This is a genomic window from Bradyrhizobium sp., from assembly GCF_028868675.1.
GTDB lineage: Bacteria > Pseudomonadota > Alphaproteobacteria > Rhizobiales > Xanthobacteraceae > Bradyrhizobium.
Window position 1 is genome coordinate 1 of sequence record NZ_JAGWUA010000002.1, and the last position, 55,026, is coordinate 55,026.

The 55,026-nt window shown below is 65.6% G+C and carries 58 protein-coding genes and 1 tRNA gene (1 of these 59 only partly in view); 39 read left to right on the forward strand and 20 right to left on the reverse strand.

Features of this window, described 5'->3' with window-relative positions:
- Positions 1-85: 85 nt before the first annotated feature.
- The 10 genes from dapE to rpmH all read right to left on the reverse strand — a co-directional run bounded on the left by dapE (position 86) and on the right by rpmH (position 8,840).
- A complete protein-coding gene (gene dapE, locus KGM94_RS00480) occupies positions 86-1,252 on the reverse strand; it encodes a succinyl-diaminopimelate desuccinylase (RefSeq protein ID WP_300253790.1) in 1,167 nt (388 codons plus the stop codon).
- Positions 1,253-1,369: 117 nt separating this feature from the next.
- A complete protein-coding gene (gene dapD, locus KGM94_RS00485) occupies positions 1,370-2,215 on the reverse strand; it encodes a 2,3,4,5-tetrahydropyridine-2,6-dicarboxylate N-succinyltransferase (protein ID WP_300253792.1) in 846 nt (281 codons plus the stop codon).
- Between the two features lie 97 nt (positions 2,216-2,312).
- On the reverse strand, positions 2,313-3,002 hold the full coding sequence (locus KGM94_RS00490) for a pyrimidine 5'-nucleotidase (RefSeq protein WP_300253794.1): 690 nt from the start codon (positions 3,000-3,002) through the stop codon (positions 2,313-2,315).
- 10 nt (positions 3,003-3,012) lie between these two features.
- The gene (locus KGM94_RS00495) at positions 3,013-4,011 is read right to left on the reverse strand and encodes a DUF1036 domain-containing protein (protein ID WP_300253796.1); all 999 of its coding nucleotides are present in this window, start codon (positions 4,009-4,011) and stop codon (positions 3,013-3,015) included.
- 173 nt (positions 4,012-4,184) lie between these two features.
- Positions 4,185-5,072 carry an acetylglutamate kinase gene (gene argB / locus KGM94_RS00500; protein ID WP_300253798.1) on the reverse strand — a complete coding sequence of 296 codons (888 nt, stop codon included), beginning with the start codon at positions 5,070-5,072 and terminating at the stop codon, positions 4,185-4,187.
- Between the two features lie 164 nt (positions 5,073-5,236).
- Positions 5,237-5,605, reverse strand: coding sequence for a DUF423 domain-containing protein (locus KGM94_RS00505; protein ID WP_300253800.1), 369 nt, complete (start codon positions 5,603-5,605; stop codon positions 5,237-5,239).
- 1 nt (position 5,606) lies between these two features.
- Positions 5,607-6,260, reverse strand: coding sequence for a ribosome biogenesis GTP-binding protein YihA/YsxC (gene yihA, locus KGM94_RS00510; protein WP_300253802.1), 654 nt, complete (start codon positions 6,258-6,260; stop codon positions 5,607-5,609).
- A gap of 123 nt (positions 6,261-6,383) precedes the next feature.
- Positions 6,384-8,246 (reverse strand): membrane protein insertase YidC, encoded by a 1,863-nt coding sequence (gene yidC, locus KGM94_RS00515; RefSeq protein WP_300253805.1) that lies wholly within the window; start codon positions 8,244-8,246, stop codon positions 6,384-6,386.
- A gap of 13 nt (positions 8,247-8,259) precedes the next feature.
- Positions 8,260-8,673, reverse strand: coding sequence for a ribonuclease P protein component (gene rnpA, locus KGM94_RS00520; protein ID WP_300253807.1), 414 nt, complete (start codon positions 8,671-8,673; stop codon positions 8,260-8,262).
- Between the two features lie 32 nt (positions 8,674-8,705).
- Complete coding sequence (gene rpmH / locus KGM94_RS00525; protein ID WP_008542748.1) at positions 8,706-8,840, reverse strand: 50S ribosomal protein L34; 135 nt, start codon at positions 8,838-8,840, stop codon at positions 8,706-8,708.
- A 353-nt stretch (positions 8,841-9,193) separates the two neighbouring features.
- Between rpmH and KGM94_RS00530 the strand changes: the two genes are divergently transcribed.
- The 3 genes from KGM94_RS00530 (at position 9,194) to KGM94_RS00540 (ending at position 11,559) form a co-directional block, all read left to right on the forward strand.
- Entirely contained in the window at positions 9,194-10,687 is a 1,494-nt protein-coding gene (locus tag KGM94_RS00530; RefSeq protein WP_300253809.1) for a HAMP domain-containing sensor histidine kinase, read from the forward strand.
- A gap of 279 nt (positions 10,688-10,966) precedes the next feature.
- Positions 10,967-11,043: transfer RNA gene (locus tag KGM94_RS00535), tRNA-Arg, on the forward strand.
- A gap of 30 nt (positions 11,044-11,073) precedes the next feature.
- Entirely contained in the window at positions 11,074-11,559 is a 486-nt protein-coding gene (locus tag KGM94_RS00540; protein WP_300253811.1) for a hypothetical protein, read from the forward strand.
- Between the two features lie 74 nt (positions 11,560-11,633).
- Here the strand turns inward: KGM94_RS00540 and KGM94_RS00545 are convergent, their stop codons facing one another.
- The gene (locus KGM94_RS00545; protein WP_300253813.1) at positions 11,634-12,500 is read right to left on the reverse strand and encodes a ferritin family protein; all 867 of its coding nucleotides are present in this window, start codon (positions 12,498-12,500) and stop codon (positions 11,634-11,636) included.
- Between the two features lie 266 nt (positions 12,501-12,766).
- Here KGM94_RS00545 and KGM94_RS00550 point away from each other — a divergent pair, with 266 nt between their 5' ends.
- The 8 genes from KGM94_RS00550 to KGM94_RS00585 all read left to right on the forward strand — a co-directional run bounded on the left by KGM94_RS00550 (position 12,767) and on the right by KGM94_RS00585 (position 22,059).
- The gene (locus tag KGM94_RS00550; protein WP_300253913.1) at positions 12,767-15,022 is read left to right on the forward strand and encodes a NosR/NirI family protein; all 2,256 of its coding nucleotides are present in this window, start codon (positions 12,767-12,769) and stop codon (positions 15,020-15,022) included.
- A gap of 11 nt (positions 15,023-15,033) precedes the next feature.
- Positions 15,034-16,968, forward strand: coding sequence for a TAT-dependent nitrous-oxide reductase (gene nosZ, locus KGM94_RS00555; protein ID WP_300253815.1), 1,935 nt, complete (start codon positions 15,034-15,036; stop codon positions 16,966-16,968).
- 2 nt (positions 16,969-16,970) lie between these two features.
- Positions 16,971-18,356: a nitrous oxide reductase family maturation protein NosD gene (locus tag KGM94_RS00560; protein ID WP_300253915.1), complete on the forward strand. Its 1,386-nt coding sequence runs from the start codon at positions 16,971-16,973 to the stop codon at positions 18,354-18,356.
- Positions 18,353-19,273 (forward strand): ABC transporter ATP-binding protein, encoded by a 921-nt coding sequence (locus KGM94_RS00565; protein ID WP_300253817.1) that lies wholly within the window; start codon positions 18,353-18,355, stop codon positions 19,271-19,273. The genes KGM94_RS00560 and KGM94_RS00565 overlap by 4 nt, the downstream gene beginning before the upstream one ends.
- The gene (locus KGM94_RS00570) at positions 19,270-20,097 is read left to right on the forward strand and encodes an ABC transporter permease (protein ID WP_300253819.1); all 828 of its coding nucleotides are present in this window, start codon (positions 19,270-19,272) and stop codon (positions 20,095-20,097) included. Before KGM94_RS00565 ends, KGM94_RS00570 begins: the two co-directional genes overlap by 4 nt.
- Positions 20,094-20,627 carry a nitrous oxide reductase accessory protein NosL gene (locus KGM94_RS00575; protein WP_300253821.1) on the forward strand — a complete coding sequence of 178 codons (534 nt, stop codon included), beginning with the start codon at positions 20,094-20,096 and terminating at the stop codon, positions 20,625-20,627. The genes KGM94_RS00570 and KGM94_RS00575 overlap by 4 nt, the downstream gene beginning before the upstream one ends.
- A gap of 9 nt (positions 20,628-20,636) precedes the next feature.
- On the forward strand, positions 20,637-21,632 hold the full coding sequence (locus tag KGM94_RS00580; RefSeq protein WP_300253823.1) for an FAD:protein FMN transferase: 996 nt from the start codon (positions 20,637-20,639) through the stop codon (positions 21,630-21,632).
- 64 nt (positions 21,633-21,696) lie between these two features.
- A complete protein-coding gene (locus tag KGM94_RS00585) occupies positions 21,697-22,059 on the forward strand; it encodes a cytochrome c family protein (RefSeq protein ID WP_300253917.1) in 363 nt (120 codons plus the stop codon).
- A 20-nt stretch (positions 22,060-22,079) separates the two neighbouring features.
- Here the strand turns inward: KGM94_RS00585 and KGM94_RS00590 are convergent, their stop codons facing one another.
- On the reverse strand, positions 22,080-23,060 hold the full coding sequence (locus KGM94_RS00590; protein WP_300253825.1) for a nitronate monooxygenase: 981 nt from the start codon (positions 23,058-23,060) through the stop codon (positions 22,080-22,082).
- A gap of 234 nt (positions 23,061-23,294) precedes the next feature.
- Between KGM94_RS00590 and KGM94_RS00595 the strand changes: the two genes are divergently transcribed.
- Complete coding sequence (locus tag KGM94_RS00595) at positions 23,295-23,642, forward strand: metalloregulator ArsR/SmtB family transcription factor (protein ID WP_300253827.1); 348 nt, start codon at positions 23,295-23,297, stop codon at positions 23,640-23,642.
- 55 nt (positions 23,643-23,697) lie between these two features.
- On the opposite strand, the gene KGM94_RS00600 is transcribed toward KGM94_RS00595, so the two are convergent.
- Genes KGM94_RS00600 through KGM94_RS00610 form a run of 3 tightly spaced genes read right to left on the reverse strand, consistent with a single transcriptional unit; the run spans position 23,698 to position 25,814 of the window.
- On the reverse strand, positions 23,698-23,925 hold the full coding sequence (locus tag KGM94_RS00600) for a sulfurtransferase TusA family protein (RefSeq protein ID WP_300253829.1): 228 nt from the start codon (positions 23,923-23,925) through the stop codon (positions 23,698-23,700).
- 57 nt (positions 23,926-23,982) lie between these two features.
- Positions 23,983-24,489 carry a DsrE/DsrF/DrsH-like family protein gene (locus KGM94_RS00605; protein ID WP_300253831.1) on the reverse strand — a complete coding sequence of 169 codons (507 nt, stop codon included), beginning with the start codon at positions 24,487-24,489 and terminating at the stop codon, positions 23,983-23,985.
- Positions 24,490-24,530: 41 nt separating this feature from the next.
- Positions 24,531-25,814 carry an FAD-dependent oxidoreductase gene (locus tag KGM94_RS00610; protein ID WP_300253833.1) on the reverse strand — a complete coding sequence of 428 codons (1,284 nt, stop codon included), beginning with the start codon at positions 25,812-25,814 and terminating at the stop codon, positions 24,531-24,533.
- 134 nt (positions 25,815-25,948) lie between these two features.
- On the opposite strand from KGM94_RS00610, the gene KGM94_RS00615 reads away from it, so the two are divergent.
- Positions 25,949-26,257 (forward strand): TusE/DsrC/DsvC family sulfur relay protein, encoded by a 309-nt coding sequence (locus KGM94_RS00615; RefSeq protein WP_300253835.1) that lies wholly within the window; start codon positions 25,949-25,951, stop codon positions 26,255-26,257.
- 25 nt (positions 26,258-26,282) lie between these two features.
- Here KGM94_RS00615 and KGM94_RS00620 read toward each other — a convergent pair whose 3' ends face one another.
- From KGM94_RS00620 to KGM94_RS00630, 3 genes are read right to left on the reverse strand one after another with little or no spacing between them, the layout of a single operon-like run.
- Positions 26,283-26,495 carry a hypothetical protein gene (locus KGM94_RS00620; RefSeq protein WP_300253837.1) on the reverse strand — a complete coding sequence of 71 codons (213 nt, stop codon included), beginning with the start codon at positions 26,493-26,495 and terminating at the stop codon, positions 26,283-26,285.
- Positions 26,492-26,692, reverse strand: a complete 201-nt coding sequence (locus KGM94_RS00625) for a sulfur relay protein DsrC (protein WP_300253839.1) — start codon at positions 26,690-26,692, stop codon at positions 26,492-26,494. Before KGM94_RS00625 ends, KGM94_RS00620 begins: the two co-directional genes overlap by 4 nt.
- A 7-nt stretch (positions 26,693-26,699) precedes the next feature.
- Positions 26,700-27,422, reverse strand: coding sequence for a TauD/TfdA family dioxygenase (locus KGM94_RS00630; protein WP_300253841.1), 723 nt, complete (start codon positions 27,420-27,422; stop codon positions 26,700-26,702).
- Between the two features lie 406 nt (positions 27,423-27,828).
- Between KGM94_RS00630 and dsrA the strand changes: the two genes are divergently transcribed.
- From dsrA to KGM94_RS00700, 14 genes are all read left to right on the forward strand, one after another.
- Positions 27,829-29,139, forward strand: coding sequence for a dissimilatory-type sulfite reductase subunit alpha (dsrA, locus tag KGM94_RS00635; RefSeq protein WP_300253843.1), 1,311 nt, complete (start codon positions 27,829-27,831; stop codon positions 29,137-29,139).
- Positions 29,140-29,227: 88 nt separating this feature from the next.
- A complete protein-coding gene (gene dsrB, locus KGM94_RS00640) occupies positions 29,228-30,307 on the forward strand; it encodes a dissimilatory-type sulfite reductase subunit beta (RefSeq protein WP_300253845.1) in 1,080 nt (359 codons plus the stop codon).
- A gap of 66 nt (positions 30,308-30,373) precedes the next feature.
- Positions 30,374-30,766 carry a sulfurtransferase complex subunit TusD gene (tusD, locus tag KGM94_RS00645; protein ID WP_300253847.1) on the forward strand — a complete coding sequence of 131 codons (393 nt, stop codon included), beginning with the start codon at positions 30,374-30,376 and terminating at the stop codon, positions 30,764-30,766.
- A gap of 10 nt (positions 30,767-30,776) precedes the next feature.
- The gene (gene tusC / locus KGM94_RS00650) at positions 30,777-31,193 is read left to right on the forward strand and encodes a sulfurtransferase complex subunit TusC (RefSeq protein WP_300253849.1); all 417 of its coding nucleotides are present in this window, start codon (positions 30,777-30,779) and stop codon (positions 31,191-31,193) included.
- A gap of 8 nt (positions 31,194-31,201) precedes the next feature.
- Positions 31,202-31,510: a sulfurtransferase complex subunit TusB gene (tusB, locus tag KGM94_RS00655; protein WP_300253851.1), complete on the forward strand. Its 309-nt coding sequence runs from the start codon at positions 31,202-31,204 to the stop codon at positions 31,508-31,510.
- A 29-nt stretch (positions 31,511-31,539) separates the two neighbouring features.
- Positions 31,540-31,875 (forward strand): TusE/DsrC/DsvC family sulfur relay protein, encoded by a 336-nt coding sequence (locus KGM94_RS00660; protein WP_300253853.1) that lies wholly within the window; start codon positions 31,540-31,542, stop codon positions 31,873-31,875.
- A 36-nt stretch (positions 31,876-31,911) separates the two neighbouring features.
- A complete protein-coding gene (locus tag KGM94_RS00665; RefSeq protein ID WP_300253855.1) occupies positions 31,912-32,637 on the forward strand; it encodes a respiratory nitrate reductase subunit gamma in 726 nt (241 codons plus the stop codon).
- Between the two features lie 19 nt (positions 32,638-32,656).
- Positions 32,657-34,213, forward strand: coding sequence for a sulfate reduction electron transfer complex DsrMKJOP subunit DsrK (dsrK, locus tag KGM94_RS00670; protein ID WP_300253857.1), 1,557 nt, complete (start codon positions 32,657-32,659; stop codon positions 34,211-34,213).
- A gap of 11 nt (positions 34,214-34,224) precedes the next feature.
- Positions 34,225-36,174 carry an NAD(P)-binding protein gene (locus KGM94_RS00675; protein ID WP_300253859.1) on the forward strand — a complete coding sequence of 650 codons (1,950 nt, stop codon included), beginning with the start codon at positions 34,225-34,227 and terminating at the stop codon, positions 36,172-36,174.
- A gap of 4 nt (positions 36,175-36,178) precedes the next feature.
- Positions 36,179-36,640, forward strand: coding sequence for a hypothetical protein (locus tag KGM94_RS00680; protein WP_300253861.1), 462 nt, complete (start codon positions 36,179-36,181; stop codon positions 36,638-36,640).
- A complete protein-coding gene (dsrO, locus tag KGM94_RS00685; protein WP_300253863.1) occupies positions 36,637-37,380 on the forward strand; it encodes a sulfate reduction electron transfer complex DsrMKJOP subunit DsrO in 744 nt (247 codons plus the stop codon). The genes KGM94_RS00680 and dsrO overlap by 4 nt, the downstream gene beginning before the upstream one ends.
- Before the next feature lie 17 nt (positions 37,381-37,397).
- Positions 37,398-38,615: an NrfD/PsrC family molybdoenzyme membrane anchor subunit gene (nrfD, locus tag KGM94_RS00690; protein ID WP_300253865.1), complete on the forward strand. Its 1,218-nt coding sequence runs from the start codon at positions 37,398-37,400 to the stop codon at positions 38,613-38,615.
- 2 nt (positions 38,616-38,617) lie between these two features.
- Positions 38,618-40,027 (forward strand): cobyrinate a,c-diamide synthase, encoded by a 1,410-nt coding sequence (locus tag KGM94_RS00695; protein ID WP_300253867.1) that lies wholly within the window; start codon positions 38,618-38,620, stop codon positions 40,025-40,027.
- A 68-nt stretch (positions 40,028-40,095) separates the two neighbouring features.
- A complete protein-coding gene (locus KGM94_RS00700; RefSeq protein WP_300253868.1) occupies positions 40,096-41,217 on the forward strand; it encodes an Mrp/NBP35 family ATP-binding protein in 1,122 nt (373 codons plus the stop codon).
- Here KGM94_RS00700 and KGM94_RS00705 read toward each other — a convergent pair.
- Together KGM94_RS00705 and KGM94_RS00710 are read right to left on the reverse strand one after the other, a co-directional pair.
- Positions 41,214-42,098, reverse strand: coding sequence for a LysR family transcriptional regulator (locus KGM94_RS00705; protein ID WP_300253870.1), 885 nt, complete (start codon positions 42,096-42,098; stop codon positions 41,214-41,216). The genes KGM94_RS00700 and KGM94_RS00705 overlap by 4 nt on opposite strands.
- 113 nt (positions 42,099-42,211) lie before the next feature.
- Positions 42,212-43,282, reverse strand: coding sequence for a putative sulfate exporter family transporter (locus KGM94_RS00710; protein WP_300253872.1), 1,071 nt, complete (start codon positions 43,280-43,282; stop codon positions 42,212-42,214).
- A 232-nt stretch (positions 43,283-43,514) separates the two neighbouring features.
- On the opposite strand from KGM94_RS00710, the gene KGM94_RS00715 reads away from it, so the two are divergent.
- The 12 genes from KGM94_RS00715 to menA all read left to right on the forward strand — a co-directional run.
- On the forward strand, positions 43,515-44,159 hold the full coding sequence (locus KGM94_RS00715; RefSeq protein ID WP_300253874.1) for a hypothetical protein: 645 nt from the start codon (positions 43,515-43,517) through the stop codon (positions 44,157-44,159).
- Between the two features lie 94 nt (positions 44,160-44,253).
- Entirely contained in the window at positions 44,254-46,452 is a 2,199-nt protein-coding gene (gene nosZ, locus KGM94_RS00720; protein WP_300253875.1) for a Sec-dependent nitrous-oxide reductase, read from the forward strand.
- Positions 46,453-46,576: 124 nt separating this feature from the next.
- Positions 46,577-47,233, forward strand: coding sequence for a c-type cytochrome (locus KGM94_RS00725; RefSeq protein WP_300253876.1), 657 nt, complete (start codon positions 46,577-46,579; stop codon positions 47,231-47,233).
- A gap of 34 nt (positions 47,234-47,267) precedes the next feature.
- On the forward strand, positions 47,268-48,014 hold the full coding sequence (locus tag KGM94_RS00730) for a c-type cytochrome (RefSeq protein ID WP_300253877.1): 747 nt from the start codon (positions 47,268-47,270) through the stop codon (positions 48,012-48,014).
- A 184-nt stretch (positions 48,015-48,198) separates the two neighbouring features.
- Positions 48,199-49,341 carry a hypothetical protein gene (locus KGM94_RS00735; protein WP_300253879.1) on the forward strand — a complete coding sequence of 381 codons (1,143 nt, stop codon included), beginning with the start codon at positions 48,199-48,201 and terminating at the stop codon, positions 49,339-49,341.
- Between the two features lie 4 nt (positions 49,342-49,345).
- On the forward strand, positions 49,346-50,767 hold the full coding sequence (nosD, locus tag KGM94_RS00740; RefSeq protein ID WP_300253880.1) for a nitrous oxide reductase family maturation protein NosD: 1,422 nt from the start codon (positions 49,346-49,348) through the stop codon (positions 50,765-50,767).
- Positions 50,764-51,552 carry a 4Fe-4S dicluster domain-containing protein gene (locus tag KGM94_RS00745; RefSeq protein WP_300253882.1) on the forward strand — a complete coding sequence of 263 codons (789 nt, stop codon included), beginning with the start codon at positions 50,764-50,766 and terminating at the stop codon, positions 51,550-51,552. Before nosD ends, KGM94_RS00745 begins: the two co-directional genes overlap by 4 nt.
- Complete coding sequence (locus tag KGM94_RS00750; protein WP_300253884.1) at positions 51,549-52,571, forward strand: NapH/MauN family ferredoxin-type protein; 1,023 nt, start codon at positions 51,549-51,551, stop codon at positions 52,569-52,571. The genes KGM94_RS00745 and KGM94_RS00750 overlap by 4 nt, the downstream gene beginning before the upstream one ends.
- Entirely contained in the window at positions 52,568-53,452 is an 885-nt protein-coding gene (locus KGM94_RS00755) for an ABC transporter ATP-binding protein (RefSeq protein WP_300253885.1), read from the forward strand. The genes KGM94_RS00750 and KGM94_RS00755 overlap by 4 nt, the downstream gene beginning before the upstream one ends.
- Positions 53,430-53,915 carry a hypothetical protein gene (locus KGM94_RS00760; RefSeq protein WP_300253887.1) on the forward strand — a complete coding sequence of 162 codons (486 nt, stop codon included), beginning with the start codon at positions 53,430-53,432 and terminating at the stop codon, positions 53,913-53,915. Before KGM94_RS00755 ends, KGM94_RS00760 begins: the two co-directional genes overlap by 23 nt.
- A 7-nt stretch (positions 53,916-53,922) precedes the next feature.
- The gene (locus KGM94_RS00765) at positions 53,923-54,801 is read left to right on the forward strand and encodes an ABC transporter permease subunit (RefSeq protein WP_300253889.1); all 879 of its coding nucleotides are present in this window, start codon (positions 53,923-53,925) and stop codon (positions 54,799-54,801) included.
- Positions 54,798-55,026 carry the beginning of a 1,4-dihydroxy-2-naphthoate octaprenyltransferase gene (gene menA / locus KGM94_RS00770; RefSeq protein ID WP_300253891.1) on the forward strand. Its footprint extends 677 nt past the window's final position, so the window shows 229 of its 906 coding nt (coding positions 1-229); it begins with the start codon at positions 54,798-54,800; the stop codon falls past the right edge of the window. The genes KGM94_RS00765 and menA overlap by 4 nt, the downstream gene beginning before the upstream one ends.

A 55,026-nucleotide genomic window follows, 5' to 3' on the forward strand; every position in this document is an offset into this window, starting at 1 on the left:
ATTAGAGCTGGAAGGAAGTTCTCGTTCCGGCATCATGGCCGCGCTTGTCCGGACAAGCCCAGCCATGACGGTTGAAGACGAGACTTTACGCAAAATACCGCGCCAAAATCCCGCGATACACCTTCGTCAGCTTCTCCAGGTCCGCCACCGGCGTGCGCTCGTCGATCTGGTGCATGGTCTGGCCGACCAGGCCGAACTCGATCACCGGGCAATAGGCGGAGATGAAACGCGCGTCGGAGGTGCCGCCGCTCGTCGACAGCTCCGGCCTGCGCCCGGTCACTTCCTCGATCGCGGACACTGCGAGATCGGTGAACGGGCCCGGCTTGGTGACGAACACGTTGGAGTTCGACGGCTCCCAGACGATGCGGGCGCGGATGCGGTTGCCGCAGGCCTTTGCCAGCCGCGCCTCGACCAACTCGCGCAGCGAAGTCTGCGTGTGATTGTCGTTGTAGCGAATGTTGAATCTTGCGCGCGCCTGGCCGGGAATCACGTTGGAGGCGGTGTTGCCGACGTCGACCGAGGTGAATTCCAGATTGGAAGCCTGGAACTGCGCGCTGCCGTGGTCGAGCGGCTCGTCGGAGATCGCCACGATCAGCCGCGAGATATCGGGCACCGGATTCGAAGCACGGTGCGGATAGGCGACGTGGCCCTGCACGCCGTCGACATAAAGCGTGCCGGACTGCGAGCCGCGGCGGCCGATCTTGATGGTGTCGCCGAGGGCCTCGACATTGGAAGGCTCGCCCAGCACGCAATGATCGAATTTTTCGCCGCGGGCGGCGGCCCATTGCAACAGCTTGATGGTGCCGTTGATGGAGACGTCCTCCTCGTCGCCGGTGATCAGGAAGGAGATCGAGCCCGTGCCGTCGCGGCGCGGCTTGCCGTCGTTCGCGGCGAGATGTTCCAGTACCGCGGCGACGCTGCAGGCGATGCCGCCCTTCATGTCGACCGCGCCGCGGCCATGGAGAAAACCGTCCCTCACCTCGCCCGAGAACGCACCGACGCTCCAGGCGGCTTCATCGCCCGGCGGCACCACGTCGGTGTGGCCGGCAAAGGTGATGTGCGGGGCCTGGTCGCCGATCCGCGCATAGAGGTTGTCGACGTCGGCGGTGCCCGGCTCGCTGAAGGTCACGCGGTGGCATGCGAAGCCGGCGGCGGTGAGAAGCTCTTCGAGCACCCCCAGCGCACCGGCGTCGGCCGGGGTCACCGAGGGGCAGCGGATCAGATCGCGGGCGATGGAGAGGGCATCGGTCATGCGCTCGCTTAACATGCATGCCGTCGGGTGGGCTAGCGCCATGCGGGACGAATTCCCGTGTGCTCTGCCGGTCCGAGCCTCAGCTCATTCGCCATCCGCCACTCCCACCGCCCCACGTCAGTCCCGCAGCAACTCGTTGATGCTGGTCTTGGCGCGGGTGCGCTCGTCGACGCGCTTGACGATGACGGCGCAGGCAGTGTTCGGGCCGGGCTGGCCGTTCTTCAGCGGCTTGCCGGGCAGCGTGCCCGGCACCACCACCGAATATTCCGGCACCTCGCCGATGAAGGTCTCGCCGGTCTCGCGGTCGACGATCTTGGTGGAGGCGCCCAGGAACACGCCCATTGCCAGCACCGCGCCCTTGCGCACGATCACGCCTTCGGCGACCTCGGAGCGCGCGCCGATGAAGCAGTCGTCCTCGACGATCACCGGCTCGGCCTGCAGCGGCTCGAGCACGCCGCCGATGCCGACGCCGCCGGAGATGTGCACGCGCTTGCCGATCTGGGCGCAGGAGCCGACCGTCGACCAGGTGTCGACCATGGTCGCTTCATCGACATAGGCGCCAAGATTGACGAAGGACGGCATCAGCACGACGTTCTTGGCGATGAAGGCCGAGCGGCGCACGATCGAGCCCGGCACGGCGCGGAAGCCGGCGTCGCGAAACCGGTTCTCGCCCCAGCCGTCGAACTTCGAGGGTACCTTGTCCCACCACGAGGCCTTGCCGGGACCGCCGGGAATGGCGCTCATGTCGTTGAGGCGGAACGAGAGCAGCACCGCCTTCTTCAGCCATTGATTGACCTTCCACTTGCCGTCTGCCGCGCGCTCGGCGACGCGAGCCTCGCCCTTGTCCAGAAGCTCCAGCGCGCCGTCGACCGCCTCGCGCACCTCGCCCCTGGTCGCGGTCGAGATGCCGTCGCGCGCGTCGAACGCGCGGTTGATGGTGGATTCGAGGGCTTGGCGGGACATCGGGACTTCCTCTGCGCGGCGGGAATTTTGGATGAATTGGAGGGCTTTTTCGGGATTTGACGGGGGAGAGTCAAGGCATACTCCGCCGGGGTACGGTCTACCGCTTCAGCCCCGCCAAAAATTCCGTTAGATCGTCGGTGACATGGTCGACATGGAGGGCGTCGCGGCCCTCCAGCTCCCAGTCCTCGCGCACCACGTCTTTCGTGCCGTCGGGCACCACCAGCACCGTGGTCATGCCGAGTTCGTGCGGGATCGCGAGGTTGCGGGCGAGGTCCTCGAACATCGCGGAGCGCGCCGGGTCGACCGCATGGTCGGCGAGGAATTTCCGGTAGGTCGCCCGCGCCGGCTTCGGCTCGAAGTTGGCGGCGATGATGTCGAACACGGCGTCGAAATGCGCGGTCAGGCCGAGCCGGGACAGCACCGCATCGACATGGTCGGTCGAGCCGTTGGTCAGGATCAGCTTGCGCCCGGGAAGCTCTGCGATCGCCTCGCCCAGTGCCGGGTTCGGCTCCAGCGGCGAATGGTCGATCTTGTGCACGTAGGCGAGGTAGTCGTCGGCGTGCACGCCGTGCAGGGTCATCATGCCGCGCATGGTGGTGCCGTAGCGCAGGTAGTAGTCCTTCTGGATCTTCCGCGCCTCCTCCGGCGTCACGTTCAGCCAGTTGCAGACGAACTCCCCGATCCGCGCATCGACCTGCTGCCACAGGTTGACGTGATGCGGGTAGAGCGTGTTGTCGAGATCGAACACCCAGGTGTCGATGCGATCGAAGGTGCGGGGAGACTTCATCGCGTCAGTCTCACGGTATCGCAAAGCGCAGCGTCTTGCCGCCGCCGCCCATGTCGACCGGGGCAAAGCCCGTCGTGGCGAAGCCGTGGTTGGCGCAGTCGCCTTGTTCGTTGGTCTCGAACTTGGTTTCCCGCGTGCAGAGTTGCTTGCCGCCGCCCCAGTTGAGCGGCTTGTCCTTCAGCTTGATGGTGCGGTTGTCGGCGTCGACCGCCTCGGCAAAGCTGTAGACCTGCTTCGGCTGGCCGGTGACGTCGGGGTGGAGGCACTTGCCGGGATCGACGCGGTACCAGCCGCGGCTGGTCACCGCCTTGCCGTCGTCGGTGGCGACCGCGGCCATGATCTTGTGCGGCGTGTCGTTGCACCAGGTCAGCCCCGACGCGGACGGCGTCTGCGCGGCGTCGACCATGATCTTGAAGAAATCCTGCGTCTGCACGACGTCGGACGACAGCCCGCGACTCCTGAGGAACGCGGCCAGGGCAGCTTGCGTCTTCGGTCCGTCGACGCCGTCGATCGGGGCCGCGTCGAAGCCCGCGATCACCAGTAGCCGCTGGATGCCGGCGAGCCGCGCCTGCTCGTCGTCATATTCGCTGTCCTCGGCGAGATAGGCGACGAGGTTGCCGTCGTCGCCCCGCGTCGGCGTGATCTGGGTGAAGGCGGCCTGCGTCTGCCCGCTGCGGCATTGCCGCGCGGCGGCGATGACGAAGTTGTCCTGCGCCACGCACAGCATGTCGCTGCCGTTCTGCGGGATCGGCGAGGCGCCGTAGACGCCGAGCGCGCGGGCATTGAGCAGGATGCGGTCGGCGCTGAGCGTGCCCTGCACCACCACGCGGCAGGTGGCGGGATCGATCCGGAACCAGCCGCGCGTCGCGGTCGCCGCCTTGTCGTCGATGCCGATCGCGGCCTCCACGACGTAGCTCATGCGGTTGCAGATCTTCAGGTCGGCAAGCGCAGGTCCGGAGGAGGCGAACAGCGACACGACGATGGCCGGCAAGGACAGCAGGATCTGCATCAGTAAGGATCGACGTCGTTGCCTCAATCTCCGCTCGTCATGCCCGGGCTTGACCCGGGCATCCACGCCTTTGCCGCCGAAGGAAACATCGTGGATGACCGGGACGTCTTGGCCAGGACGCGCTCCGCGCTCTTGCCCGGCCATGACGCTTTCCCTTCGTGGCGTTCCGCCCATCACTTGTGGATCAGCGTGCCGGTGCCCTGGTTGGTGAAGAGTTCGAGCAGCACCGCATGCGGCATCTTGCCGTCGATGATGACGACGCCCTGGACGCCCTGCTCGAGCGCGTAGATGCAGGTCTCGACTTTCGGAATCATGCCGCCCGAGATGGTGCCGTCGGCGATCAGTTTTCGCGCGTCCTTCACGGAGAGCTCGGGAATGAGCTTCTTGGACTTGTCGAGCACGCCCGGCACGTCGGTGAGAAGCAGCAGGCGCTTGGCCTTCAGCGCGCCGGCAACGGCACCTGCAAAGGTGTCGGCGTTGACGTTGAAGGTCTCTCCCGTCTTCGAGGTCGCAAGCGGCGCCAGCACCGGGATCAGTTCGTAGCCGATCAGCTGGTTGAGTAGGGTCAGATCCACCTTGTCCGGCTCGCCGACGAAGCCGAGATCGACGACCTTCTCGATGTTGGAGCCAGGGTCGACCATGCTGCGCGTCGCCTTGGTGGCGGTGACCATGTTGCCGTCCTTGCCGCAGAGGCCGACGGCCTTGCCGCCGGCCTCGTTGATGTAGCCGACGAGCTGCTTGTTGATCGAGCCGGCGAGCACCATTTCGACGATCTCGATGGTGGCGGCATCGGTGATGCGCAGGCCCGCCGCGAATTCCGACTGGATGCCGAGGCGCTTCAGCATGCTCGCGATCTGCGGCCCGCCGCCGTGCACCACCACCGGATTGATCGCGGTCTGCTCCAGCAGCACGATGTCGCGCGCAAAATTCTTCGCGGTCGCCTCGTCGCCCATGGCATGTCCGCCATATTTGATGACGATGGTTTCCTCGTCATATTGCTGCATGTGCGGCAGCGCTTCGGACAGGATGCGGGCCTGATCGAGCGGTGAGATTTCGGTCATGAAGCTGATCTCGCTGGCGGGACGGTTCGGGCCGCGTTCTATCCGATTGGCGGGCAGGGCGCAAAGTGTGACTGCCACGTAGCCCGGATGGAGCGCAGCGAAATCCGGGGCCGGAGCCGACGGCGTGATACCCGGATTGCGCTGCGCTCCATCCGGGCTACGGATCAGCCTCGCGGCCACACTGCGGCGACGGTCAGCGCCAGCCAGCTTGCGATCATCAGCGTACCGCCGGTCGGGGCGGCGTAGGGAAACAGCGCGTGGCCGGCATATTGGCGCATGGTCAGGTCGCCGGCGAACAGGGCGGCGCCGGTCACGAAGCCGAAGGCGGCGGCACGGCCAATTCCGCCGTGCAGAAGGCCGCGCGCGAGCAGCGCCGTGGTTGCCAGGACGGCAGTGGCATGAAACAGCAGCATCGAGCTCGCGGCGGCGAGCCGGCTCGCGTCCGTGCCGTGGGCGGAGGCTGCCGCCAGCACCACGCCGGCCGCGCCCATCAATCCGGCCAAGGCGATCAGGATGCGGAACGCGCGCGACATCTCAGGCCCTGCGCTCGTCCAGCAGCCGCACCATGGCGGCGCGCAGTTCGGCCATGCCGGCGCCGGTGCGCGACGAGGTCGCCAGCACGACCGGAAAGGCGGCCGGGTGTTTTGCCAGTGCAGTTTCCGTCTCGGCGACGCGGCCCGCGAGTTCGGCCGGCTTGGCCTGGTCGGCCTTGGTCAGCACCACCTGGTAGCTGACGGCGGCGCGGTCGAGCGTCTTCAGCACGTCGAGATCGACGTCCTTCAGCCCATGGCGGGCGTCGACCAGCACGTAGACGCGCGCGAGCGAACTGCGGCCCTGCAGGAATTTGTGGATCAGCGCGGTCCACGACGCCACCTTGGTCTTCGGGGCCGCGGCGTAGCCGTAGCCGGGCATGTCGACCAGGCGCAGGCCGGCGCTCTCGGGCCCCTCGAAGAAGATCAGCTCCTGGGTGCGACCCGGCGTATGCGAGGTGCGCGCGAGGTTGCTGCGGGAGGTCAGCGCGTTGATCAGGCTGGACTTGCCGACATTGGAGCGCCCCGCAAAGGCGACCTCGAGCCCCGCCATCGGCGGCAGCGTCTCGATCGAGGGCGAGGCCCACACGAAGCGCCAGTCGCCGGCGAACAGCTTTCGCCCCGCCTCGATCAGCCTCGCATCGGTGTCGTCGGTCATGCGAAGCTCACAATTGGCTATTCCGTCATTGCGAGCGAAGCGAAGCAATCCATAAATGCCTCGGCGAAGACAGTCTGGATTGCTTCGTCGCTTCGCTCATCGCAATGACGACGCTACCGCGGCCTACGTCGCCTTCTTCGCGAACGCGGCCTTGAGATTGTCGAACAGCTCCACCTTCACGCCGTTGCGGCGCATGATGAAGCTCTGCTGGATCACGGAGAGCAGGTTGTTCCAGGCCCAGTAGATCACGAGGCCCGCCGGGAAGCCCGCCAGCATGAAGGTGAAGATCAGGGGCATCCAGTCGAAGATGATCTTCTGCGTCGGATCGGGCGGCGTCGGGTTCAGCTTCATCTGGAACCACATCGTGATGCCCATGATGATCGGCCAGACGCCGAGCGCGAGATAGTGCCCGAACACCGGGAGCTGCGTCGGATCGAAGTGCAGCAGCCCGAACAGGTTGAACAGATTGGTTGGGTCCGGCGCCGAGAGGTCCTTGATCCAGCCGTAGAACGGCGCATGACGCATCTCGATGGTGACGAACAGCACCTTGTAGAGCGAGAAGAATACCGGAATCTGCAGCGCCACGGGAAGACAGCCGGCGACCGGATTGATCTTCTCCTTGCGGTAGATTTCCATCATCTCCTGCTGCTGCTTCACCTTGTCGTCGGGATAGCGCTCCTTCAGCGCCTGCAGCTGCGGTTGCACCGATTTCATCTTCGCCATCGAGGCGTAGGACTTGTTCGCCAGCGGGAAGAACAAAAGCTTCACGATCACGGTCACGAGCAGGATCGCGATGCCGAAATTTCCGACGAGGCGGTAGAAGAAATCCAGTCCCAGGAACATCGGCTTGGTGATGAAGTAGAACCAGCCCCAGTCGATCAGGAGATCGAAGTGGTTCAGGCCGAGGTCCTTGTTGTAGCCGCCAAGCCCTGCGAACGGGAAGTTGATGCCGACGACGCTGGCTTCCTTGGCGCCCGCGAACAGCCGCGCATTCGCCGTGCCGGTGCCGCCGATCGCGATCGTCTGCGGGTCGAGCAGGTAGTCGGTCTGGTAGGAGCGCACGTTGTTGACGAGGTTCGACGAATAGCGCGCCTGCAGCTGCGCCGTGGTGTCGGGCAGCAGCGCCGAGGCCCAGTACTTGTCGGTGATGCCGAGCCAGCCGTTGGTGACCTTGAAGCTCACCTGCTTGGCCTCGTCGATCTTCTTGTAGCCGTATTCCTGCAGGCCCTGGTCGCCGAGATAGCCGATCAGGCCTTCATGCAGGATGTAGTAGCCGGAGACGTGCGGCGTGCCGTGGCGCGAGATGAGTGCGAAGGGATAGAGCGTGACCGGCGCACTGCCGACATTGGTCACGTCGTCGCGGACGGTGAAGAGATAGCGCTCGTCCACCGAGATGCGGCGGCGGAAGGTGAGGCCCTCGCCGTTGTCGTATTTCAAGACCACCGGCGAGGTCGGCGTCAGCGCGCCCGAGCCTTCCTGCTGCCAGATCGTGTTCTGGTCGGGCAGCCGAACCGTCGAGCCGGTCGCCGGCACCCAGCCGAACTCGGCGTAATAGGGCTCCGCGGTGCCCGAGGGCGAATAGAGGATGATCGCGGGCGAACTCGGATCGACCGTGTCGCGGAACTGCACCAGCGCGAGGTCGTCGATCCGCGCGCCCTTCAGGGAGATGCTGCCGGTGAGGCGCGGGGTGTCGATCTTGACGCGCGGGGAGGCGGCGATCGCCGTCGCGCGGCTGACCACGGGCTGGGCCTGCTGGTTTGCACCGGGCGCGGCCTGCGGCGTGGAGCCCGCCTGCGGGCTTCCGGTGGGCGTCGCCGCCGGCGTCGCGGCGGCGTTCGGCTGATCCGTGTTCTTCTGCAACTCGGCCTGCGTCTGGCTCTGCGCGCGCTGCCGCTCCATCTGCGGCATGTTGTAGAAGTACTGCCAGGCGATCAGCACCAGGCCGGACAGAATGATGGCGAGGATGGTATTGCGATTGTCGGTCATCTCATGAATCTCGTCATCGATCCGGTTTGCGGCTTGCGCCGGGATGTGTCCCACGGCCCGTCGGCGCCTGCCGCCAAGACTTGGCTCGCGGCTTGGCTGGCGGCTTGGCTGCCGGCTTGGCAATCGCCGCGCGGAGGTCGTCGAGCATGGCCGCGAAGTCGCGCGTGAGCGCTGCCCGCCGGCCGACTAGCACATAATCATGATGGGGTCGCACCGATACCGGGTCGAGGCGCTTCACCAATTCGCGAAGCCTGCGCCGGATGCGATTGCGTTCGGTGGCCGTGCCGTTCTTCCTGGTAACGGTGAAGCCGATCCGGCTCGGGCCGTCATCGTCGCGGCGTCGGCTTTGCAGCACGAACGCGCTGGCGTTCGCCCGCGCGCCATTGGCAACGGCGAGGAAGTCCGCCCGCTGCCTCAGCCGATCCATGATGAAATCCCAAAAGAGCCGGGGCCTTGGCTTTAGGCGCTCAGACGCTTGCGGCCGCGGGCGCGGCGGGCGGCGAGGACCTTGCGGCCGCCCGCGGTGGCGAGACGGGCGCGGAAGCCGTGACGGCGCTTGCGCACCAGTTTGCTGGGTTGATAAGTCCGCTTCACGGGTTTTTCTCCGCTGACCGGGCAATCTGCCTGTAGAATTGAAGGTTTACGTCCGGAAGATGTGGCCCAAAACGGGCCGATTCCGGCCCCAAAAGAGCCGCTCCCGGCGAGAGCCGGGTCAACGCGGACAATTCGGGGCGGCTTATAAGGGAGCGTCCCGTTTTCGTCAACGTCGCCGGATGCCTCAGCAACGGCGAATATCGCTGTTTCCGCGGGGTTTTTGACCTTTGAGGATGGCGATCCGCCGCGGGCGGGCCTACATCCCAAGTCGGGAGATTAGCGATCCGTAATTTGACGGGCTGCGGTCGCGGCCCGCATCTTCGAGGCCAAGAGGCGAGCGGAAGGCGAATTTCGTGTCAGCGACCGACATCCAGCCAACCCAGGACGAGCCGACCCGGCGGGCCGCGCGGCCCCAGGGCCCGCGCCGGCTCGGGCTATCGGGCAAATTGCTGCTGCTGACCATCCCCCTGGTGATGATCGCCGGCATGCTGATCTATGTGCCAGCCATCGCCAATTTCTGGATGAACCGGCTCAACGACCGCTTGGCGGCTGCCAACACGGCCGCGCTGGTGCTGGACGCCGCCCCCTCCGGCATGGTGCCGGAATCCTTGTCCCGCCAGATCCTGAAGAGCATCGGCGCCCGCGGCGTGGCCATCAAGCTCGGCCAGCAGCGCCGGCTGCTTGCCAGCGCCGACCTGCCTGCGGCGATCGACCATGATCTCGACATCCGCTCCATGTCGGTCTGGGACGCCATCACCGGCTCGTTCCAGATGATGCTGGAGACCGGCAACCAGACCATCCGCATCGTCGGGCCGGCGCCGGGCGGGGCGCAGTTCATCGAGGTCGTCACCGACGAACTGCCGATTCGCCTGGCGATGTACCGCTTCTCGCGCAACGTGCTGATCGTCTCGCTTCTGATCGCGGGCCTGACCGCGGGGCTGGTCTACCTCGCCTTGCACTATCTCTTCGTGCGGCCGATGCGCAGGCTGACGGCGAGCCTGGTCGGATTCCACGAGAATCCCGAGAGCTCGGCCGGCATCATCGTGCCGAGCCAGCGCGGCGACGAGATCGGGGTGGCCGAGCGCGAATTGTCCGACATGCAGCGCGACCTGATGTCGATGCTGAACCAGAAGAGCCGGCTCGCCGCACTTGGGCTCGCAGTCTCCAAGATCAACCACGATCTGCGCAACCTGCTGGCCTCGGCGCAGCTCTTGTCGGATCAACTCGCCAGCGTGCCTGATCCGCGCGTGCAGCGTTTTGCGCCAAAGCTCGTGCGCTCGCTGGAGCGCGCCATCGCTTTCTGCCAGTCGACCCTGTCCTACGGCCGCGCCCAGGAGGCCGCGCCCGACCGCCGCATGATCCTGATCGAGACGGTCGTGACGGAGGTGCGGGAAACCGCGGGCCTGGCCGCCGACGCCTCGATCGCCTGGGTGTCGGCGATCGAGCGTGGACTGTCGGTGGACGCCGACCCGGACCAGTTGTTCCGGGTGCTGCTCAATCTCGTGCGCAATGCCGCCCAGGCGCTGGAGACCCAATCGTCCGGCGCGATCGGCCCGCGGCAGATCCGCATTACCGGACGCCGCGAGGGTGCGGTCGCCATCCTGGAGGTCTCCGACACCGGCCCGGGCGTACCCGAAACGACGCGGGGGCACCTGTTCGAGGCGTTCCAGAGTTCCGGTCGTCCCGGCGGCAGCGGGCTCGGGCTTGCAATCGCCGCTGAACTCGTCCGCGCCCATGGCGGCGACATCCATTTGGTCGAAGGCACCATTGGCGCCACCTTCCGGATCGTGATCCCCGACCGTCCCGTGGAACTCCAGATCATCCGCAACGAGCGTGCGCGGGCGTAGGGGCTCCTCTCCGCTCAGCCCGCACCCGTCATTCCCGGTTGGCGCAACGTGCCGACCTCGCAATCCGGAGGCGTTTGGCGCGAGATTTGCCGCTTCGGTGCTCCGCATCGCCCCGGAATGACGGCGGGGAGGGTCGGCGACGCCCCCGAAATACTGCCGTCCCGGACCTTGCCAATCGGGGCGAGAGCGGCTAGTCAGAGCGCTCTTTCGCAGCCCTTCCGGCCTCGTTCCGGAAGTTGCGTGTGCGGGCTGACGGCCCGCATCGCCTCTCGCGAAAACGCGCCCGTAGCTCAGCTGGATAGAGCATCAGACTACGAATCTGAGGGTCGGACGTTCGAATCGTTCCGGGCGCGCCAGTTGTTCCGTCCTCATCGGACGCGCAGCGTTTGATCCGCGTCAATGCCGCTTTCTCCCGGCTCCGCCAGCCTTCTCCATCATTGCGGCGGAGCGAGGCGATGCGCGCGGCTGGCTTGATGGCAGCACCGGTCCTGTGTGCGATGCTTTCTTCGGCGGAAGCCGAGAGCAGATGGCTGGAAAGCGGACGGCTGCACGTCTCGGAAGTCGGATCCCTCTGCGATCAGGTCCAGGACATTCGGCTGCTGGCGCGCATGCAGATGATCTCGTCCGGCAACGATCGCTGGCGCCGGCTGTCGCGACAGGAATTCGTCGTAGAGGGCGTTGCGATGGGCGTGCCTCCGCTCGATCCCGGCCGATGTTACGTCATTGCGCGCGCCGGTCCCGTCGATCAGAACGAGCGGCGCGCCTTTGAGGTTCGAGATTTCGCCGTCAGCCCGGACAGGACGTCGGTCTTCGTCGTTGGCAGCGCCCATGACGCCTCCCCCATCCTGGAGCAGCCCTCTAGTCGGCGTTGACCCCGGCCCGGCTGGCCCCATCGTCCCCGCATTCGGATCGAATCCGCGCCTGGATCGGGGACGCGAAACGCGATTCAGTTGGACAAGGACCGAAGCCACGCAAGTCGCGCGATCGCGCGCTCGGCAAGCGCCTGCAAGGCTTCCAGACGTGCGGGATCGTGGGATGCCTCCGCGCCCTCGAGATACGCGTCCGCCAGCGCCTCCGCGATGGTCTGGGCATCGCGCCGTTCGAGGTCAGCCGGAAGCCGGCCCACTCCTCTCGCTTCGAGCGACATCGACCGTGCCTGCTCTGCGAGTTCCTGGATCCTGGCGGCCCGCACAGGGTCGAGCCCAAGTTCCAATTGTTGAAGCTGGCCAGCCAATCGGTGCTCCAATTTGGCCGCGTCGATTGGCTCCGCTTTCCCGGTGGCCGGGCGTGAGGCATCGTGTTCCCGATGATAGGCGCGCCGGCGGGCCTTGCGCAAAGTCGCGACATGGCCGAGTTCCTCGCTGGCCATCGTCTCCGCGGCGGTCTTGATTTCGGTATCCTCGGCGAATGCCGCGAGGTACGACCAGAATGCAAAGGCGCGCTCCTCGTTGCGGACGGCCATCGCAAGCGCGCGATATGGCGTCATCAACTTCGAGCCCATGATTTCGGTCGTCGCATCGCTGTCGAAAGTCTTGGGCGCCTCCCAGCGGACCAACGTGGAATCCGGCGTCTTGCCGCGGCGCGACTGCGACCACTTCGTCACGCTATCGACATGTTCGCGCTCGGCGGCCGCAAGGTCGCTGAAGACCTCGACCAGATCGGCGCGATCCTGGTGTCGCATTGCTTCCGCCAGTTCCGCGTACTTGCCGGCTGCCTCCTGTTCCATGGCATTTGCGAGCGCGAACAGCTCATCCAGGGACCGCAGGGTTCCGGCGGGTTCTGTTCCCAGAAGAGCGGTTCGCAGCAGCGGCATAGCCGATCCGTCCTTCGCTGTTTGCTGCAACGCGGAGGTATATCGTGGAGCGATACTAACAAGGTCGCCTTGACGGAAGTCAATCCGCTTGCTCAATGGGCCAGCCAACCGGCGTCAGCGGCGATTCCGGACATTAGACATTCAAGATTGGGTGGAATACCTGTCCGTCTTGGGGCGGGCCGTTCCACTTGTGGTGCTCCATGGCCCGGAGTTTCTTCGTGACGTCCAAACGACGCCAAGGCAGCTTCCTGCTCGCCCTGGTCCTTGTGATCTGCTCAGCGCTGTGGTCCCAGGCCGCATGCGCGGCCGGCGACCTCGCCAACTACCTCGCCAAGGCCTCGCCTGCCGACTTTTTCCCCGGCGCCGATCGCTTCGGACCCCTGCAGGGCGATCCGCCCGTCGTTCCCGTCTATCGCGGCGATCAGCTCCAGGGCTTCGTCTACCTCAATTCCGATTTCGCCAACGCGGTCGGCTACTCCGGCAAGCCGATCCACATCCTCGTCGGCATCGACCCCAAGGGGATCGTTACCGCCGTGAAGCTGATCGACCACAAGGAGCCGATCGTCCTCGTCGGCATTCCCGAGGCGCGGATCGTCGCGGCCGTCAATGGCCTGATCGGCAAGGACATGAAGCCGGTGGCGCGCGGCACCGAGCCGCCGCCGCAGGTGGACATCGTCAGCGGCGCGACTGTCACCGTGCTGGTCATGAGCGACAGCATCGTGCGCTCCGCCTCGAAGCTGATCCGCAGCGGCCGCATCGGCGGCGGAGACGCTGTCGCCGCTGCCTCCGCGCTGCCGCCGGTGACGAAGACGGTCGATCTCGAGCACAGTGAAGTTCGCGACTGGACGAGCCTCGTCGGCGACGGCTCGGTGCGCCGCCTGCACTTGAGCATCGGCGACGTCGACGACGCCTTCGCAAAGTCCGGCAGCGCTGCTGCCGCCCGGAATTCCGAGCCGGGCGAGGCTTCCGACACCTTCATCGACCTCTACGTCGCTCTCGCCAGCGTGCCGACCATCGGCCGCAGCCTGCTCGGCGACGAAGCCTATGAAAGGCTGAAGGGACGGTTGCAGCCGGGGCAGCAGGCAATTGTGGTGGCGGGCAACGGCGCCTACTCCTTCAAAGGCTCGGCCTACGTGCGCGGCGGCATCTTCGACCGCATCGAAGTGCTGCAGGAAGGATCCAGCACCCGTTTCCGGGACCGCAACCACACCCGTCTCGGCGGGCTCGCCGCGGCCGGCGCGCCGGAGTTCAAGGAGATCGGCCTGTTCGTCACGCCGCCCGAATTCACGCTCGACCCTACCGAACCGTGGCAACTGAAGCTGCTGGTCCAGCGAGCCACCGTCGGACGCGACAAGGCGTTCCTCACATTCGACATCAACTACGACCTGCCCGAACGCTACGTCCGCCGTGAGCAGCGTGCCGTCACCGTGCCGGCCGGCGCTCCCTCGCCCGCGACGCAGACTGCGGCTACGGCCCAACCGGCGGAACACGCGGCCGACGACGAAGAGCCGCTGTGGGTCCGGATGTGGCGTTCGCAAGCCGTCTCGATCGCGATCACGGCGGTCGCGCTGGCGATGCTCACCGTCATCTTCTTCTTTCAGAACTTCCTGGTCCGGCGACCGGTCTTCTACACCTGGGTTCGCCGCCTCTACCTCGTCTTCGTGCTGGTCTGGCTCGGCTGGTACGCCAATGCGCAGCTCTCCGTGGTCAACGTGGTGACTTTCGCCAACGCGCTGGTGACCGGTTTCCACTGGGAGTTCTTCCTGGCCGCGCCCCTGATCTTCATTCTGTGGGCGGCGACCGCCGGCGGACTCCTGTTCTGGGGCCGCGGACCGTTCTGCGGCTGGCTGTGTCCCTTCGGCGCGTTGCAGGAACTCAGCAACACGGTCGCCAAGTGGCTCAAGGTGCCTCAGATCACGGTGCCCTGGGGGCTGCACGAGCGGCTGTGGCCCATCAAGTACATCATCTTCCTGGGTCTGTTCGGGTTGTCGCTCTATTCCGTCGACCTCGCGGAGCGTTTTGCCGAGGTCGAGCCGTTCAAGACCGCGATCATCCTGAAATTCGCGCGAAGCTGGCCGTTTGCGCTCTATGCCGTGGCGCTGCTCGTCATCGGTCTGTTCATCGAGCGGTTCTTCTGCCGCTACCTTTGTCCGCTCGGTGCGGCGCTCGCCATCCCCGGGCGAATGCGGACCTTCGAGTGGCTGCGCCGCTGGCAGGAATGTGGGTCGCCCTGTCAGCGCTGCGCCAAGGAATGCCCGGTGCAGTCGATCCATCCCGAGGGTCACATCAACGTGAACGAGTGCATCTACTGCATGCACTGCCAGGAGCTTTATTACGACGACCATCGCTGCCCGCATATGATCCAGGTGAGGCTCAAGCGCGAGAAGTTCGCGGCGATGTCGTCACCATCGATGCGCGGCGGCGGAGCAGGCCCGAAGACCATCATCACGCACGCGGGCCAGCCCTTGCCCCTGACTGCCGCGGCGTCCCCGGAACACTCACCAAGCCGCTCGGAAACCTGAAGGAGATGAACATGGATCGCGAGGAAGACAAGAACACGATCAGCCGCCGCCAGGTGGTTGGGACCGCCGCGGTCGGCGCGGCGGGCCTGGCGGGTGGGCTCGGTCTCGGCAAGGCCGTTGCGCCCGAGCAGGCGGCCGCGCAGGGAAGTCCCGCGGCCCGCGCCGGGACCCAGAAGATCGAGGTCGCGCCGGGCGAGCTGGACGAATACTACGTGTTCTTCTCGAGCGGCCAGACCGGCGAAATCCGCATCATCGGCATGCCGTCGATGCGCGAGCTGATGCGTATTCCCGTCTTCAACCGCGACAGCGCCACCGGCTGGGGACTGACCAACGAGTCGCTCAAGATCCTGACCGAAGGCCTCACCCAGGAGACGCGCGACCGGCTCAAGGGTCGGATGAACGGGGTCTGGCAGAACGGCGACTGCCATCATCCGCACATGTCGTTCACCGACGGCACCTATGACGGGCGCTACATCTTCATCAACGACAAGGCCAACACGCGTCTCGCCCGCATCCGCACCGACGTCATGAAGTGCGACAAGATCATCGAGTTGCCGAACCAGTACACCATTCACGGCATGCGCCCGCAGAAATATCCACGCACGGGCTACGTCTTCTGCAACGGCGAATACGAGGTGCCGCTTCCGAACGACGGCAAGGTGCTGGACGACAAGACCAAGTATTGGTCGATGTTCTCGGCCGTCGACGGCGACACCATGAAGATTGCCTGGCAGGTGATCGTCGACGGCAATCTCGACAACACCGACGCCGACTACCAGGGCAAGTATGCATTCTCGACCTGTTATAATTCCGAGAAGGGCGTCACTCTCGCGGAGATGACCGCGAGCGAAACCGACTGGATCGTGATCTTCAACCTCAAGCGCATCGAGGACGCCGTCAAGAAGGGCGATTTCAAGGAGATGAACGGCGTGCCGGTGATCGACGGGCGCAAGGGGTCTGCCTACACTCGCTACGTTCCGATCCCCAACAGTCCGCACGGGATCAACACCGCGCCGGATGGCATCCATGTCGTGGCCAACGGCAAGCTGTCGCCGACGGTCTCCGTCTTCGACGTCCGCAAGTTCGACGATCTGTTCGATGACAAGATCAAGCCGCGCGATACGGTCGTCGCAGAGCCGGAGCTGGGATTGGGTCCGCTGCACACCGCCTTCGACGGTAAAGGCAACGCCTACACCACGCTGTTTCTCGACAGTCAGGTCTGCAAGTGGAACATCGAACAAGCCAAGCGCGCATTCAAGGGTGAGAAGGTCAACCCGATCATCCAGAAGCTCGACGTCCACTACCAGCCGGGCCACAACCACTCCTCGATGGGCGAGACCAGGGAGGCCGACGGGAAATGGCTGATCTCGCTCAACAAGTTCTCCAAGGACCGCTTCATCAACGTCGGTCCGCTCAAGCCGGAGAACGACCAGCTGATCGACATCTCGGGCGATCAGATGAAGCTGGTACACGATGGCCCGAGCTTCGCCGAGCCGCATGACGCGGTCATCGTGCACCGCTCCAAGCTGGAGGGAAAGGTCATCAGCATCTGGAAGCGCGACGACCCATACTTCGCGGATGCGGTCAAGCAGGCCAAGGCCGACGGGGTCACGCTCGAGAGCGACGCCAAGGTGATCCGGGACGGCAACAAGGTGCGCGTCTACATGTACTCGGCCGCGCCCGCCTACGCGCTCGACAAGTTCGATGTCAAGCAGGGCGACGAGGTGACGGTCTACGTCACCAACATCGACGACGTCGAGGACCTGACCCACGGCTTCTGCATCGTCAACTACGGCATCAACATGGAGATCGGTCCGCAGCAGACCTCGTCGGTCACCTTCGTCGCCGACAAGCCCGGCGTCTACTGGTACTTCTGCACATGGTTCTGCCACGCCATGCACATGGAAATGCGCGGGCGCATGCTGGTGTCGCCGCGGAACGCGTGACGATGCGGTGCGCGCGTCACCTGGCGCTCTGGACGCTGGCGGCTCTCGCAGCCGCGGGTCTCGGTGCGCGCGCAGCCTCGGCGGAAAAGCATTTCGTCACGCCGGAGGCCGGCGACGTCCAACGAATTCTGGACGCCGCCGCCGACGGCGACGAAATTTGGCTGGCCGCGGGGACCTACCGAGGCCCGCTCCACATTGCGCATCGGCTTGTCCTCTCCGGAGCCGCCGGCGCGGTCGTCGCCGGTTCGGGGAAAGGCAGCGTCATCACGATTTCGGCGCCGGGTGCGGTCGTGCGCGGGCTGGAGGTGCGCGGCTCGGGGCGGTCGCTTGAAACCATGGACTCGGGAATTTTCGTCGAGCAGTCGGCGCGTGGCGCCGTCGTGGAGGACAACCGTCTCGAGGACAACCTCTTCGGGATGTACTTTCACGGAGCGCCTGACGCGGTGGCGCGCCACAACGTCGTCGTCGGACTGCGCCAGGCGCGCAACAGCGAGACCGGCAACGGAATCACGGTCTGGAACGCCCCGGGTGCCAAGGTGCTGGATAACGATTTCAGGTACGGGCGGGACGGCATCTTCGCGATCACCAGCCGCAACAACGTGGTGAAAGGCAATCGCTTCAGCGACCTGCGATTCGCGGTCCACTACATGTACACCAACGACAGCGAGATCGTCGGGAACGTCTCGAAGAGCAATCTCATCGGCTACGCGCTGATGTTCTCCAGGAAGCTCGTGGTACGGGACAATGTCTCCGACCACGACCGCGATCGTGGCATTCTCTTCAACGCGTCCAATTACGATGAAATTTCCGGCAACACCGTGATTGGCGGATTGCAGTCCGCCGAGCGTTGGGCGACGTCGGACAACCGCGCCGCGGACGAAGGCGTGCCCCAGGCGGAAACGACTTCGTCGGCGCCCATTCGAGACCAGCGGATCGGTCCCGAGAAGTGTGCCTTCATTTACAACACCAACAAGAATCGGATCGAACGCAACTGGTTCGAGGGCTGCGAGATCGGCGTACACTTCACCGCCGGCTCCGAGGGGAACGACATCACCGGCAACGCTTTCGTCAACAACGCCGCCCAGGTGAAATACGTCGGCACCCGCCATCTCGACTGGTCGAAGAACGGCCGCGGCAACTACTGGAGCGACAATCCGGCGTTCGACCTCAACGGCGATGGTGTCGCCGACACGGCCTACCGGCCGAACGGCCTCATCGACCGCGTGCTGTGGACGGCGCCTGCCGCGAAGCTCCTGATCAACAGCCCCGCCGTCCAGGTGATCCGCTGGGCCCAGGCCCAGTTTCCGGCGCTGCTTCCCGGCGGCGTGGTTGACAGCCATCCGCTGATGTCGCCGCCGAAGCGCCAGGCGGCCGAGGTAGTGCGATGACCGGCACGGTGCGTGTCACCGACGTCACCAAGGAGTACGGCCAGGTCAAGGCCGTCCGCGGCGCCTCGTTCGAGTTGGGGCAGGGCGAACTGGTGGCCTTGATCGGCCACAACGGCGCCGGCAAGACGACATTGATGAAGCTGATGCTCGGGCTCATCCGTCCGACCGGCGGATCGATCGAGGTGCTCGGCGACAATCCGGCCGCCGGAGAGTTTTCGGGGAGACGGCGGCTCGGCTATCTGCCGGAGAACGTCTCGTTCGACGCAGCCCTGACCGGCCGCGAAACACAGGCGTTCTACGCCAGGCTGAAGCGGGAGCCGATCGCGAAAGCGCTGGAACTGCTCGACACGGTCGGGCTCGGCGTCGCCGCCGGGCGCCGCGTCGGCACCTATTCGAAGGGCATGCGACAGCGGCTTGGCCTCGCCCAGGCGCTGATCGGGCATCCCAAGGTGCTGCTGCTGGACGAGCCGACCACGGGCCTCGACCCGGAGCTGCGGCAAACCTTCTACGAGATCATCGCGCGGCTCGCGGCCCAGGGCGCGACGGTGCTGCTCTCCTCGCATTCCCTCACCGAGCTCGAGGAGCGCGCGGGGCGCGTGATCATCATGAACCGCGGCGTCAAGGTCGCCGACGGCTCGATCGAACGGCTGCGCAACATCGCGCAGCTGCCGACCAGGATTCGGCTGAAGGTCGCCGGGCTCTCGCCCGCCGAATTGCCGCCGTGGCTGCCGAGCGGTGCGACCTGCAGACGGCTCAATGGCCACATCGTCGAGATCGATGCTGCGCCGGACCGGAAGATCGAGCTTCTGCACTGCGCAACGGCCGCGGGCAATTCCGTGGAAGACGTCGATGTGGTCCAGCCGACTCTCGATGAGCTCTACGTCCACTTCCTCGGGCAGGCCGAGGTGACGTCATGAACGTGCCGATCATTGCGGCCAAGGAAATCCATCAGGCGATCCGCAATCGCTGGGTGCTGGCCGCGACTCTCCTGCTCGCCGGGCTTGCCCTGTCGTTGACCTTTCTCGGCAGCGCGCCGACCGGCAGCGTCGGCGTCCGTGCCCTCGACGTCGTCATCGTCAGCCTTTCGAGCCTGACGATCTTTCTCGTTCCGCTGATTGCGCTTCTGATCTCGCATGACGCCATCGTCGGCGACATGGAGCGCGGCACGATGCTGTTGCTGCTCAGCTATCCCGTCGCGCGATGGCAGGTGCTGATTGGCAAGTTCCTGGGGCACCTCGCGGTATTGGGGTTCGCGACATGCTTCGGCTACGGGGTCGCCGTCGGCGCGTTGGCGGCGACCGGAAGCCGCATCGACCTCGACAGCCTTCTGGCCTTTGCAGCGATGATCGGTTCATCCGTTCTGCTCGGCGCCGTGTTCGTCGCAATCGGCTATCTGGTGAGTGCCCTGGTGCGCGACCGCGGGACGGCGGCCGGTGTCTCCATCGGACTTTGGCTGCTTCTCGTCCTGATCTACGACATGGCCTTGCTCGGCCTGCTCGCGCTCGACCAGGGCCGTCACATCTCCGCAGTGGCGTTGAATGCGATGCTTCTTCTCAACCCGACGGACGTCTACCGGCTATTCAACCTGACCGGATTTGCCAATGTCAGCACCTTCGCGGGCATGGCCGGACTTGCCCAAAGCTCGTCCTTGTCCGTCCAGGCGCTGTTGTCAGCGTTGACGTTGTGGACGTTGGTCCCGCTGGGCCTCGCCGCAATTGCCTTCGCCCGGAGAGAGCTATGAGGCGCCTCGCCATCGCCTTCGCGCTGCTGGCTTCGGTTACGCTGGCCGCCTGCCAGAAGGAGGCGGCGCAGCTTCCCGTCCCGCAGAAAATGACCGCCGAGGCCATCGGCCACTACTGCGGCATGAACGTGCTCGAGCATCCCGGGCCGAAGGGGCAGATCTTTGCCGCGAGCCTGATCGAGCCGGTGTGGTTCTCGTCCGTGCGGGACACCATCGCCTTCACCCTGCTGCCGGACGAGCCGAAAGACATCCAGGCGATCTATGTCTCCGACATGGCCAAGGCGCCGAGCTGGGACAAGCCGGGCGTCGACAACTGGATCGAGGCGCGCAGCGCGCTGTTCGTGATCGGCAGCCACGTCAAGGGTGGGATGGGCGGCGACGAACCCGTTCCGTTCTCGGACCGCGCGGCGGCGGAAAGATTTGCCGCCGAGAATGGCGGGCGCGTGGTGCCGTTCTCCGAAATCCCGCGCGACTACGTGCTGGCGTCGGGCGAGCCGCCGGACCCGTCCGCGTCTGGGCAGTCGAACTAGGAGAAGGCCATGCAGACACCGCTCTCACGTCGACGGTTCATCCGGATCTGCGCGGCAGCCGCGGGGCTGCCGGCCTTGTCGCTGGCAAGCAAATCGGAAGCCGCCACCGACCCCGTCACCTGGCGCGGAACCATGCTCGGCGCCATCGCGACGATGGAGATCCATCACCCGGATCGAAGCGAAGCCCGGCGGTTGATCGGGGCCTCGCTTGCCGAAGCGCGTCGTCTGGAGCGCCTCTTCAGCCTGTATCTGAAGGATTCCGTACTGGTCGAACTGAACCGGACCGGCATTCTGGTCGACCCGCCGGCCGAGATGGTCGATCTGCTGACGATCTCGAAGCGCTATGCCCAGTTAACCGGGGGCATGTTCGATCCGACCGTGCAGCCGCTCTGGTCGCTTTATGCGGCGCACTTTTCGAAGCCGAATGCCGACCCAAACGGACCGCCGCGCGCCGAACTGGATGTCGCCCTTGCTCATGTCGACTGCAAGAATCTCGAAATCAGCCGCGACCGCATCGCGATGCCGCGCGGCTTCGCCGTCACCCTGAATGGCATCGCCCAGGGCTACGTCACGGACAGGGTGGTCGACCTGCTGCGCGCCGAGGGCGTCGCTCACAGCCTCGTCGACATGGGCGAACCGCGCGCGATTGGGGCCCGTGCCGATGGAGCGCCCTGGGAAGTCGGCGTTGCGGACCCCGAGGTCGTCGGGCGGGCCGCAGCCGTCTTCCCCATCGTCGACCGCGCGGTGTCGACATCCGGCGCCTACGGGTTCCAATTCGACCCGCAAGGCCGCTTCAATCATCTGTTCGATCCGGCAACCGGCGGCTGCGCCAATCGTTATCGCAGCGTCACCACGGTCGCGTTCGACGCCACCGCGGCGGACGCGATGTCGACCGCGTTCAGCTTCATGCCGCCTGCCGAGATCCGGGCCTTGATGACCGACGCCAGTATCGAGCGGGTTCATCTGATCGACGCCCAGGGCGCCGCCCTGGATCTTGTTGCGTAGCGCTTCCCAGCATTCAACCGAGAAGGAGAACCACATGAAACGATTGGTCTTCGCCGCGATCTTCATGGCCGCGGGCTTCGGGCAAGCCTGCGCCCAGGATGCCGCCGCCGGCGAAAAGGCGTTCGCGGTCTGCAAGGCGTGCCATCAGGTGGGAGACAACGCGAAGAACGCCGTGGGACCCGTCCTCAATGGACTCTTCGGACGCAAGGCGGGCTCGGTCGAAGGCTACAACTATTCCGATGCCAACAAGAAGTCGGGCCTCACCTGGGACGAAGCGACCTTCTCGGAATACATCAAGGATCCGAAGGCAAAGGTCCCCGGCACCAAGATGGCCTTCGCCGGCATCAAGGACGAGCAGAAGATCAAGGACCTGATCGCCTACCTGCACACGTTCGACAAGGCGCCAGTCAAGCTGAGCCAGCAATAGGCCGCACCAGCGTTGCGAGCCTATGCGAGCGTGGCGCCTGCATGGGCGGCAAGGCGGCCGGCTGCCTCGGTCGCCATTTTCTCGATGATGTCGGAGGCCGGCTCGATCGCGCCGATGAGTCCCGCGGCCTCGCCGAACCAGACGGCGGCATTGTCCGGATCGCCCTCCGCGAAGGCTTGCCGGTAGCGGGGGCCCTCGACGGCCGCGCTCTGCTCCAGCAAGTCCTCGCGACCGTGCCAGCGCGCGGTGAAGGCGTTGCGGCGAACCCTGGCCGTGAAACCGCGCGGCCAGGGAATCTGGCGCGCAATGTCGACGATGGTCGTTCGGATGGTCTCGTCGCCGCTCGCTTCGACGATCGCCTCGTGATGCCGGCGATGCACCAGCGCCTCCGCGGACGCCCACAGGCGCGTCCCGACCAGCACGCCCTCGGCTCCGAGCATCAGCGCGGCGGCAAGCCCCCTGCCATCGGCGATGCCGCCTGCCGCGACCAGCAGGGCGTCGGGCGCATGGGCGGCGAGCAGATCGGCCGCTTCCGGCACGAATGAGAGTGCCCCTCGCAGGGCCCCGTGCCCGCCTGCCTCTGCATTCTGCGCGACGATGATGTCCGCGCCGACGTCGATCGCATCCCACACATGGTCGATGGTCTGGCACTGGCATATCACCAGCGCGCCGGCGTTTCTGATCTCGGCGACGAAGGGCCGGGGATCGCCAAAGGACAGCATCACCGCCACCGGCTTGCGCCTGAGGACGTCGGTGAGCAGCGACGGAGATTTTCGCAGGGACCACGTGATGAAGCCGACGCCGACGCGTTGGCCGGCGGCGACGTCGAACTGCTCGTCCAGCCACGTCGAATCGCCGTAACCGCCTCCGATGAGGCCGAGGCCGCCGGCCGCACTGACGGCGGCCGCCAGGGCGCCGCCGGCGGCGAAGGCCATGGGCGCGGAAATGATGGGATGGCGAATGTTCAGCGTGCGGGTCAGTCGGTTCGTGATGACAGCCATGGTCGGGGCCTCCAGACGCGGCGATCAGGCCACCGATCCTGCATCCGCACAAATGAATTGTCCTGATGGACCATTCTCAATGAGAGAACGTGCGACCTTCCCGTTCCTTGGCAATTTCAGTGTGAGAGGGGGCAATCCCCGGGCTGGGGCCGACGAGGCCCATTCTTGCCTTTACCTCTGGGCCGGAGCCCTTTATTAGAACAATCAAATATTTGAATTTGAAAGGCAAACCGGATGGCCCTGCCGAAGATCAAGATTGTCGACTCGTCCCTCGACGTCGACAAGATGGCCGGCAACGCCCACCTGGCGAGCGAGTTCCTCAAGGCGCTCGCTCACGAATCCCGCCTTCTCATCCTCTGCCTGCTGACCGAAGGGGAGAAGACGGTGGGCGAGCTCGAGGAGCTGGTCTCGCGGCGGCAATCCACCGTCTCGCAGCAACTGGCGCGGCTGCGGCTCGACGGCCTGGTCTCCGCGCGCCGCGAGGGAACGACGATCTATTACCGTCTCGCCGACGGGAAGGTTCAGGTCGTGCTGGAGGCGCTCTACAAGGTCTTTTGCGGCAGCCGGGCCGGCCGACGTTAGTCCGGCGCGCGAATTCGCGATCCGCCGCGGACCGGGAGCGGCATGACCCGCCGGATCAGCCGGTGTGCCGGATCAGGAAGCGATAGACGCCGCCGTCGGCCGCCGATTCTACGAGCTCGTTGCCTGTCGTCTTGCAGAAGGCGGCGAAATCCGCGACCGAGCCGGGGTCGGTCGACAGCACCTCGAGCGTGCCGCCCGCCGGAACGTCCTTCAACGTCTTCTTCGCGCGCAAGATCGGGAGCGGGCAGTTGAGACCCTTTGCGTCGAGTGTCTTGTCGGCCATTGGCGGTTCCTGCTGTCGGATCGTCGGATGGTTGAAGGTTGGGCTGGTCGTCGAGCGTCAGATGAAGAGGTTGATGTCCGATTTCAGCGCTTTCTCCATGTAGGTCGCGGCACCGCCGAGCGAAAGATTGTCGATCATGTCCTCGGTCTTGAACTCGAACAGGTCCATCGTCATCTGACAGGCGATCAGCTTGATCTCGGATTCGATCGCGGCCTCCCGCAGCTCCTCGATCGAGGCGACGCCCTTCTTCTTGATCATGTTCTTCATCATCAGCGAGGCGCCGGCATCGACGCCGGGCAGCATGGCGACGATGTTGGGCATGCCCATGTGCATGCCCATCATCGGCATCTTCATCGCGGGATTGCCGAGCGCCGAGACCTGCAGATCGAGCTTCTTCTTCAGCAGCGACAGCCCGTAGAACGTGAAGAACATGGTCACATCGACGCCCATGGCGGCGGCCGTCGTGCCGAGGATGAAGGGCGGATAGGCCCAGTCGAGCGTGCCCTTGGTGACGATGATCGTCATCGTCTTGGCGTTGGCGCTGCCCATTGCTGCGTCAGACATTCTATTCTCCGGATCGTTCGATGGCGGACGTCAAGGGGCGTTCAGCCGGTGGAGACCTTCTTCAGCTTGGCGATGCCGAGCATGCCAAGCGCGGCCGTTTCGTAGAACGGCTCGCTGGAGCCCTTGCGCATCTTGCGCAGGAAGTACTTCTCGAAGCCGATCTTGGCGGCATGGACCCATTTTCCGGACGACGACCAGTTGATGTTGCGCGGCGGAATCTGGGGCTGGGCGACGAAGGCGATGCCCGAATCGCCGAAGTCGGCGAGACAGACCGCGTTCCATGTGCCCTGGTGGGTCGGTTCCTTGCCGCGCAGCAACTGGCCGATGTTCATCGCCGTCGCGGTCACCATGGACTCGATCATGAAGCCGGTCTTCGGCACGCCGCACGGCACCGGCGTGGGGCCGACCGGGGGAATGGCGACGCAGACGCCGACCGAGAAGACGTTCTTGAACTTCGGATTGCGCTGATGCTTGTCGACCAGAACGAACCCGCGCGGGTTGACCAGGCCGTCGATGCCGCGCAGCGGGGCGATGCCGCGGAACGCCGGCAGCATCATCGAGAAACCGAACGGAATCTCGCTGGTACCCTTGACGGAGCCGTCCTCGGCGATCTCCTCGATCGTCATCTTGCCGTCATCGACGCGTTTCACGCGCGAGTTGGTCATCCATTTGATGTGATGCTCGCGCATCTCGCTCTCGAGGATGCCCTTGGTGTCGCCGACGCCGTCGAGGCCGAGATGGCCCACATACGGCTCCGCCGTCACGAACGTCATCGGGACGCGATCCCTGATCTTGCGGCGACGCAGCTCGGTGTCGAGGATGAACGTGAATTCGTAGGCGGGCCCGAAGCATGACGCGCCCTGGACCGCGCCGACCACGATGGGTTTCGGGTTGGCGCAGAACGCCTCGAAATTCGCGGCCGCCTTCTCCGCGTGGTCGATGTGGCAGATGGAATTGGTGAATCCGTTCGGACCCAGGCCCTCGATCTCGTCGAAGGCGAGCTCGGGCCCGGTTGCGATGACCAGATAGTCGTAGCGCAGCGTCGAGCCGTCCTCGAGCTGGAGCCGGTTCTCGTCCGGCATGACCTTGCTGACCGGAACCGCCTTGAACGCGATGCCGCGCCTCGCGAAGGTCGGCGCCAGATCGACCTCGATCGACTCGCGCGTGCGCCAGTTGACCGCGACCCAGGGGTTGGAAGGAACGAAATGATAGACGGGATCCTTCGTGACGACCGTGAGCTTGTCCTCCGGTCGCATCTGATCCTTCATCTCGTAAGCCATGATGACGCCGCCAAGCCCCGCGCCCATGATGACGATTTCCGCCACGGCCGTCCCTCCATGTTTGGCAGGCGGGTATGACAACCTCGCCCGTTCTTTATATTATCAGTATATTCGACTATTCAGATTTGTCTAATCATCTCTGATTGGATTGTCGCGCGCGCAAATGGGAACGATGTGCAATGGCTGGCGAAGTCGATGCGGACGGATATCTCGTTGATCCCGCTGATTGGACGGAAGAGTGGGCGATCGCCACTGCGCGCGCCGCGCAGCTCGAGCTGACGCCCGAGCACTGGGCCGCGATCCGCTTCATGCGCGCGTTCCTGGAGCTTCATCAGGTCGCTCCCGACGCGCGGTTCGTCATGCGCCATCTGAGCGAGACGAGCGGAGCGCCGCGCAATCGTCTGTTCGAGCTGTTTCCCTACGGCTATCCCGGCCAGGCCTGCAAGATTGCGGGCATGCGGCGGCCACGCGCCTGGAGCACCGGCTGATCCGGCGCGGCGTGCGCGCAGGCGTTCAGGTCTTGGTCTGCGCAGCCGCCCAGTCGCCCATCGATCGCGCCCAGCGTGCGGCCGTTGGCGCGTCGAGTTCGAGAATGGTGTAGCGGCTGCCTTCGCGGATGGTGACGCGCAGGAGCCGCATGCCGCTCTCGAAGTCGACCTCCGCGAGCCAGATCTCACGGCCGTAGGGTGCCGCAATGGTGTCGATCCGCGTGTTCGCCGTCGTCATTTTGCGGTCCGCTCTCCGCGATAGAAGGCAAGCTCGAGGATAGCCTCCCATTTGCGCGGTGTGTCCGGAAACTCTGGCTTGATATCGAAGTAGAGATGGATCTCGCCGCGGCGCGCGGCCTGCACCACGAGATCCTCGAGCTGGTCGAACGTCGTAATGTCCGGGTGGGCGATGAGGAGATCGCTGATCTGGGCCATTGCTGTCTCAATCCTCCGATCGGCCGATGCGGCCATGGTAGCGAATTCTGTAGAGCAGGCGGCCGCCGGTCGCGGCGGAGCGGAAGGCGCTCCGGTCGTGCAGGACGTTGTTGCAGATCAATCCCTGGCCCGGCGACATCCTGGTGCGCAGCACGAGGGGATCGGTGCCCAGGATCCGCTCGAGCGCGGCGACGGCCCTTCTGGTCGGCTCGTCGTTGCGCCACACGATGTTGCGCTTGCGGGCCGTGTAGCGCATGCCGAGCGTGCCGCCGGGCTGCACGAAGAACACCGGCCCAACATTGACCGGCCGGATGGTACCGTTTGCCTCGGCATTCTCCGGAATGCTCATGGCGGACGAATGCATCAGCGCGACGATATGCGCCGGGTCCTCGTCGCGCAGCCTGATATAGGCGATCTCGGGGTCGAGCAGCCGGTTTTCTCCGCCGTGCTCGGCGCCTTGCGCGCAATGCAGCAGCATCGCCTGCACCGAACGGCCGGCACCGTGAAAGTTGTAATAGCCGTCGGTGTGCCAGGCGATGGCCCGATCTGTGTAGGGAATATAGCCGTAGCGTTCGCCGCCCTGGACCGCCTCGATGCGCACGACGCCGTCGGCCTCGGCCGATCGATGATCCTCGATCGCGCGCAGGCCGAAGGTCGCGCCGAACGAAAGCAGGCTCGCTCGCACCGACGCTTCGTCGTCGTCGATGTGGCCGAATGCATAGACGGCCATGTTGGCCCGATCGCAAGAAGCTGCGATTGCGTCGCGTTCTCTCGTGCTCACGCGCCGCGGGTCACGGATCTCGACGGCGATGTCTTCGACCCGCGCGGGATACCGGAGGAGCTTGATGTCGCGCCATCGCCGGTAACTGCTGTCGTCCGCGAGATTCAACGGGCCCGCATGCGTCTGGAATTCTTCTTCCGATTCTGCGGCCGCAGCCATGCCTTGTGTCCTCGCTCGCGCCGAAGTCAGTTGATTGCTTGACCGCGGTTGCGAGTCATGTATTCTAATATTCGAATTTAGTGGTATTCTGACTCAGCCACGCGAAAAAGCAAACGGCCGAGTGCGCGAGAGCGAAAGTCTCCGCGGGTCGGCAGGGAATGGAAACGGTCGCCGCGCAACAGCGGGAGGGCAGTCTATGTCCGACGAAGACAAACACGGCCAGGCATCTTCCGGCGAACCGCCGGCAGCGCGTCATTCGACGCCGATGCTGGATCAGCTCGAAGCGGGGCCGTGGCCGAGTTTCGTCACCGGGCTGAAGCGGCTGCGCGACGCCGGCGACAAGGCGTATGCGCCGATGATGAACGACCTGCTCGGCCAGCTCGAACATTCCTACGAGAACCGGACCGGCTACTGGAAGGGCGGCACCGTCTCGGTGTTCGGCTATGGAGGCGGCGTCATTCCCCGCTTCTCGGAAGTCGCCGACAAATTCCCGCAATCGAAGGAGTTCCATACGCTGCGTGTGCAGCCGCCCGCCGGCTATCACTACACGACCGACCTGCTGCGTCAGCTCTGCGACATCTGGGAGAAGTACGGCTCGGGGCTGATCGCCCTGCACGGCCAGAGCGGCGACATCATGTTCCAGGGCTGCTCGACGGAGAACGTCCAGAAGGCGTTCGACGAGTTCAACGAGATCGGCTTCGATCTCGGCGGCGCCGGTCCGGCGTTGCGGACCTCGACGAGCTGCGTCGGCCACGCGCGATGCGAGAAGTCCTGCTACGACGAGGTGAGGGCGCACCGTTCCGTCATCAACGAATTCCTCGACGAGATGCATCGGCCGGCGCTGCCGTATAAATTCAAATTCAAGTTCTCCGGCTGCGGCAACGACTGCGTCAACGCCATCCATCGCGCCGACTTCGCCGTGATCGGCACCTGGCGCGACGACATGAAGGTCGACCAGGAAGAAGTGAAGAAATACGTCGCCAAGGCAGGCCGCAAATACACCATCGACCACGTCATCGCGATGTGTCCGACGCGCGCCCTGAGCCTGAACGACGACGACACGCTGGATGTCGACAACAAGTCGTGTGTGCGCTGCATGCACTGCCTGAACGTCATGAACAAGGCGCTTTCGCCCGGCGACGACCGCGGCGCGTCGATCCTGATCGGCGGCAAGCGCTCGCTCAAGATCGGCGATCTCATGGGCACGATGATCGTGCCGTTCATCAAGCTCGAGACCGACGAGGACTATCAGAGGCTGATCGAGTTCGGGCGCCGGCTGATCGACTTCTTCGCCGAGAACGCGCTCGAGCACGAACGCATCGGCGAGACCATGGATCGCATCGGGCTGCCTGCGTTCCTCGAAGCGATCGGCGTCGACCCCGATCCCAACATGGTGAACCATCCGCGGACCTCGTCGTTCGTCCGCACCGACGACTTCACCGTCGAGGCCGAGAAGTATTTCGAACGCAAGGCCCGCGAGGCGGGCCTCAACGTCGCCGCGGACTGATCGCGCCGGGTATTGGCTCCGCGGCCGGACCGGACCGGCCGCGGACGCCACCCGACAACGGGAAGGGATCGTGAGGAGTGTCGCCAACATGAACAGCACCGTTCAGCCGCGCCGTCCCGTCGAGACGGGGGTGCCGGATCCGTTCCCCTACATGCATCCGCTCATGCGCAAGAACTACGGCGCCTGGGCTTGGCACGATCGCCTGCGCCCCGGCGTGCTCCACCACGTCGCCAAGAGCGGCGACCAGATCTGGACGGTGCGTGCCGGCACCCAGCGCCAGATGGACGTGTTTACGATCCGCAAGCTCTGCGACATCGGCGACAAATATGCGGAAGGCCACGTCCGCTTCACGACGCGCAGCAACATCGAGTTCATGGTGAGTTCGGTCGACAAGGTGCAGCCCCTGATCGATGCGCTGAACGCGGCCGGCTTTCCGGTGGGCGGTACGGGCAACTCCGTCTCGATGATCTCGCATACGCAGGGCTGGCTGCACTGCGACATTCCGGGCACCGACGCCTCCGGCGTCGTCAAGAGCCTGATGGACATGATGCATCACGAGTTCACGCACGAGGAGATGCCGAACCGGGTGCGCATCACCACGTCGTGCTGCCAGATCAACTGCGGCGGCCAGGGCGACATCTCGATCAACGTCCAGTACACCAAGCCGCCGAAGATCAATCACGATCTCGTCTCGAAGGTCTGCGAGCGCCCCGCGGTGGTGGCGCGATGCCCGGTGGCGGCGATTCGTCCGGCGCTGGTCGACGGCAAGCCGTCGCTCGAAGTCGACGAGAAGAAATGCGTCTGCTGCGGTGCCTGCTATCCGCCGTGCCCGCCGATGCAGATCAACGGCGCCGACTCCACCAAGATCGCGGTGTGGGTGGGCGGCAAGCATTCCAACGCCCGCTCCAAGCCGACGTTCCACAAGCTCGTCGTCGCCAACCTGCCGAACAATCCGCCCCGCTGGCCGGAGGTCACGGAAGTCGTTCGCAAGATTCTCTATGCCTACAAGGAGAATGGCCGCGATTTCGAGCGCCTCGGCGAGTGGATCGAGAGGATCGGCTGGCCGCGGTTCTTCGAGCTGACGGGCTTTGCCTTCACCAAGCACCACCTCGATACGTGGACTGGTGCTCGAAAAACCATGAACATGTCGGCACACGTGCACTTCTGAGCCGCTCATGGCGCCTTTGACGCCGTCGAAGGCCACTCCCGCCACAGGCCAAGAGGAGATCGCGACTTGCGCTTCGGAATCGTCGTCAACGAGGGGCCTTATACCCGCCAGGCGTCGGACTCGGCCTATCTGTTCGCCAAGGCGGCGTTGGCGAAGGGGCACGAGATCTTCCGCGTCTTCTTCTATCACGACGGCGTCAACAACGGGACGCGGTTCACGGTGCCGCCGCAGGACGACCGCAACCTGCAGCGGTTGTGGAGCGAGCTCGCGGAGACGCACAAGCTCGATCTCGTGGTGTGCATCGCGGCGGCGCAGCGCCGCGGCATACTCGACGCCAATGAGGCGAAACGGCAGGGCAAGGACGGCGACAACATCGCGCCCGGCTTTCGCATCTCGGGTCTTGGACAACTGATCGAGGCGGGCATCCAGGCCGATCGCCTGGTCGTTTTCGGCGATTGAGGAATGCGCGATGTCTGAGCAGGCCAACAGGAAGAAGTTCCTCTACGTCAACCGCAGGGCGCCGTACGGGACGATCTATGCGCTCGAATCGCTCGAGGTCGTGCTGATCGGCGCGGCCTTCGAGCAGGACGTCAGCCTCGCCTTCATCGATGACGGCGTCTACCAGCTGGTCGCCGGGCAGGACACCGCCGGCGTCGGCATGAAGAATTTCTCGAAGACCTATCGCGCGCTCGGCGACTACGAGGTGCGCAAGCTCTATGTCGAGCGCGAATCGCTCGCTGAGCGCGGCCTCACGGTCGAGGACCTGATGCCGATCACCTATGAGGACGAGGACGACGACTACGCCGAGAAGCCGTCGATCCATCTCACCGACCGTTCGGAGATGGCGAGACTCATCGCCGAACAGGACGTGATCCTGAGCTTCTGAGGATGCGCATGCCGACCCTGCACACCGTCAACAAGTCGCCCTACGAGCGCTCGTCGCTGGAATCCTGCCTCGATCACGTCGCCGAGGGCGACAGCGTCCTGATGTTCGAGGATGCGGTCGTCGGCGCCCGCCGCGGCGGAAAATTCATCGCGACGCTGAAGGCCGAGCGGCCGTCATGCGCGCTCTACGTGCTCGGACCGGATCTCGCGGCGCGCGGCATCAAGCCGGCGGATATCGCGGAGGGAATTTCAGTGGTGGACTATGGCGGCTTTGTCGACCTTGCCGTCGCCAACGCACGGGTCTGCGCCTGGCTCTGACATAAGGTCGATCATTCGGGAGTGAGACAATGAGCGGATATCAAATCAACGGCACGGTCGCCGAGCACGACGAGGAAGGCTATCTCAAGGACATCGGCGAATGGAATACCGACCTCGCCGGTCTGATCGCCAAGAGCGAGAACATCGAGATGACGCCGGATCACTGGGAGGTCGTGAATTTCCTCCGTGATTACTACGAGGAATATCAGATCGCGCCGGCCGTCCGCATCCTCGTGAAGGAGATGACCAAGAAGTTCGGCAAGGAGAAGGGCGATCAGAAGGCGCTCTACGCCCTGTTCCCGTACGGCCCGGCGAAGCAGGCTTGCAAGATCGCCGGCCTGCCGAAGCCGACCGGTTGCGTCTGACGGGGCAGCGCAGCAGTCCGCGCGGGAGAGAGGGCGATGCTGACGTCGGTCTTTGCGGTGATGCTCTATATGGCCACGCTCGTGATGGCGGCGGGCCTCGGTCATCGCATCTGGCTTTACGCGACGACGCCCGCGCCGCTGAAGATTCCGACCATGCCGGCGCCGACGACGCGCGGCGGCGTCGTGCTGCGAATGCTGTCCGAGGTCGTGGTCTTCCGCAGCCTGTTCAAGGCGAACAAATGGATCTGGCTGTTCGGCTGGGTCTTCCATGCGGCGCTGGCTCTGGTCGTGATGCGCCACCTGCGATACTTCCTGCAGCCCGTGCCGGAAGCCATCGTTCTGATCCAGCCGTTCGGCGTGCTTGCGGGCATCGCGATGGTCGCTGCGCTCGTCGCGCTCTGGGCGCGTCGCCTCCTCGTGCCCCGTATCCGCTACATCAGCAGCCCGTCGGACCACCTGATGCTGGTCCTCCTGCTTGCGATCGGCGCAAGCGGGCTCGCGATGAAGTTCTGGGCCCACACCGACATCGTGGCCGCGAAGGCCTTCTGCCTGGGCCTCGTCTATCTCGATTGGCAGCCGCTGCCGGCCGATCCGGCGCTGCTGGTCCATCTGACCCTGGTCGCGGTCCTGATGCTGATCTTCCCGTTCTCGAAACTGCTGCATGCGCCCGGCGTGTTCTTCAGTCCCTCGCGCAATCAGGCGGACGACAGCCGGGAGCGGCGGCACGTTCCGCCCGTTCGGCTCGAAGCCGTGCCTCGCTAGGCCCCAGGAGAACAGCGCCATGGCGGCAGAACAGAGCAAGTTTGATCCGGTCGCCGACGGACGGGGCGATCCGCTCGAGATGCCCCGGCTTGCCTGCGGAGCCATGGCGGCATCGAAGCCTTACGTCGCGACTCCGGCACATCAGCAGGCGCTCGGCTTTCCCGGTGAACTGGTCGAGGACTGGCAGGACAAGGCGATTGCCCGTCTCGGCGAACTGCTCGAGGAGTCGCGGTCGCTGCGCGTCTATCTGGACGCCTGCGTTCGCTGCGGCGCCTGCACCGACAAGTGCCACTACTTTCTGGGTACCGGCGATCCCAACAACATGCCGGTCGCCCGCCAGAACCTGCTGCGCAAGATCTACCGGCGCTACTTCACCCTGAGCGGCAAGCTCTTTCCCTGGCTCGTCGGCGCGGAGGATCTCACCAAGGACGTGCTCGAGGAGTGGTACAGCTACTTTCACCAGTGCTCGCAGTGCCGCCGATGCTCGGTGTTCTGCCCGTATGGCGTCGATACCGCCGAAATCTCCATGGCCGCGCGCGACATCATGGATAGCATCGGCCTCGGCCAGAAATATTCCAACGAGATCATCGGCAAGGTCTTCAACATCGGCAACAACCTCGGCCTGCAGCCCAAGGCGCTCAAGGCCACGCTTGCGGGGCTGGAAGAGGACATCGAGGAGGAGACCGGCGTCCCGGTCCGCCTGCCGCTCGACGAGAAGGGCGCCACCATCCTGCTGGTGACGCCGAGCGCCGACTTCTTTGCCTCGCCGCACATGGAGGGCCTGATCGGCTACGCCAAGGTCCTGCACGAGTCCGGCGTGAGCTGGACGCTGAGCACCCAGGCCTCGGAGGCCGCCAATTTCGGCATGTTCGTCGGGTCGCAGGATGCGATGCAGAAGATCGCGCTGCGCATCCGCAAGGCGGCGCAGGATCTCGGCGTCAAGCGCATCGTCTTCGGCGAATGCGGGCACGCCTGGCGGGTGGCCTACAGCTTCCTCGACACCCTCGCCGGGCCCTTCGATTTTCTCGACCGCAACTATCCGGTTCCGCAGCACATCTGCGAGTTCACCCACGACCTCATCCAGCAGGGCAAGCTGCGGTTCGACAAGTCGAAGAACGACGAGTTTCGCCTGACGTTTCACGATTCCTGCAACGTGGCGCGCGCCTCGCGCATGGGGCGAGAGCCGGGCGGTCAGTTCGAGATTCCCCGCGCCGTTCTTCGCGCGGTCTGCAACCACTTCTTCGACATGGCGCCGGACACGATCCGCGAGAGCACGCTGTGCTGTGGCGGCGGCGGCGGCCTGCTCACCGACGAGTTGATGGACCTCCGCCTCAAGGGGGCGATGCCGCGCATGCGCGCGCTGCGGGAGGTCGCCGAGGAGCATGGCGTGACGCACATGGCCGCGATCTGCGCCATCTGCAAGGCGCAGTTCTCGAAGGTTCTGCCGCAATACGGTTTCGAGATGGACGCAATCGTCAGCGTTCACCAGATGGTCTCGAACGCGCTGGTCCTGACCGGATCGCGCCAGGAGGCCGAGCTGGATGGTAAGGCCGAAGTCGCCTTGCAGGAGGCGTGAGGGAGCGGGTCATGAGCGAGACGGTCTCAACCACGAAGCGGAGTTTCCGCCGCTTCAAGAGCGGCGACACGATGTGGAACGATCTGACCCGGAAGATCTTCCAGGCCGATCACTCCCACAAATGTCCGACCTATGTCCACCGCACGGCGCCGTGCCAGGGTAGCTGCCCGTCAGGCCACGACATACGCGGCTGGCTGGCGATTGCGCGCGGCATGGACAAGCCGCCGGTCGCCGGCATGGCATGGCAGGAATACGCCTTTCAGCGCATGGTCGAGGCCAACCCGTTTCCCGCCACGATGGGCCGCGTCTGTCCCGCGCCGTGCGAGGACGGCTGCAGCCGCAACGAGGTCGACGATTTCGTCGGCATCAATGCCGTGGAGCAGTATGTCGGCGACTGGGCCATCGAGCACAAGCTGTCGCTGCCCGCGGCGCCCGCGCCGGACGGCAAGCGCGTCGCGGTCGTCGGGGGCGGTCCGGCCGGTCTCGCCGCGGCCTATTTTCTCAGGCGCAAGGGCCATGCGATCGTGCTGTTCGATGCGCATGACAAGCTCGGCGGCATGATGCGCTTCGGCATTCCCGGCTACCGCACGCCGCGCCAGATGGTCGACGCGGAGATCGATCGGATTCTCGCGCTCGGGGGCATCGAGACGCGGCTCGGCGTCACCGTCGGCAAGGACGTTGCGCTCGACGAACTGGATCGGGAGTTCGATGCGGTCTACTGGGCCTGCGGCGCCCAGAAGGGCCGGCCGCTGCCGGTACCCGGCGCGGACGCCGAGAATTGCATCACCGGCGTCGAATTCCTCGATGCCTTCAACCAGGGCTGGGTGTTCTCGACGGCCAAGCGCATCGTCGTGGTCGGCGGCGGCGACACCTCGATCGACGTCGCCTCGGTGGCGCGTCGTCTCGGCCACATCGGAGTGACGAACCCGCACGACACTGCCGACCACGCGGCCTTCGGCTTTACCGCGCAGGACGTCGCGGGAACTCTGCGGCGAGAGGGTGTGGAGGTTGTACTCACATCGCTCTTCCCGGTCGAGCAGATGACCGCGGCCGAGCACGAGCGTGAAGACGCCAAGCGGGAGGGCGTGGAGATCAAGGGCGGCGTCATGCCGCTTGCGATCGTCAAGGACGCGCAGAACCGCGCCACCGCCGTGCGCATGTGCCGATGCACCATGAAGGGCATGACGCCGGTCCCGGTCGACGGCACGGAGTTCGAGATCCCCTGCGACATGATCATTTCCGCGATCGGACAGATGGCGGATTTTGCCGACGGGCTCGAGAAGCTGGACGGCGGACGCGGCGCCATCGCCATCGACGGCTCCTACAAGGTCCGCAACACCGCCAAATATTTCGCCGGCGGCGACGTCGTGCGGCCGCATCTGCTGACGACCGCGATCGGTCATGGCCGCATCGCCGCCGAAACCATCGACCGCTTCCTCGCCGGTCTTCCCGAAGACAGGCGGCCGAAGGTCGACGTGCACCAGTTCAATCTGCTGCAGGAGTTGCACGCCCGCGGCCTCGATCCCGACCCCTACGACCACACCCAGAGGCGCGGGACGTCGGGCGGCAGCTTCGCAGTCCACAACTACGAGGATCGCTCGGCGACGCAGGTGATCTCGCACGAGGAGCTGTTCAAGGGGCATTTCGGCTTCGTCCCGCGCGGGCGGCGCGCCACGCGCGAGGTCGGCGCCGAGAGCGTGCTGGGCGATTTCGAAGAGCGCATGCATGGACTGACCGAGGAGCAGGCCCGCAAGGAGGGCGAACGCTGCATGAGCTGCGGCCTGTGCTTCGAGTGCGACAATTGCGTGATCTTCTGTCCGCAGACCGCGGTGCAGCGCGTGCCGAAGAAGGAGCGCGCCGTCGGCCGCTACGTCACCACCGACTACACCAAGTGCATCGGCTGCCACATCTGCATGGATGTCTGCCCGACCGGCTACATCCAGATGGGGCTGGGAGAGTAGAGGGATGCGGCGACCCCGGACCATGGCGCCGATCGTGGCCTCGATGGTCATCGTCGCCGCTGTCTCCGGCATGAGCGCGTTTGCCGGGGACGGCACGCCCGTTCCGCATCCGCCCAGGGGCAAGGGCGAGCGCTGCGTCGCCGACACCGGCTTCATGCGCAAGAACCACATGAAGATGCTGCTGCATCACCGCACCGAGGCCGTGCACCTCGGCGTGCGTACGCCGCAATACGACCTCAACGGCTGCGTGAGCTGCCATGCGGTCGAGGGTTCCGACGGCAAGCCGGTGAGTTTTGCGAGCGATCGGCACTTTTGCAAATCTTGCCACAGCTACGCGGCGGTCTCGATCGACTGCTTCGAGTGTCATGCCTCGCGGCCCGAGGTGCAGGGCAAGACCGCATTCGTCGCGCCGGCCGACAGAGAGGTTGCAGCGATCGATCGATACCTGCGGGACATCAGGCCATGAGCACCGAACCGCAGCAAGCTCTCCCTGACCGCAGGACCATGCTGCGCGGCCTCGGCGGCGCCTTCGCGACGCTGCTCGCGCCGGGCGTAACTCTCTACGCCTTCGGCGCCAACGACGCGCAGGCGCAGGCGTCGCCAAAAGTGCGCTGGGCGCTCCTGATCGATCTCGGCAAATGTCCCGCCGGCTGCGACCTCTGTGTGACCGCTTGTCGCGAGGAGAACGGCTGGCAGGGAAACGGGCGGGCGGAAACCGACGCGCAGTGGATCCGCAAGGTGCGGCTGCGCGACGCGCGCACCGGTCAGGATCGCGAGGTCCCGGTGATGTGTCAGCATTGCGACAAGCCGGCCTGCGTCGACGTTTGCCCGACCGGCGCCTCGTTCAAGCGGCCGGACGGCATCGTGCTCGTCGACAAGCACATCTGCATCGGCTGCCGCTTCTGCATGATGGCGTGCCCCTACAAGGCGCGCTCCTTCGTGCATGAGCCGGTGACGGACCAGAAGCCCTGGGCGCCGCGCGGCAAGGGAACGGTGGAAGGCTGCACTCTCTGCGTCCATCGCTTGGACGCCGGGCGGCCTCCCGCCTGCGTCGAAACCTGTGCCGCCAAGGGCGGCGGCGCGATGCTGTTCGGCGATCTCAACGATCCCGGCAGCGAGATCGCGAAGGCTGTCGCAAGGCACGCGCCGGCGCAGATCCGCTCCGACCTCGGGCTGGAGCCCGCGGTCCGGTATCGAAACCTCTGAGGGACGGCGGAGCGCGAATGGCGAAGCTCAGGTTCCAGCGGCTCGAACGGTCCAGCCCGGCATCATGGGCCATGATCGGATTGCAGGTGCTGCTGCTCGCTCTCGGTCTGGCCGCGGCGCTCTATATGGAGGAGCACGGTCACGCCGTCAGCGGAATGAGCAACCAGATCGTCTGGGGTCTGCCGCATGTCTTCGCGGTCTTCCTGATCGTCGCGGCGTCCGGCGCGCTCAACGTCGCCTCGATCTCGTCGGTGTTCGATCGTCCCGCCTACAAGCCTTATGCGAGGCTGTCCGGCCTGCTCGCGATCGCGCTGCTCGTGGGCGGGCTCGCGGTCCTCGTCCTCGATCTCGGCCGGCCGGAGCGGCTCCTGGTGGCGATGACCACCTACAATTTCAAATCGATCTTCGCCTGGAACATCTATCTCTATTCGGGCTTCGTGCTGATCGTCGGTGCCTACCTGTTCGCCATGATGGACCGGCGAGCCTCGCAGTCCACTCGGCTCGGCAAGACGATGGGATGGATCGCCTTCGGCTGGCGTCTCGTGCTGACCACGGGCACCGGCTCCATCTTCGGCTTCCTTGCGGCACGCGAGGCCTACGACGCCGCGATCATGGCGCCGCTCTTCATCGCGGCGTCGTTCCTCTACGGGCTCGCCTTCATGGTGCTCGTGCTGGCGGCCGCAAACCGCGACGCGGGGCACGAGCTTCTGACCGCCGACATCGGCAAGAGCTTCCGCTTCCTGTTGAGCATTTTCGCGCTGTCACTCCTGTACTTCACGGTCGTTCACCATCTGACAAAGCTCTATGCGGGCGGCCATCGAGGCGTGGAGATTTTTCTGCTCCGCGATGGCGGCATCTATACGCTCCTGTTCTGGCTCGGCCAGATCGCATGCGGGACGCTGCTGCCGCTCGGACTGCTCGCCGCGGCGCGCGATCCGGCGGCGGTTCGCCGTGCGCTTCCGCGGGCCTCCCTTCTCTTCCTGATCGGCGGTCTTGCGCAGATGTATGTCGTCATCGTCGGAGGCCAGGCCTATCCGTTGAAATTGTTTCCCGGCTTCGAGGCGTCGAGCTCGTTCTTCGACGGCGTCGTCGCGAGCTATCATCCGTCGCTGCCGGAGTGGCTGCTCGGCATCGGCGGCATGGCGCTGGCGCTGCTGCAGGTCAGTCTTGCGCTGCGGTTGATGCCGTTCCTGCCCGAAGCCCGGACGGCTGATCGATCACCGGTGGCGGCGTGACCATGGGCAGGCTGTTCATTTCTGCGACCCACAAGTCCTCGGGCAAGACCACGATCTCGGTCGGGCTTGCCGGCGCGCTCGCCGCGCGCGGCCTGGCGGTCCAGACCTTCAAGAAGGGTCCGGACTACATCGATCCGATGTGGCTTGCGTGGGCGAGCGGCCGCGCCTGCTACAATCTCGACTTCAATACCCAGAGCGAGCCCGAGATAATGGCGAGCTTTCGCAGCCGCTCGCGCGGCGCCGACATCGTGCTGGTCGAGGGCAACAAGGGACTTCACGACGGCGTCGATCCCGCGGGAAGCGACAGCAGCGCGGCGCTGGCGCGCCTGCTCCGCACGCCCGCGATCCTGGTGGTGGATGCCATGGGCATGGCGCGGGGCATCGCGCCGCTCGTGCTCGGCTACACGGCGTTCGACCCGAAGGTCGACGTCGCCGGGATCATCCTCAACAGGGTCGGCGGGGCGCGGCAGGAGTCCAAGCTCCGTCAGGCGCTCGAACGTTACACCAGCGTGCCGGTGCTGGGCGCAATCGGACGCGACGACGCGCTCGCGGTCGCGGAACGGCATCTCGGCCTGACGACGCCAGCCGAAGATGCCGGCCGCGACGAGAAGCTCGCGCATATGGGTGAGGTGGTCGCGCGCAATGTCGACCTGGATCGGCTGACCGCGATCGCAGCGGCGGCGGGACGTCCAGCGGGACCTGCCGTGATCGAGATGCCCGCGCCGCGCGACATCCGGGTCGCCGTGGCGCGCGACGCTGCCTTCGGCTTTTACTATGCCGACGACCTCGAGGCGCTGGAGCGGGCCGGCGCGAAGCTCGTCTTCGTCGATCTCCTGCGCGACGAGCGGCTTCCGCCGGTCGACGCGTTGTTCATCGGCGGCGGCTTTCCCGAGACGCAGGCGGCTGCGCTCGCCGCCAACGGCGCAATGCGCGCTCATCTGCGCGCTGCGATTCGTGGCGGCTTGCCGACTTATGCCGAATGCGGCGGTCTGATGTATCTGACGCGTTCCATCGCATTCCGCGGCGAGGTCCACGACATGGTCGGGGTCGTCCCGGCCGACACGGTCGTAGGCCAACGCCCGCAGGGGCGGGGCCTCGTCGTTCTCGAGGAGACGGCTGATGCGCCCTGGCCGTTCCGGCCAGAGCGTTCGTCGATTCCGGCGCACGAATTCCACCACGGCGCGCTGCGGGACATCGATCCAGGCTGCCGCTTCGCCTATCGCGTGCGGCGGGGCCATGGCGTGGACGGCGCGCGTGACGGCATCGTCATTCATAATCTTCTCGCCGGCTTCAGTCACTTGCGCGACACCTCGCGTCATCGCTGGGCGCGGCGCTTCATCTCGTTCGCGCGCATGGTGCGCAACAGCGGCGGCTGCGCCGCTGCGGATCGGAGGCAGCTTGCCGAGCATTAGGGCGTGCGGGAACGGCCGGCGCGGGAGCGTCGACGGTCAATGGGGCAACAAGCAGCGAGTGAGGGATCATGCCGACCAATGACGATGTCCTGAAAGCGCTGGCGGGCGTGGCGGGGCCCGACGGCCGCACGCCGCTGACCGAGACCGGCCTGGTCACAGGCATCAGCATTCGCGACGACAAGATTTGCGTGGCCATCAACGCCGCACCGGAACTCGCGCAGGCGCTGGAGCCGATGCGCGTCGCCGCCGAGGCTGCGCTGAAGGCGTTGCCCGGCGCCGGCTCCGCACTGGTCGTGCTCACCTCCGAGGCGAAGGCCGAGGACGCGCGTCCAAGACCTTCTGCAGCCCCGGCGCGCTCCGGCGGCGGCGTCGATCGGATAAGGCAGATCATTGCGGTCGCCTCGGGCAAGGGTGGCGTCGGCAAGTCCACCACGGCCTGCAATCTGGCGCTGGCGCTGTCCCGGCTGGGGATGAAGGTCGGCGTGCTCGATGCCGACGTCTACGGTCCTTCCATGCCGAAACTGTTGGGCCTGCACACGAAGCCGATCATCGGGCCTGATGGCCATTCGCTGCTGCCGCTGGAGAAATTCGGCGTCAAGGTGATGTCGATCGGTTTTCTGGTCGAGGACGATGCGCCGATCATCTGGCGCGGCCCGATGGTGATGTCGGCGCTGACGCAGCTCTTGCGCGACGTCGACTGGGGCGAGCTCGACGTGCTGGTGGTCGACATGCCGCCGGGTACCGGCGACGCCCAGCTCACCATCGCGCAGAACGTGCCGCTGGCCGGCGCCGTCCTGGTCTCGACGCCGCAGGATCTCGCCTTGCTCGACACGCGCCGCGGCGCGGCCATGTTCCGGCAAGTCGACGTTCCGCTGCTCGGCGTGATCGAAAACATGAGCTACTTCCTGTGCCCGCATTGCGGCGGGCGATCGGACGTCTTCGCCCATGGCGGCGCGAGCTGCGAGGCGGAAAAGCTCGGCGTGCCCTTCCTCGGCGAGATTCCGCTCGACATCGTCATTCGCGAAACCTCGGACGGAGGAATCCCGGTCGTCGCCGGTTCTCCGGAAGGGCCTCACGCAGCCGCCTATCTGGCGATCGCGGAGCGCGTGAGCGCGGCGCTCCGGTCTCCCGCCAGGGCGGAGGCGGACGCCGGCAGGCTCGGGCGGTCCGGCAAGGCCGGTCGGGCCTAGAATTCCGCGCCTGCGCCGGAGATCTTGAGCAGCGCGCGGGCGGCCAGCGACAGATATCGCTGCCTGTGCCGGATCGAATAGAAGCGGCGCTTGGCGACGTGCAGAGGCAAGGCGACCAGCGTGCCTGACTTGATGGAGCCGTCGACCACGAGTCGCGACATGACGGCGAGCCCGGCTCCGGCTTCGACGGCTGCACGTACCGACTCGTTGGAAGGAAGCTCCAGGGCGATGCGGCGCTCGCCGATCTTGACACCGAACTTCTTCAGCGCGGCCTCGAAGGCTTCGCGGGTGCCCGAGCCTGCTTCGCGCGCCACCCAGGGGGCGGCCGTGAGCCAGGCCGAATCGGGCTTGCGCGGGATCCTGATGGTGGGTGCCGCGACGATGACCAGCTGGTCTTCATCCATCGCGCGCGCGACCAGCGCGACATCGCGGACCTCGCCCTCGACGAAGCCGAGATCGACCTCGCCGGCGGCGGCGAGCGCGGCGACTTCCTGCGTGTTGCCGATGGCGAGGCGGACGGAGACTCCCGGGTAGCTCTGTTCGAAGCGATGCAGCCGCGGCGGCAGCCAGTAATTGCCGACCGTCTGGCTTGCCGCAACCGACAGCGAGCCGATCTTCAGCTCCGCCAGGTCGGCCAGCACCTGCTCGGTTGCCCGGCTTCTGGCGATCAGCTCCTTGGCCTCGTCGAGAAACGTCCTGCCGGCCGCCGTCAGTGCGATGCGCCGTCCCAGCCGGTCGAACAACGTCACGCCATGCCGCTTCTCGAGCGCGGAGATCGCGGCACTCACCGCCGACTGCGTCCGGTTCAGCGCGGCCGCGGCATGGGTGATGTGCTGTCGTTCGGCGACCGCAATGAAGATTCGTAACTGCTCGAGGGTCAATGCGGATGTCCTGGCGGTCCGCGCTCGGCGGATGAAGAAGGCGCGGGTACGGCCCGGCCGCCCGTCTTCATATCACCGCGCCGGGCGGAAGTCTCCGCGATCCGCTCGCCCGTTCAGGCGAGCCACCGGATCATCGCAAGCGTCGTCAGGCTGATGAAGAGGGTGGAGAACAGCCCGAGCAACAGCGGGCGCACGCCCTTCGATCTGATGTGGCGGATGTTCGTGTGCATGCCCATCGCCGCCATGGCCATGGAGAGCAGGAAGGCGGTCGCCGCCGAGATGCCGCTCATCTGCTCGCGCACGAAGAGAGCCGCCAAGTCTACGGGTGTGCCGTCCGTGTGCGGCATGGCGACGAAGCTCGCGACGCCGACCATCGCGAGAAAGCCGAGGAGGAACCAGGGAAACGGCGGCCGCACCTTGACGTCCGCGCGGCCGAACCCGAAGCGGACGCTCATCTCGCCCAGGGCAATGATGACCGGCGCCATCATCGCCACGCGCGTGAGCTTGGCGATCGCGCCGACCCGCAGCGCTTCGGGGCCGCCGTCGAAGGCCGTCGCCATCACCTGGGCCACCTCGTGGATCGAGGCGCCGGCCCACAGGCCGAAGTCTCGCGGAGTGAGATGCAGGAAGCCGTTCGCGATCGGATAAAGCAGGATAGCGGCGGTGCCGAACAGGGTGATGCTGGCGATGGCGTAGGCCGCGTCTTCGTCATCGCCCTGCACGGCAGCCTTGGCGGAGATGATCGCCGAGGCTCCGCAGATCGACGTCCCGACCCCGACGAGCAGTGCCAGGCCGCGCGGCACGCCGAGCACCCGGCCCAGCGGCACCGTGACGAACAGCGTCGACAGGAGACCGGCAGCGATCAGGGCGATGCCGGCGCCGCCGACCTCGATGGCCTGTTGCGCCGTAATCTGCAGTCCCAGGAGAATGATCGAGAAGCGCAGGATGCGACGGAGCGAAAACGCCACCCCCTCGCTCGCAGCCGCCGGCAGCCCGACGGCATTGTGCACCAATGCGCCGAGAATGATCGCCATGATCATCTGGTAGTTCTTCAGGAAGCCGATGTTGTGCGAAGCGAGATGCGCGATCAGGGCAATGCCGGCCGTGACCGCCAGGCCCGGCGCGAGCGCAAGAATGATATTTCTGCGTCCGCTCGCGCGGACATCGACTGCGACGCTCGACATGAGACGACTCCTCCGTCACCTCATGCGCTCCCCGGCTAAACAAATCCAACTCATTGTATGGATGAAATTGATCGATTTTATCGAATAACGTTCATGACTGACGATGGTGCGGACGCGGTGCCGGTAGCATGGTCCGCCGTCCGCAACCCGAATCGCGCATCGTCATCGTCGCATACGCGATTCGAGTCGTGTCGCGACGACTCAGTGTGCCATCCCGACAGCGCAATGCTTGATGCGCGTCGGCAGCGCTATGGCGCCTGGCAACGCGATTCGCGCGGCGCTCGCGCGCGATGATCCTGCTCGCTTCGTCGCGCGCGACATCCGCGGCGTCACGATCGTCGTGATCGAACGAGTTCGCGAAACGCACCTCGGTTTTGATACAGCGCAACGCCGAGCAATCGTCATTGGCGTATGCGATTTCAAAATTGACGTTGCTGGTCACATGCACAGAGAGCCAAAGAAGACTCCTGACGGCCCCAACCTCGGTGGATCGACCACTGGGGCTTTCGCGGCGCTGATCGCAGATTCCCTGCATTTCGTGCTTTACGAGCCGCACGCGCGTACCGTCAGAGGTATTTACGCCCCGATGAGCTCGCATCGTTGTCGCGTGTCGCGCGCTCTGCATTCGGCGCCGTCAATGCGAGGCGCGATATGTCGCCTCATTCTTACCGCGCCGTCAGCGGCATCGAAAAAATTCCGTCGCAGCGACCTAACCTCGGTCAAGCCGCGCGAAGCGGCGGCCTCCATCGAGGTGCCGTCGGCAGTTGCCCGTCATTCCCGATCTGGAAATCCCATCCATGCCGAGCAGTGCGCCCGTACGTCACTCTCGCCATGCGCGGGTATTCGAACACTACCGGTTAGACCCACAGGAGCGTGAAATGAAATCACTATTGAAGATGTCTGTGGCCGCGGGGGCTTTGCTTTGTTTTGGCGGAACCGCAGCGTTCGCGGCTGAAAGCCTCGAAGACGTGATGAAGCGGCGCAACCTCAGCCAGAAGGACGTACTCGCGGCGGCCAAGACCTACGTGCCGACCGGAGGGCGCGACGAATTCCTCGTGTTCTCCTCGGGCGGCCAGTCCGGGCAGATCATCGTCTACGGCGTGCCGTCCATGCGCATCCTCAAATACGTCGCCGTGTTCACGCCGGAGCCGTGGCAGGGCTACGGCTACGATGACGAATCGAAGAAGGTGCTGGCGCAGGGCGCCATCGACGGCCGCAATCCCAACTGGGGCGACACCCATCATCCGGCTCTGTCCGAGACAGGCGGCAAACCCGACGGCGAGTTCCTGTTCATCAACGACAAGGCGAATCCGCGTATCGCCGTCGTGTCGCTGAAGGACTTCGAAACGCGACAGATCGTGACGAACCCGATCATGCAATCGGAGCACGGCGGTACCTTCGTGACGCCGAACTCCGACTACGTGATCGAAGCGGCGCAGTATCCGGGCGTTCTTGGCCGCGGTTACGCGCCCCTCTCGGAGTTCAACGACAAGTTCCGCGGCGCGATCACCTACTGGAAGTTCGATCGTTCCAAGGGGCAGATCGACACGGCGAAGTCGTTCTCGATCGAGCTGCCGCCCTACACGCAGGATCTGTCGGACGCCGGCAAGGGCCCGTCGGACGGCTGGTCGTTCACGAATTCGTTCTGCGCCGAGCGCTATGTCGGCGGCATCGAGCAGGGCAAGCCGCCCTTCGAAGCGGGTTGCTCGGCCAACGACGCCGATTTCCTCCACGTCATCAACTGGAAGAAGGCGGCAGAAGTTGCCGCAGCCGGCAAGACGACGAAGATCAACGGTCACGACGTGATCTCGATGCAGACCGCCATTGCGGAAGGTCTCGTCTACCTGATCGCTGAGCCCAAGTCGCCGCATGGAGCGGACGTCACGCCGGACGGAAAGTACATCATCGTCGGCGGCAAGCTCGACACCAACGTATCGGTCTATTCGTGGGAGAAGATCAAGGCGGCGGTCGACGCCAAGCAGTTCGCTTCCAAGGACGCCTATGGGATTCCGATCCTCGACATGAAGCAGGTTCTGCACAAGCAGGTTCAGCTTGGCCTCGGACCGCTGCACACCCAGTTCGATTCCAAGCCGTGCATCGCCTACACCTCGCTGTATGTCGACAGCCAGGTCGCGAAATACGACTATTGCGAGGGCAAGGTGCTCGACAAGCTGTCGGTGCACTACAACATCGGCCACTTGACCGCGATGGAAGGCGAGAGCGCCGCGCCTGCCGGCAAGTACCTCATCGCGCTCAACAAGCTGGCGATCGACCGCTTCAACCCCGTCGGTCCGCTGCACCCGCAGAACCATCAGTTGATCGACATTTCCGGCGACAAGATGGAGCTCTTGTACGACATGCCGCTGCCGCTCGGCGAACCGCACTATGCCGCGGCGATCGCCGCGGACAAGCTGAAGCCGCTGGTGCGCTACAAGTACGGAACCGACAGCCGCACGGAGCAGGACAGCGCGTTCGCGGTCCGGCCGGGATCCGAGAAGATCGTGCGTGAGCCCGGCAAGGTCACGGTCTTCGGCACGGCGATCCGCTCGCACTTCACGCCCGAGATCGTCGAGGTGAGCGAAGGGGACGAAGTCACCTTCCATTGGACCAATGCCGAGCGCGCCGAAGACGAGACGCATGGCTTCGCCGTGTCGACCTACGTCGGCAACCTCAGTCTCGAGCCGGGCAAGACGGCCTCGGTGACCTTCAAGGCCGACCGTCCCGGTGCCTTCTCCTACTACTGCACCGAATTCTGTTCGGCGCTGCATCTGGAGATGGAAGGCTACCTGATGGTCAAGCCGAAAGGACTTGTCGAGCAGGTTGCGGCGAAGGCGACGCAAGGCGCGGTCTACGCCAAGGCCGACTATGACAAGCAGTACAAGACCAACCTCGATACGCAAGGCGTCATCGACACCGTGGTCAAGTACATCCTGTCGACGAACTACAAGGACTTCCCGACCGTCGTGGCGCTGGTCGACGATGCGACCGATCAGCTCAACTTCGTGAAGGACGCGCGCACCAAGGCCGAAGACGCCGCCAAGAAGGAAGACTGGCAGCAGGCCACCCTCTGGGCCAACCAGTGGTGGCAGTACCAGGTCAAGGCCGCCGACATCGGCCTGCGCGTCAAGACCTATCTCGAGGAGCACGGCGCGAAGACCGTCGCGAAGTGAGCTGACGCGAAGCAAGCAACGGCCTCGCCGCCATCGTCTTTGGCGGCGGGGCGCAAGAAGCCAGAAGATCAATCTCGAAGCCGGGCGCATTGGTTGCGCCCGGCCCGATCCCGGGTACACGATCATGAAGCCAATCCGTTTCTTCGCAGTCATCGCGGTCCTCGTCACGGCGTCGCCGGCGCTCGCGCAGACCGCGGCCTCACCTGCTGCGCTCGATGGCAAATCGCTGTTCCGGATCAAGACCTGCGTCGCCTGCCACGGGCGGGACGGCGCGAAGGCAATCCAGAACTATCCCGACCTCGCCGGGCAGGATTCGAAATACATGCAGGCGCAGATGGCCGCGATCGCCGACGGAAGTCGCGTCTCCGGTCCGGATGCGCGCGGCTATCCGCGCACGCAGGGCATGAAGGACGTGATGCATCTGACGAGCCCCGAGGAACGTGCCGCGATCGCGGAATTCCTGGCGAGCCAGCCCGCGCCGAAGCCGCGTCCGCTCGATCCGGCTCCGGACGCCGCGCGGCTCACCGCCGGAAAGGACGCCTATCTGAAGGGCGGTTGCGCGACCTGCCATGGCGCGGACGGTTTGAAGCCACTGGCGACATATCCGCTGATCGCGGGACAGAAGCGCGACTACATCGCGCTGCAGATGACGGAAATTCGCGATGGAATCCGCAAGGGCGGCAAGGTCGCCACCATGGTTCCGTTCGCCAAGAAGCTCGACGATGCGAAGATCGGCCTGATCGCCGATTACCTGTCGCAGGTCGAGCGGGCGCCGAAATAGGCGCAGGACCCGAGAGACACGGAGAACGACGACGATGAACAAGACTTTATTGGTGGGCATTCTCGCTGCTGCCCTGGCTGGAACCAGCCTGGTGAACGCAGCCGGACCTGCAGTCGACCAGCAGAAGTTCGAGGAGAACAAGCAGAAGAAGGAGTGGATGAGCCAGGGTGGCGAGCGCGAAGAGGCGCTCACGCTGAAGCCCAACAAGGACAATGGCCGCGAGGTCTACGAGGTCTGCTCGGCCTGTCACCTGCCGGAAGGATGGGGCCTGGTCGACGGGACGTTCCCGCAGCTTGCCGGCCAGCATCGGTCCGTCGTCATCAAGCAGCTCGCCGACATCCGCGACGGCCACCGCGACAATCCGACGATGTATCCGTTCGCACTGCCGTCGGAGATCGGCGGCACGCAGGCGATCGCCGACGTCTCCGAATACATCGCGACCCTGAAGATGAACCCGGAGAACGGGGTCGGCAAGGGCGACGATCTGCAGCTCGGCGCGAAGCTCTACGCCGACAATTGCGTCCGCTGCCACGGTCCAGACGGCGCTGGCAACGCCGACAAATACTATCCGCGCATTCAGGGCCAGCACTACGAGTACCTGGTGCGGCAGTATCGCTGGATCAGGGAAGGCAAGCGGCGCAACTCGAATCCCGAGATGGTCGAGCAGATCAAGAACTTCACGGACAAGGACACGCTCGCCGTGCTCGATTACGTCTCGCGCCTGAAGCCGCCGGCCGATCTGGTCGCGCCGAAGGGATGGAAGAACCCGGACTTCAAGTAGGTCCCGGCGTTTCGGCCCAGGAATAGGATTGCGGAATTGGATTGCGGTCCGTCCCGTCGGCAGCACGGCCGACGGGCGGGGCTATCGCAATGCGGGAGATCTGTTCATGACGACGTCCATCAGCCCGTCCGGAAGGAGATCCACGAGTTCGCCTGCGAGCTCAGCATTCCGGCGAAAATGGGCGATGCCGCTGATGCGCGTCGCCTCGCTCGTTGCCCTGCTGGCGCTCGGGGCGTCGTTCTTCGTGCCGGTCTGGTGGGTGTCGCTGAAGGCTCCGAATTATCCGGCGCAGACCTTCCCCCAGGGTGTCCGCATCAACTTCCACGTCAACCGCATCTCCAACGGCTGCGCGATGCGGGAGTCGAAGGAGGTCCTGGAGAAGGAGGCGCTCGACTGCGTGCACGAGATGGACACGATCAACCATTTCGTCGGCATGTATCCGATCGCGTCCGGAGGTCCGGTCGAGAAGCTGCTGTCGCCGTTCCTGTTTTCCTTCCTCGGCGTCCTGATCGTCGGCTTCGCGATGCCCGGCGTGCGGCTGCGAACGGCGGCGATGGCGCTCGGCTTCGGCGGGATCGCGGTGTGGATGTCGGTGGCGCTGTTTGCGCCGAACGGCGTCCGCTATCTCGATCGCGGCTGGGTGGTGGGCCTCGTCGACAGCCTCGGGCGCGCGGAGGACGAGGCCACCAACGAGCAGCTCCATCCGGTGGTGAAGCAGCTCAAGGAATCGCTTGCCAGGAGCCATCTCGGCGAGGCGCCGGCGCCCAAGGCCGAGAGCAACGCCAGCAAGGACCAGCTGATCCAAGTCCTCAAGGCCGTCTACGAGCAGAAGGCGCCCGTCAGCCTGACCGAACCGGCGCCGGTGTGGACCGGTCGCGGCATCGACGTGATGGCGTGGCACTATGAGGAGAGTCTTGGGCGCTGGTTCAACGAGCCCGCCAAGAACGAGCGGCTCGTCGCGATCATGAAGACGTCGCTCTACGTCGTGTATGGCGTCGTCCTGGCGGCGATGCTGGTCTTCCTGTGGGTCGCCCGCAAGCCGCGCTCGCTGCTGTTCTATGCGCTCGGCGCCATCCCGATGATCCTGCCCGTGGCCTTCGTCATGGAATACGCGGCCTGGCTCTGGTGGTACGGTCACAGCCTCAACGCGATGGGCGCGTTCACGCTCAAGCCGTTCATGCCGACGGTGTTCGGCGACGGCAAGGTCGCGCAGTTCTCCACGCACTCCTATCCGTACACCGGCTTCGCGCTGATGTGCGTGGTCGGGGCGGCGATGGCGGTTGCCCTGCTGTTGCGCCGCGCCGCGCCGAACGCGGTGAAGGACTAGGGCAATGCCGGCGCTGCCGCGACTGCCGGGCTGGGCGAAGGGCGGCGCCCTCGTCCTCTCGGGGCTCGCGGTCGCCGCGCTCGTGGCCGTCGGCTTCGGCAAGATCGCCGTCACCTTCGGCGTCTATGACCTCACGCGCGACGCCGGCTTCGCCGACCATCATCCGCCGCCGCCGGATCCGCGCTCGGAAGCCGAGTTGGAGAGCCTGCGCCGCTTCCCGCGAGGTGCGACGGCGCTTCAGCCGCTGATCGACGCCACCCCGACGGGTGGCGTGCTGCACCTTGCGCCCGGCATCTACGCGGCTCCCGGCATCGTCGGCCGGCCGCTGCGCATCGAGGGTGAGCCGGGCGCCGTCATCGACGGCGGCGGGGTCGGCTCGATCATGACCGTGGCCGCGGACGACGTGCAGGTCATCGGGCTGACCTTCCGCAATTCCGGCGAGCGGCATGAATCGACCGACTCCGCCCTGCGCCTGCGGGGCAAGCACGGGATCTTCCGCGACAACGTCATCGAGGACTGCCTATTCGGCTTCGAGCTGAAGCAGTCGGACATGAACATCATCCGGCGCAACCGCATTTCGTCGAAGGATCTGCCCGAGGCGTTGCGCGGCGACGCCGTCCGCGTCTGGTACTCCAACGGCAACCGGATCGAGGACAACGACATCGTCCGCACGCGCGACACGGTCGTCTGGTATTCGAAGGAGAACACCATCGACGGCAACCGGATCCGCGACAGCCGGTACGGCGTGCACCTGATGTATGCGCATCAGAACAACCTGCGACGCAACGTTCTCGTGGCGAACACCGTGGGCGTATTCCTGATGTACGCCAACGACAACGTGCTGGCCGACAACGTCATCCATTACAGCCAGGGGCCGTCGGGCATCGGAATCGGCTTCAAGGAATCCTCCGGCGCCCGCATCGAGCACAACGACGTGTTCGCCAATGCGCGCGGCCTGTTCATGGATGCCTCTCCCTACGACCCCGACTCGCCCAATCTCTTCGCCGCCAACCGTTTTGCCTACAACGGCGTCGCCATCGCCTTCCACTCCGGCTGGGAGGGCAATACCTTCAAGGACAACGCCTTCCTCGGCAATCACGCCCAGGCCATGGTCGCCGGCGGCGGCTCGGCGCAGCGCAACGTCTGGGCCGGGAACTTCTGGGATTCCTACGACGGATTTGATCGAAATCACGATGGCGTCGGCGATACGCCCTACCGTATCTGGACCTGGGCCGACCGACTGTGGATGGACGTGCCCGATGCGCAGTTCTTCCGTGCCGCGCCGTCGCTCGAGATGATCGATCTCGTCGAGCGCCTCGGTTCGCTCATGGAGCCGCGCCTCGTGCTGTCGGATCCCCTGCCGCGCGTCGGCGCGGTCGCCGCGGCGGGGCCACGTGGCGTGGCCGTGAGAGAGGTCTTGCAATGAAGGACGGTGAATTCGACGCTCCCGCTCCGCCGGCGAAGGCTGCGTCGCGGGTCGACGAGGAGCGTCGGCGCATGTTGCGCTCGGCCGCGGTCGGCGGCGCCGTGGCCTGCGCGGCCCTGCTGGGCCTGCTCGACCATCGCGTGGCGCGGGCCGCGCCGCGGCTTCGGCCGCCCGGAGCGCTCGACGAGGAGGATTTTCTCGCCGCCTGCATCAAGTGCGGACAATGCGTGCAGGTCTGCCCGGTCGACGCAATCCGGCTCGGCGACCTGAACGAGGGGCTGGCCAACGGCGTTCCGCACATCGTGGCCCGGCACCAGGCCTGCGACTTCTCCTGCGACGCCACGCAATGCGTCCTGGCGTGCCCGACCGGTGCGCTGAGCCACCTGATCGACCGCAAGGAGCAGACGCGAATGGGCGTGGCGCGCCTCGCCGCGCCGGACGCCTGCCTCGCGCGCAAGGGCGCGGGCTTCAAGGGCGCCACGCGCGGCGCTGATTTCAAGGGACGTCTGCGTTATGCCGAGATCGACCGGTGGAAGCCGCAGCCGGTCGCCGATCATCCCTATGATCTCGAGCTTTGCGATCTCTGTGTCCGGCAGTGTCCGATCGAGAACGCAATCGCGCTGGCGCCCATGTCGGACGATCCGAAGGACCATCGCCGCACCCCGGTGGTGAAGGACGCCTGCGTCGGTTGCGGCGTCTGTGAGATGGTCTGCCCCGTCGAGCCGGCGGCGATCCGCATCGAGGTCCGCATCACCGGTCGCGATCCCGGAGGACCCAGCGCATGAGCAACAGACTGATCGCGCGCAAGCTGCGGGATCTGGCGCTGATGTTCGGCGCCGCCCCGAAGAAGCCCACTCCGGAGGACATGACCGAAGACGCGCGCGACATGCTCGCCTTCAAGAAGAGCCCCGAGCAGCGCAAGTGGCGCAAGGCCGCGATCGCGAGCGAGCGCGCCGAGGCGGCGGTGTCGCACAAGTGGCGCTGGATTCGCTGGGCGACGATCTTCGGCTTCAACGGCCTGTTCGTGGCCTCGTACTGGCTGGACCTGCAGCTCTTCGAAGGAGCGCTGACGGCCTCCCGCGTGCTGGGCTTCCACCTCGCCGACCTCAATTCGTCGCTGCAGCTCATGCTCGCGCACAAGCACGTCGTGGTCAATCTCGTGATCGGCGTGACGACGGTCTGGCTGATCTACGCGGTGATCGGCGGCCGGAATTTCTGCTCATGGGTCTGCCCGTACCACTTCCTGGCCGAGCTCGCGGAGATGGTGCATCTGAAGCTCGCGGCGAAGAAGCTGGTGCGCGACCACGAGCTCGATCGGCGGCTGCGTGTCGTCATGTTCTTCGTGTTCGCCGTGCTCGCCTTCGTCTCCGGCTATCCGCTGTTCGAGGCGATCTCGCCCGTCGGCATCCTGTCACGCGCGCTCACCTACGGCACCGTGATCAGCCTGATCTGGGTGGCGCTGCTGCTGCTTGCCGAAATCGTCTGGTCGCGGCGGCTGTGGTGCCGCTACATCTGCCCCGTCGGGCTCGGCTATGGCCTCGCCGGCGTCGCGGCGCCGGTACGGATCATGTACGACGCGGACAAGTGCCTGCACGAGGGCAAATGCCGGCAGGTCTGTCTCGTTCCCCACGTCCTCGACATGACCAAGCTCGGTTTTGCGCGCGATGTCGAGACCCCGGTCGGTGCCGATTGCACGCGTTGCGCGATGTGCATCGACGTCTGTCCGACCGGTGCGCTCACCTTCGACATTCTCGGCCTGGCGCGCTCCGGCGTCGAGGACACGCCCGAGGACGTCGGGTCATGATTCTCGTCGACGGGCTGACCAAGAGGTTCGGCGCCACGCGCGTGCTCGACGGTCTGTCGATCGAGGCGCCTTCGGGTCAGCGCATTGCGCTGGTCGGCTCGAACGGCGCCGGCAAGACCAGCCTGTTCCGCTGTCTGCTCGGGGAATACGCCTGTCAGGGATCGATTTCCGTCGATGGACTGGATCCGCGCCGCGACCGCGCGCGGCTGCTGCGAACCATCGGATTCGTGCCGCAGATCGCGCCGCGGCTGGAAACGCCCGTCGGGGCCTTCATCCGCTATGTGGCCGAAGTGTCGGGCGCCTCGGTCGACGAGATCGAAGCGGTCGCGACCAGCCTCGGTCTCGACGTCGCCGCCGTGCGCAAGCGCGCCTTCGTGCGGTTGTCCGGCGGCATGAAGCAGAAGCTGATGATCGCGCTGGCGCTCGGCCGGCCGACCAGGCTCCTGATCCTCGACGAGCCGACCGCGAACCTCGATCCGGCAGCGCGCGCGGGCCTGTACGATCTGCTGGCGGCGCGCGGCCGGCACACGGCCATGATCATCTCGAGCCACCGCATCGACGAGATCGCGCCTCTGGTGGACCGGGTCGTGGAACTCGACCGCGGACGCATCGTGCTCGACGATACCGTGAGCGACGCCGGTGCATTGGGATCGACTTTCTTCGCGCAGATCGAAACCGGCCGCCCCGAGGAAAGCTTTGCGCGCGCGGCGCGCGAATGGGGTCTGGCGCAGGTCGAGGAGCGGCGCTGGCGCGGCACGATCGCCGGGCCCGACAGGCTGCGGTTCCTCGGCTTCGTGGCGCGCCATGCCGGGCGGCTTGCCGGCGTCGAGTTGCGCGAGGCTCATCGGGAGAACGGCAATGCCGATACGCATTCCGCCTGAGACGCGCCCTGGTGCGACGCGCCGCCGCTTCGTCTGCATGGGGCTCGGCCTCGCCGTTGCCGGCGGCCTTGCCGGCTGCTCGGAGGCCCGGCCGGCGCCGCGGGCCGTGCGGCTGAAGCGCGAGAGCTGCGACCATTGCGGCATGCCGATCGGCGATACTCGCTTTGCCAGCGAGATCTGGAATGCCGAATACGGACGGGTGCGGGTCTACGACGATTTCGGCTGCGCGGTGCTCGCCGCGTCCGCGCGCAAGGAGCTCGACCGGGCCGAAATCGCCTTCTGGGTCGCCGACGAGAGCGACCCTTCGCGCTGGCTCGACGCGCGCACGGCGCATTACCGCAGCGGCGTCGCCACGCCGATGGGGCACGGCTATGCGGCCGGACCCGAGCGCGATCATCCCGTCGACTACGTGACCGCCTACACCGCCATCTGCGCCAAGGCGCTCTGCGCCGGTGCGACCTGAGGTGACCATGCTGCTCGCTTCGCCCGACATCGCGCGCGATCTGCAAGACTCCGGCCTCGGATCCGGATTGGCGGCGACGTTCCGCCTCGAGGTTTCGCAGGCGCTGCGCGCCCGCTGGTTCTGGGCTTATGCCGCGGTGTTCTTCGGTCTTGTCGGCCTGCTCTTGGTGTTCGGCCTGACGGAGTCGCGCGTGCTCGGCTTCACCGGCCTGTCGCGCACGCTGGTGGCCTATATCCAGCTCTCGATGGCGATCCTGCCGATCTTCGTGCTCATCACCACGGTGCGGTCGCTGGCCGGGGACCGGGAAGCCGGCGTGTACGAATACGTGCTCGGACTGCCGGTCGGGATCGGCGGCTGGTACGCCGGCCGCTTCTTCGCGCGCTACGCGCTCGCGGTCGCGCCGGTGCTCGGCGCGCTCGTCTCGGCGGTCGCCTACGGCGCGGCGCGCGGCGTCGCCATTCCCTGGGTGGAACTCGGCTTCGACATCGGACTTCTGCTCGCCATGATCCTCGCCTTCGTCGGACTGGGCTTCTTCATCGCGTCGGTGGCGAGTTCGGTGGATCTGGCCCAGACGGCGGCCTTCCTGTTGTGGCTCGTGCTGATCCTCGGGCTCGATCTCGTTCTGCTCGGCGTCCTGATCCGCGATCGCATGCCGGTCGAGGGCGTCGTCGCCATTGCACTGCTCAATCCGTTGCAAGTGTTCCGGATCGGGTCCATGGTCCTATTCGATCCGCAGCTCGTCCTCCTGGGCTCGACGGCCTATGCCGTCTTCGACGTCTTCGGCCGGGTCGGCTTCATGGTCTGGTCGCTCGCTTACCCCCTCGCGCTCGGAATCGGCGCAGCCTATGCGGGTTTCCTGGTATTCCGACGTGGAGATCTCCTGTGACGACCTTGGCATCGACCGGTTCGATCGGAACGTGGGTCTTGGGCGCGCGGCCGCGAACGCTCGCGCTGTCCGTCACTCCGGTGGCGGTGGGACTGGCCTATGCCGCCGCCATGTATGGAGCAATCGACCCGATACCGATCATCGCTGCGCTGGCATCCGCGATCTTCATCCAGATCACGACCAATCTCGCCAACGATTCGGCGGATGGCGGCCGCGGCGCCGACA

What these genes read in the sequence shown, in the direction of transcription:
- KGM94_RS00665 (WP_300253855.1), top strand. Translation starts at nt 31,912, where the DNA reads ATGCTGACGTCGGTCTTTGCGGTGATGCTCTATATGGCCACGCTCGTG.
- KGM94_RS00660 (WP_300253853.1), top strand. Translation starts at nt 31,540, where the DNA reads ATGAGCGGATATCAAATCAACGGCACGGTCGCCGAGCACGACGAGGAA.
- KGM94_RS00565 (WP_300253817.1), top strand. Translation starts at nt 18,353, where the DNA reads ATGACCGGCACGGTGCGTGTCACCGACGTCACCAAGGAGTACGGCCAG.
- yidC (WP_300253805.1), bottom strand. Translation starts at nt 8,246, where the DNA reads ATGACCGACAATCGCAATACCATCCTCGCCATCATTCTGTCCGGCCTG.
- KGM94_RS00545 (WP_300253813.1), bottom strand. Translation starts at nt 12,500, where the DNA reads ATGCCGCTGCTGCGAACCGCTCTTCTGGGAACAGAACCCGCCGGAACC.
- KGM94_RS00715 (WP_300253874.1), top strand. Translation starts at nt 43,515, where the DNA reads ATGCGCGTCGGCAGCGCTATGGCGCCTGGCAACGCGATTCGCGCGGCG.
- KGM94_RS00725 (WP_300253876.1), top strand. Translation starts at nt 46,577, where the DNA reads ATGAAGCCAATCCGTTTCTTCGCAGTCATCGCGGTCCTCGTCACGGCG.
- KGM94_RS00760 (WP_300253887.1), top strand. Translation starts at nt 53,430, where the DNA reads ATGCCGATACGCATTCCGCCTGAGACGCGCCCTGGTGCGACGCGCCGC.
- KGM94_RS00745 (WP_300253882.1), top strand. Translation starts at nt 50,764, where the DNA reads ATGAAGGACGGTGAATTCGACGCTCCCGCTCCGCCGGCGAAGGCTGCG.
- KGM94_RS00605 (WP_300253831.1), bottom strand. Translation starts at nt 24,489, where the DNA reads ATGTCTGACGCAGCAATGGGCAGCGCCAACGCCAAGACGATGACGATC.
- dsrO (WP_300253863.1), top strand. Translation starts at nt 36,637, where the DNA reads ATGAGCACCGAACCGCAGCAAGCTCTCCCTGACCGCAGGACCATGCTG.
- KGM94_RS00600 (WP_300253829.1), bottom strand. Translation starts at nt 23,925, where the DNA reads ATGGCCGACAAGACACTCGACGCAAAGGGTCTCAACTGCCCGCTCCCG.
- KGM94_RS00575 (WP_300253821.1), top strand. Translation starts at nt 20,094, where the DNA reads ATGAGGCGCCTCGCCATCGCCTTCGCGCTGCTGGCTTCGGTTACGCTG.
- KGM94_RS00625 (WP_300253839.1), bottom strand. Translation starts at nt 26,692, where the DNA reads ATGGCCCAGATCAGCGATCTCCTCATCGCCCACCCGGACATTACGACG.
- KGM94_RS00730 (WP_300253877.1), top strand. Translation starts at nt 47,268, where the DNA reads ATGAACAAGACTTTATTGGTGGGCATTCTCGCTGCTGCCCTGGCTGGA.
- KGM94_RS00595 (WP_300253827.1), top strand. Translation starts at nt 23,295, where the DNA reads ATGGCCCTGCCGAAGATCAAGATTGTCGACTCGTCCCTCGACGTCGAC.
- tusB (WP_300253851.1), top strand. Translation starts at nt 31,202, where the DNA reads ATGCCGACCCTGCACACCGTCAACAAGTCGCCCTACGAGCGCTCGTCG.
- tusC (WP_300253849.1), top strand. Translation starts at nt 30,777, where the DNA reads ATGTCTGAGCAGGCCAACAGGAAGAAGTTCCTCTACGTCAACCGCAGG.
- KGM94_RS00585 (WP_300253917.1), top strand. Translation starts at nt 21,697, where the DNA reads ATGGCCGCGGGCTTCGGGCAAGCCTGCGCCCAGGATGCCGCCGCCGGC.
- KGM94_RS00695 (WP_300253867.1), top strand. Translation starts at nt 38,618, where the DNA reads ATGGGCAGGCTGTTCATTTCTGCGACCCACAAGTCCTCGGGCAAGACC.
- KGM94_RS00620 (WP_300253837.1), bottom strand. Translation starts at nt 26,495, where the DNA reads ATGACGACGGCGAACACGCGGATCGACACCATTGCGGCACCCTACGGC.
- KGM94_RS00490 (WP_300253794.1), bottom strand. Translation starts at nt 3,002, where the DNA reads ATGAAGTCTCCCCGCACCTTCGATCGCATCGACACCTGGGTGTTCGAT.
- KGM94_RS00700 (WP_300253868.1), top strand. Translation starts at nt 40,096, where the DNA reads ATGCCGACCAATGACGATGTCCTGAAAGCGCTGGCGGGCGTGGCGGGG.
- KGM94_RS00755 (WP_300253885.1), top strand. Translation starts at nt 52,568, where the DNA reads ATGATTCTCGTCGACGGGCTGACCAAGAGGTTCGGCGCCACGCGCGTG.
- dapD (WP_300253792.1), bottom strand. Translation starts at nt 2,215, where the DNA reads ATGTCCCGCCAAGCCCTCGAATCCACCATCAACCGCGCGTTCGACGCG.
- dsrA (WP_300253843.1), top strand. Translation starts at nt 27,829, where the DNA reads ATGTCCGACGAAGACAAACACGGCCAGGCATCTTCCGGCGAACCGCCG.
- KGM94_RS00675 (WP_300253859.1), top strand. Translation starts at nt 34,225, where the DNA reads ATGAGCGAGACGGTCTCAACCACGAAGCGGAGTTTCCGCCGCTTCAAG.
- KGM94_RS00765 (WP_300253889.1), top strand. Translation starts at nt 53,923, where the DNA reads ATGCTGCTCGCTTCGCCCGACATCGCGCGCGATCTGCAAGACTCCGGC.
- yihA (WP_300253802.1), bottom strand. Translation starts at nt 6,260, where the DNA reads ATGACCGACGACACCGATGCGAGGCTGATCGAGGCGGGGCGAAAGCTG.
- nrfD (WP_300253865.1), top strand. Translation starts at nt 37,398, where the DNA reads ATGGCGAAGCTCAGGTTCCAGCGGCTCGAACGGTCCAGCCCGGCATCA.
- nosZ (WP_300253815.1), top strand. Translation starts at nt 15,034, where the DNA reads ATGGATCGCGAGGAAGACAAGAACACGATCAGCCGCCGCCAGGTGGTT.
- KGM94_RS00505 (WP_300253800.1), bottom strand. Translation starts at nt 5,605, where the DNA reads ATGTCGCGCGCGTTCCGCATCCTGATCGCCTTGGCCGGATTGATGGGC.
- dsrK (WP_300253857.1), top strand. Translation starts at nt 32,657, where the DNA reads ATGGCGGCAGAACAGAGCAAGTTTGATCCGGTCGCCGACGGACGGGGC.
- dapE (WP_300253790.1), bottom strand. Translation starts at nt 1,252, where the DNA reads ATGACCGATGCCCTCTCCATCGCCCGCGATCTGATCCGCTGCCCCTCG.
- rnpA (WP_300253807.1), bottom strand. Translation starts at nt 8,673, where the DNA reads ATGGATCGGCTGAGGCAGCGGGCGGACTTCCTCGCCGTTGCCAATGGC.
- dsrB (WP_300253845.1), top strand. Translation starts at nt 29,228, where the DNA reads ATGAACAGCACCGTTCAGCCGCGCCGTCCCGTCGAGACGGGGGTGCCG.
- nosD (WP_300253880.1), top strand. Translation starts at nt 49,346, where the DNA reads ATGCCGGCGCTGCCGCGACTGCCGGGCTGGGCGAAGGGCGGCGCCCTC.
- KGM94_RS00710 (WP_300253872.1), bottom strand. Translation starts at nt 43,282, where the DNA reads ATGTCGAGCGTCGCAGTCGATGTCCGCGCGAGCGGACGCAGAAATATC.
- KGM94_RS00750 (WP_300253884.1), top strand. Translation starts at nt 51,549, where the DNA reads ATGAGCAACAGACTGATCGCGCGCAAGCTGCGGGATCTGGCGCTGATG.
- KGM94_RS00630 (WP_300253841.1), bottom strand. Translation starts at nt 27,422, where the DNA reads ATGGCCGTCTATGCATTCGGCCACATCGACGACGACGAAGCGTCGGTG.
- KGM94_RS00680 (WP_300253861.1), top strand. Translation starts at nt 36,179, where the DNA reads ATGCGGCGACCCCGGACCATGGCGCCGATCGTGGCCTCGATGGTCATC.
- KGM94_RS00615 (WP_300253835.1), top strand. Translation starts at nt 25,949, where the DNA reads ATGGCTGGCGAAGTCGATGCGGACGGATATCTCGTTGATCCCGCTGAT.
- KGM94_RS00735 (WP_300253879.1), top strand. Translation starts at nt 48,199, where the DNA reads ATGCCGCTGATGCGCGTCGCCTCGCTCGTTGCCCTGCTGGCGCTCGGG.
- KGM94_RS00560 (WP_300253915.1), top strand. Translation starts at nt 16,971, where the DNA reads ATGCGGTGCGCGCGTCACCTGGCGCTCTGGACGCTGGCGGCTCTCGCA.
- nosZ (WP_300253875.1), top strand. Translation starts at nt 44,254, where the DNA reads ATGAAGCGGCGCAACCTCAGCCAGAAGGACGTACTCGCGGCGGCCAAG.
- KGM94_RS00590 (WP_300253825.1), bottom strand. Translation starts at nt 23,060, where the DNA reads ATGGCTGTCATCACGAACCGACTGACCCGCACGCTGAACATTCGCCAT.
- argB (WP_300253798.1), bottom strand. Translation starts at nt 5,072, where the DNA reads ATGACCGAAATCTCACCGCTCGATCAGGCCCGCATCCTGTCCGAAGCG.
- KGM94_RS00570 (WP_300253819.1), top strand. Translation starts at nt 19,270, where the DNA reads ATGAACGTGCCGATCATTGCGGCCAAGGAAATCCATCAGGCGATCCGC.
- KGM94_RS00580 (WP_300253823.1), top strand. Translation starts at nt 20,637, where the DNA reads ATGCAGACACCGCTCTCACGTCGACGGTTCATCCGGATCTGCGCGGCA.
- KGM94_RS00495 (WP_300253796.1), bottom strand. Translation starts at nt 4,011, where the DNA reads ATGCAGATCCTGCTGTCCTTGCCGGCCATCGTCGTGTCGCTGTTCGCC.